The organism is Streptomyces sp. NPDC001108, assembly GCF_053598535.1.
Window position 1 is genome coordinate 568,879 of sequence record NZ_JBSFKL010000003.1, and the last position, 57,671, is coordinate 626,549.

The following is a 57,671-nucleotide window of genomic DNA, read 5'->3' on the forward strand; positions in this document are numbered from 1 at the left end:
TCGGTGGATTCCGTGTCCACCGAACCGCTGATGGCCAGCATCGCGGCGCCGGTGGCGCCCGAGGCGGAGTCCGCAGCGGTCGAGCGCAGCACCTGGGCGAAGGCCCGCACTCCGTACGTGTAGCCCTTCTCCTCGCGCAGCACCCGGTCGAGGCGGGAGGTGAGCGTGCCGCCGAGGCAGTAGGTGCCGAGGACCTGGGCCGGCCACACGCTGTCGTGGCGGTCGGCACCGATCCGGCCGATCAGCAGCTGGGTCTGGACCGCGCCCGGACGGTCGACGATCACCACCCGGCCGGTGTCGTCGGCGGTGATCGGCGGCACCGGGCGGGGCGCGGCGGCCTCGCCCGACCAGTCGCCGAGGGTGTCGGCGAGCAGGGCGTCCAGGTCGATGCCGGTCAGGTCGCCGACGACCACGGCGGTCGCGGTGGACGGCCGGACGTGGGCGTCGAAGAAGGCCCGGACGGCCGCCGCGTCGATCCGCTCCACCGTCTCCTCGGTGCCCTGGCGCGGGCGCGACATCCGCGCCTCGGCCGGGAAGAGCTCCTTGGAGAGCTGCTTGGCGGCGCGACGGGCCGGGTTGGCCTGCTCGTGCGGGATCTCGTCGAGCCGGTTGCGCACCAGCCGCTCGATCTCGCTGTCGGCGAAGGCGGGCGCCCGCAGCGCCTCGGCGACCAGCCCGAGCGCCTTGGCCAGCCGGGAGGCCGGGACCTCCAGGGAGACCCGGACACCGGGGTGGTCGGCGTGCGCGTCGAGCGTGGCGCCGCAGCGCTCCAGCTCGGCCGCGAACTCCTCCGCGGTGCGCTTGTCGGTGCCCTCGGACAGCGCCCGCGACATGATCGTGGCCACGCCGTCGAGCCCCTCGGGCTCGGCCTCCAGCGGGGCGTCGAGGAAGATCTCGACCGCGACGACCTGCTGGCCGGGGCGGTGGCAGCGGAGCACCGTGAGACCGTTGGGCAGGGCGCCCCGCTCCGGCGCGGGGAAAGCCCAGGGGCGGGCGACGCCCGGGGCCGGCTGCGGGTGGTACTGCATCGAAACTCCAGTCGCCGCGTCGGTCACTTGCCGGCTCCTTCCTGCGCGTCGGTGTCGTCGCTGTCCGCGGACTCGGCCGCCTCGACCGGCTCGTAGACCAGCACCGCCCTGTTGTCGGGGCGCAGCCGGGCCTTGGCGACCGCCTGGACCTCCTCCGCGGTGACGTCGAGCACCCGCTGCACCGCGGTCAGGGCGAGCTGCGGGTCGCCGAACAGCACCGCGAACCGGCAGAGTTCGTCGGCGCGCCCGGCGACCGTACCGAGCCGGTCCAGCCACTCGCGCTCCAACTGGGCCTGCGCGCGCTCCATTTCCTCGGGCGTGGGGCCCTCGGCGGCGAACCGGGCGAGCTCCTCGTCGACCGCGGCCTCGATCTCCGGAACCTCCACGCCGCCGGACGTCTTCACGTCCAGCCAGCCCAGTGAGGGCGCGCCGGCCAGCCGCAGCAGTCCGAAGCCGGCCGCCACCGCCGTACGGTCACGGCGGACCAGACGGTTGTGGAGCCGGGAGGACTCGCCTCCGCCGAGGACGGTCAGCGCGAGGTCCGCCGCGTCGCACTCGCGGGTGCCGTCGTGCGGCAGCCGGTAGGCGGCCATCAGGGCACGCGCCGGAACCTCCTCGCGCACCTCCTCGCGCAGCTGCTCACCGATGATCTCCGGCAGCGTGCCGTCGCGCGGCGGCTGCTTGCCGTCGTGGGACGGGATGGATCCGAAGTACTTCTCGATCCAGGCGAGGGTCTCCTCGGGGTCGATGTCGCCGACCACCGAGAGCACCGCGTTGTTCGGCGCGTAGTAGGTGCGGAAGAAGGCGCGCGCGTCCTCCAGGGTCGCGGCGTCCAGATCGGCCATCGAGCCGATCGGGGTGTGGTGGTACGGGTGGCCCTCCGGGTAGGAGAGCGCCGTCAGCTTCTCGAACGCCGTGCCGTAGGGAACGTTGTCGTAGCGCTGGCGGCGCTCGTTCTTGACGACGTCGCGCTGGTTCTCCATGGACTCTTCGTCGAGCGCGGCGAGCAGCGAGCCCATCCGGTCCGCCTCCAGCCACAGGGCCAGCTCCAGCTGGTGCGTGGGCATGGTCTCGAAGTAGTTGGTGCGCTCGAAGCTGGTGGTGCCGTTGAGCGAGCCGCCGGCCCCCTGCACCAGCTCGAAGTGGCCGTTCCCCTTGACCTGGCCGGAGCCCTGGAACATCAGGTGCTCGAAGAGGTGAGCCAGGCCTGTGCGCCCCTCGACCTCGTGGCGCGAGCCGACGTCGTACCAGAGACAGACCGCGGCGACCGGGGTCAGATGGTCCTCGGAGAGCACCACGCGCAGGCCGTTGGCCAGGCGGTGCTCGGTCGCTGTCAAGCCGCCGGAGCCGGCCTGAGCGGTGGCCGTGTGACCCATGGGCATGTACGTCCCTTCGATCGCGATACTGGATTCCTGCGAGACCTGCCACTTTAAGCAAGCGGACGGACACCTGGCGAAGTTCCCGTTCCACGGAAGTTCGCGGGAAAGAGGGTCGCTCCCCGTACCCGCCGGGTCGGAGGAGCCTTCCGGCGCGGTCCGGGACACCCTTTGGGACGGGTCGAGGTCGGGGTTGTCAGTGCGGCGGTCCACAATGGTCCGCGTCAGAACCTGAGGTTGCCCGAACAGAATCCGTGAAGGAGTCGCAGCAGCGATGGCCCGCCGCAGCACGAAGACCCCGCCGCCGGACGACTTCGAGGAGAAGATCCTCGACATCGACGTCGTCGACGAAATGCAGGGCTCCTTCCTCGAGTACGCGTACTCCGTGATCTACTCGCGGGCCCTGCCCGACGCCCGCGACGGCATGAAGCCGGTGCACCGCCGCATCGTCTACCAGATGAACGAGATGGGCCTGCGCCCCGATCGCGGCTTCGTGAAGTGCGCCCGCGTCGTCGGCGAGGTCATGGGCAAGCTGCACCCGCACGGCGACGCGTCGATCTACGACGCGCTGGTCCGTCTGGCGCAGCCGTTCTCGATGCGGCTCCCGCTGGTCGACGGCCACGGGAACTTCGGCTCGCTCGGGAACGACGACCCGCCCGCCGCCATGCGGTACACCGAGTGCCGGATGGCCGACGCGACGTCCCTGATGACGGAGTCGATCGACGAGGACACCGTCAATTTCCAGTCGAACTACGACGGCCAGGAGACGGAGCCGTCCGTCCTCCCCGCCGCGTACCCGAACCTCCTGGTCAACGGGTCGTCCGGGATCGCGGTCGGGATGGCGACCAACATGCCGCCGCACAACCTGGGCGAGGTCGTCGCCGCCGCGCGGCACCTGATCAAGCACCCGGCCGCCGACCTGGAAACGCTGATGCGGTTCGTGCCGGGGCCCGACCTGCCCACCGGTGGCCGGATCGTGGGCCTGGGCGGCATCAAGGACGCGTACGCCCGCGGGCGCGGCACGTTCAAGATCCGCGCGACGGTCTCCGTGGAGAACGTGACGGCCCGCCGCAAGGGCCTGGTCGTCACCGAACTTCCCTTCGCCGTCGGCCCGGAGAAGGTGATCGCCAAGATCAAGGACCTGGTCTCGTCGAAGAAGCTCCAGGGCATCGCGGACGTCAAGGACCTGACCGACCGCGAGCACGGCCTGCGCCTGGTCATCGAGGTGAAGAACGGTTTCGTGCCGGAAGCCGTCCTGGAGCAGCTCTACCGGCTCACGCCGATGGAGGAGTCCTTCGGCATCAACAACGTGGCGCTGGTCGACGGCCAGCCGCTCACCCTGGGGCTCAAGGAGCTCCTGGAGGTCTATCTCGACCACCGCTTCGAGGTGGTGCGCCGGCGCAGCGAGTTCCGCCGGAGCAAGCGCCGCGACCGGCTCCACCTGGTCGAGGGCCTGCTCGTCGCGCTGATCGACATCGACGAGGTCATCCGGATCATCCGGTCCAGCGACAATTCGGCGCAGGCGAAGGAGCGGCTCATCGAGCACTTCTCGCTGAGCGAGACGCAGACGCAGTACATCCTGGACACTCCGCTGCGCCGGCTGACCAGGTTCGACCGGATCGAGCTGGAGAGCGAGCGGGACCGGCTCAACGGCGAGATCGACGAGCTGACCGTGATCCTCGAATCGGACAACGCGCTGCGCAAGCTGGTCTCCTCCGAACTGGCCGCGGTCGCGAAGAAGTTCGGCACCGAGCGGCGGACGGTCCTGCTGGAGTCGGCCGGTGCGCAGGTCGCCTCGGTGCCGCTTGAGGTCGCGGACGACCCGTGCCGGGTGCTGCTCTCCTCGACCGGCCTGCTGGCCCGTACGGCCAACGACGAGCCGGTGGTGCTCGCCGAGGACGCCAAGCGTGCCAAGCACGACGTGATCGTGTCGGCCGTTCCGGCGACGGCCCGCGGCGACGTGGGCGTGGTGACGTCCGAGGGGCGGCTGCTCCGCCTCTCGGTGATCGACCTGCCCCAGCTGCCGGACACCCACGCGGCGCCCAACCTGTCGGGCGGGGCGATGGTCACCGAGTTCCTCACGCTGGAGAGCGACGAGTCGGTCGTCTGCCTCACCACGCTCGACGAGTCCTCCCCGGGCCTGGCGATCGGGACCCTTCAGGGCGTCGTCAAGCGGGTGGTGCCGGACTATCCCGCCAACAAGGACGAGCTGGAGGTCATCGCGCTCAAGGAGGGCGACCGGATCGTCGGCGCCGCCGAGTTGCGTACCGGCGAGGAGGACCTGGTCTTCATCACCTCCGACGCCCAGCTGCTGCGCTACCCGGCGGCTCAGGTGCGGCCGCAGGGCAGGGCCGCGGGGGGCATGGCGGGGGTCAAGCTCGCCGCGGGCGCGGAGGTGCTCTCGTTCACCGCGGTGGACCCGGCGGCGGACGCGATGGTGTTCACGGTCGCCGGCTCGCACGGCCTGCTCGACGACTCGCTGCTGACCTGCAAGCTCACCCCGTTCGACCAGTACCCGCGCAAGGGCCGGGCCACCGGCGGGGTGCGCTGTCAGCGGTTCCTCAAGGGCGAGGACAGCCTGGTGTTCGCCTGGGCGGGGGCCACACCGGCCCGCGCCGCGCAGCAGAACGGGGCTCCGAGCGAGCTGCCCGCCCCCGACCCCCGGCGCGACGGTTCGGGTACGCCGCTGCCCAAGCCGGTCGCGGTGGTCGCCGGCCCGGTGTAGCCACCGGCCCGGCGCCGGGCGCGTGTCTACGCGTCGTCGTCGCCGGGCTGTCGTACGTACCGCAGGACGCCCCACATGCTCCGTTCATGTGCGGCGTCCTGCGTCGTTCCCGGGTCCTCGCTCTCCCGGCAGTCGGCCAGCTCCTTGCCCAGGGCCTCCGGGGCGATGCCCGAGCCGATCAGCACCAGCTGGGTGGCGCGCCGCTCGCCGCGCTTCCAGGGCTGCGGCTCGAACCGCAGGAACCGGCCGACGGCGTGCAGGACGTACTTGTTGGCCCGGTCGCCGCTGCCGAAGTCGACGAAGCCCTTGATCCGGTAGAGCCCCTGCGGCCGGGAGTCGAGGAACTCCATCAGCCGGCGCGGGTTCATCGGCACGTCCGCGGTGAAGGAGACGCTGTCGTACGCGGCGTGGAGGTGGTGCGCGTGTCCGTCGCCGCCCTCGTCGTCCCGCTCCGCCAGGAGCAGGTCCTCGAAACTGAGCTGGCGCGTCTTCTCCTCACCGTCCGGCCGCAGCGCCGGGTCGAAGAGCAGCTCGGGGTCGATCCGGCCGTACGTCGCGGAGACGACGGCGGGGGCGCCGCCGGCGCGGGCACCGGCCGCGGCGACGGCCTCCCGGACGCGGTCCTGTTCCTCGCCGCCGACCCGGTCGGTCTTGTTGAGCACGACGAGGTCGGCGACGGCGAGGTGGCGGTCGAGCTCCGGATGGCGCGCCCGGGTGGCGTCGAACTCCGCCGCGTCGACGACCTCCACCAGTCCCCCGTACACGATGTGCGGATTGTCGCTGGCCAGGAGCATCCGTACGAGTTCCTGCGGCTCGGCCAGCCCGCTGGCCTCGATGACGATCACGTCGAGCCGGGCGGCGGGCCCGGTCAGCGTCTCCAGGAAGGTGTCGAGCTCGCTCGCGTCGACCGCGCAGCACAGGCAGCCGTTGCCCAGCGAGACCGTGGAGCCGACCTGCCCGGAGACGGTCATGGCGTCGATCTCGATGGCGCCGAAATCGTTGACGATCACCCCGATCCGGTTCCCGGCACGGTTGCGGAGCAGGTGGTTGAGGAGCGTCGTCTTGCCCGATCCCAGGAACCCCGCGAGGACGATGACCGGGATCTGCTGCCTGCGGGGCTGGGACGACGCGTTCAACGGATACCTCTCTCAGGCGCCTCGGAGTACGGGGACCGGCTGCGGCGGGCGCGTACCGACGTAGCGGGCCGCCGGGCGGATGATCTTGGAGTCTTCCGCCTGCTCCAGGATATTGGCGCTCCAGCCGACCACTCGCGCCACACAGAACGTCGGGGTGAACATCTCGCGCGGCAGTCCGCACAGCTCCATGACGACTCCGGCGTAGAACTCCACGTTGGTGTGCAGCTCCCGGCCGGGCTTGAGTTCGGCGAGGATCGCCTCGACCCGGCGCTCGACCTCGACGGCCAGGTCGACCAGCGGGCCGCCGAAGCCCTGGGCGATGCCCCGCAGCATCCGTGAGCGGGGGTCCTCGGTGCGGTAGACGGGGTGCCCGAACCCCATGATCCGCTCGCCCGCGAGCACCCGCTCCCGGATCCAGCCGTCGATCCGGTCGGGGGTGCCGATGGCGTCCAGCGTGTCGAGCGCCCGGCTCGGCGCCCCGCCGTGCAGCGGCCCGGAGAGCGCGCCGACGGCCGCCACCAGGCAGGCGGCCACATCGGCGCCGGTGGAGGCGACGACCCGGCCGGTGAACGTCGAGGCGTTGAAGCCGTGGTCGACGGTCGAGATCAAGTACTGCTCCACTGCCCTGGCGCGGGCCTCGTCCGGTACGGAGCCGGTGAGCATGTACAGGTAGTTGGCCGCGTGCGGCAGATCCTCGCGCGGCTCCACCGGTTCGAGGCCCCGGCCGATCCGGTGGAGGGCGGCGAGCACGGTGGGGACGGCGGCGCAGAGCGCCAGCGCGTCGGCCCGGCGCTCGTCGGGACCGATGTCGTACACCGGCCGCAGCCCGGCCGAGGCGCCCAGGAGCGAGAGGGCGGTACGCAGACCGGCCAGCGGTCCGCTCGCGGCTCCGGCCCGTGCGAGGGCGGGCAGCATCTCCCCCACCTCGGCGGGCAGCCGCCGCAGCGCGGCGGTGCGGGCGGCGAACGCGGTACGGGCTTCCGCGTCGGGGAGCGCGCCCTCGGACATCAGGTACCAGACGTCCTCGAAACTCCGGGCCCGCGCCAGCTCGATCGCGGAGTACTGGCGGTAGTGGTAGAAGCCCTCGCGCCCCCGGACGTCCCCGAGGGCGGTGTCGGTGACGACGACACCCGCGAGCCCCCGGGGCACGTCGAGAGGCGGGGTTCCGCTGTTCGTGGTCGGCATTTTTCCTCCATGTGCACCCGGCGGGTCTTTTCTGGGATTGATTTCGACCATCCATGATTGACTTCAATCCTGTCAACATTGATTTAATCAATATAGATAGGGTTGACGGCATGAAGGATCAAGCAGCGTCCAGCAGCGGTCCGGAGGCGGTGGCCGCCCAGCGCCTCAGCACCCGGGAGGCCGCCGAACGGCTCGGCGTGAAGCCGGAGACGTTGTACGCGTACGTCAGTCGGGGCCAACTGAGCAGCGCACGCGCCCCGGGCGGGCGCGGCAGCACGTACGACGCCGCGGAGATCGACGCACTGGCCCGGCGGACGAACCGGAAACCGCCCTCCCCCGCCACCGGCGATCCGGTCTTCCGCACCGGCATCACGCTCATCGAGAACGACCGCTACTACTTCCGCGGCGTCGACGCGACCGAACTGGCCCGGCACTACGGCTGCGAAGAGGTCGCCGAGTGGCTCTGGACCGGCGAGCTACGGCCCGGCATCCGCTTCACGGCGCCCGCCGAGGCCCTGGCCGCAGCCCGCCGGGCGGTCGACGCGCTGCCCGCGCACAGCGGATCGACGGACCGGCTGCGGGTGGCCGTGGTCGCCGCGGCCACCACCGATCCGCTCCGCTTCGACCTCTCGCGGGAGTCGGTGCTCGCCGCCGCACGAGGTCTCGTCCCGACCCTGGTCGCCGCTCTGCCCGTGGTCCCGGGTGGACAGCAGGACGCCGGGGCGACCGGCGGACCGCCCTCCGGAACGGGCGGACTGGCCCGGCAACTATGGCCGAAACTCACCGCCCTGCCCGTCGACGAGACGGCGCTCTCCGTGCTGGACACGGCGCTCGCCCTGCTGATCGACCACGATCTCGCGGCATCGACGCTGGCCGCCAGGGTCGCGGCGTCCGCCCACGCCCATCCGTACGCGGTGGTCTCCGCGGGTCTCGGGGTCCTGGAGGGCCCGCTGCACGGGGCGGCGAGCGGGCTGGCGCACCGCATGCTGATCGAGGTCCTCGAACGGGGCTCCGCCGCCCCGGTGATCGCGGACCATCTCCGTACCGGACGCCGGGTGCCCGGACTCGGTCACCGCCTCTACACCTCGGAGGACCCCAGGGCGCGGGCGCTGTTCGCCCAGCTGGACCGGGTGCCCCGGGCCGCTGCCGCGCTCGCGGCAGCACGTGACGTGGTCGCCACGACCGCCCGGCACACCCCCCTGCACGCCAATGTCGACCTGGCGCTCGCCGTGCTCTCGGTCTCCTGCTCTATGCCCGCGGAGGCCGGTGAGACGGTGTTCGCGGTCTCCCGCACGGCCGGCTGGATCGCCCACGCCCTGGAGGAGTACGGGGAACGGCCGTTGCGCATCCGCCCCAGCGGCCAGTACAACGGTCCCCGTCCGCCGCAACCACTGCCCGTCGCGGTGACGGACGGGCCGCCGCGTGACCGGCGGTGGTGACGGACGGAGGGGGCCTTCGACGGCCCGGCGCGCGCCGGGCCGATAACTACACCGCGCCCGCGCCGGTCAGCGCGCGGACCTCGGTCTCCGCGTGCTTGGCCTCGTCGGGCGACTCGCCGGAGGTGACCGTTCCGATCCACCCCGCCAGGAAGCCCAGCGGAATGGAGACGAGCCCGGGGTTCTCCAGCGGGAAGTACTGGAAGTCGGCTCCCGGGAAGAGCGAGGCGGGGCTGCCGGACACCACCGGCGAGAACACCACGAGCAGGACGGCCGGGATCAGCCCGCCGTAGACGGACCAGACCGCCCCCCGCGTGGTGAAACTCCGCCAGAACAGGGAGTACAGCAGCACCGGGAGGTTGGCCGAGGCGGCGACGGCGAAGGCGAGCCCCACCAGGAACGCGACGTTCAGCCCTTGGGCGAGCAGGCCGAGGGCGATGGCGACGATCCCGATCCCCGTGGCGGCCACCCGGGCCACGACGACCTCGCTGTGCTGCTTGGCGCCGGGACGCCGGAACGAGGCGTAGAGATCGTGGGCCACGGAGGCGGACGAGGCGAGTGTGATCCCGGCGACGACCGCGAGGATCGTCGCGAAAGCGACCGCGGCGACCACGGCGAAGAGGATCGCCCCTCCGGTGGAGCCCTCGCCGCCGCCCAGCTCCAGGGCCAGCAGCGGGACCGCCGTGTTGCCCGCGGCGTTGGACGCCCGTACCTCGGCGGAGCCGACCAGGGCGGCCGCCCCGAACCCGAGCGCGATCGTCATCAGGTAGAAACTGCCGATGAGCCCGATCGACCAGACGACCGAGCGGCGCGCGGCGCTGGCGGTGGGCACGGTGTAGAAGCGCGACAGGATGTGCGGCAGACCGGCCGTACCGAGCACCAGCGCCAGCCCGAGACTGATGAAGTCGATACGCGCGGTCCAGGTGCCTCCGTACAGGAGTCCGGGCGAGAGGAACCGGCTTCCGTGCCCGCTCCGTCCGGCGGCGGAGTCGAGCACCGCGTTGAAGTCGCCGTGGAACCGGACCAGGACCAGGACGGTCAGAACGACCGCGCCCGCCATCAGCAGCACGGCCTTGACGATCTGGATCCAGGTGGTGGCGCGCATACCGCCGAGCGACACGTAGATCACCATGAGCGCCCCGACCCCGATGACGGTCCAGGAGCGGGCGGCACCGCTCGTCCCGCCGAGGAGGAGCGCCACAAGACTGCCCGCGCCCACCATCTGCGCCACGAGGTAGAGCACCGAGACGGTGACGGAGGACGTGCCCACCGCGATCCGTACCGGGCGCTCGGCCATCCGCGCCGCCACCACGTCGGCGAGCGTGAACCGCCCGCAGTTCCGGACGAGTTCGGCGACCAGGAGCAGCACCACGAGCCAGGCGACGAAGAAGCCGACCGAGTAGAGCATGCCGTCGTAGCCGAAGAGTGCGATCAGACCGGAGATGCCGAGGAACGAGGCGGCCGACATGTAGTCGCCCGCGATGGCGAATCCGTTCTCCATCGGGGAGAACAGCCGCCCGCCCGCGTAGAACTCCTCCGCCGAGCCATGGCGGTTGCGGCTCACCCAGGTGGTGATGGCGAGTGTCACCGCGATGAAGACGCTGAACAGGACGAGAGCCAGCGTCTGGTGGTTGCCGTTCAACGTCCGGCCCCCCGCGTCATCTCCTGCGTCTGCCAGCGCAGATCGAGCGCCGCACGGTCCCTGCGCAGCCGCGCGTGACGCGCGTACGCCCAGGTGAGCAGGAAGGTGGTGAGGAACTGCCCGATCCCCGCGAGCATCGCGACGTTCACCGCCCCGACCACCGGTCGGTCCATCAGCCCCGGCACCGCGACCGCGGCGACGACGTACACCAGGTACCAGAGGAAGAAGGCGAGGGTGGCCGGAACGACGAACCGCCGGTACCGTCGGCGCACTTCCTGGAACGCCTCGCTGCGCTGCACCTCCACATAGATCTCGGCCGCGCTGAGAGCGCGCCGCGGGTCCGCCGCCCCGGGCGCCCCGGCGTGGGCGGCGCCGCCCACGCCGTCCGGCTCGCCCCATCCGGAGGCCGACGCGTCGTACCACGGGTCGTCGAGACGCATCGCTGCGGCCTCACGCCCTGCTTCCTTCTCCACGGAACAACTCCCCTAGTCCACGGACCACTTCGGCCGTGTACTCAAGAATGTGCGGATCGGGAAGGACGCGGACGAGCCATTTGCCGGACTTCACCACTTCAGGTGATAACCGACCCGGGCGGCTGTGCGAGCCCCCGAACGTACGCGTAACGAACCGCCTTCGCCCGGTCGCGCACCCCGGTCTTGGCAAAGAGATTGTTGATGTGGCTCTTCACGGTGGCCTGCGAGATGCACAGCCGGCGGGCGATCTCCGGGTTGGACAGACCCTCCGCGATCAGCACCAGCACTTCCAGCTCGCGCGGTGTCAGACCGTCGGGCAGTTGCCCCTCGGACACCGGTGGGGGTGGCTGCGGAGACGGCGGCGGGGTCTCGGTCACGCGCTCCAGCAGACGGCGCTGCACGCTGGGCGAGAGGCCGACGTCGCCCGAGAGCACCGCCTGAACGGCCCGTACGATCTCCTCGCCGCCTGCGTCCTTGGTCAAGTACCCACGGGCCCCGGCCCGCAACGCGGGGAAGAGCGAATCATCGTCCTCGAACGTCGTGAGCACCACCACCTGGGTGCCCGGATGGTCCCTACGGATCCGCCGCGTGGCCTCCGCACCGTCGCACCGGGGCATTCTCAGATCCATCAGCACGACGTCCGGGGACAGCTCCGCCACGAGTGACACGGCCTCCTCCCCGTCCCGCGCCGCCCCCACCACCTCGATCCCGGGCAACAGCCCCAGCAGCATCACGATTCCTTCGCGCACCACCGACTGGTCGTCGGCGACGACGACCCGCGCGTTCACGCGGGCACCCGCAGAGACACCACGAACCCCTCCTCACCCGGACCGGCCTCCAGCGTCCCGCCCATCAGCTCGGCCCGCTCCCTCATCCCCAGCAGACCGTATCCGGAGCCGCTGGCCGACAGCTCCCCCTCGGGCTTTCTTCCACCCGAATCCCTGACCTCCAGCACGACTTCGTCCGGCAGGTACTCCAGCCGTATGCGCACGTCGGCCCCCGGCGCGTGTTTGCGCACATTGGTCATGGCTTCCTGCGCCACTCTCCGGACCGTCTGCGAGGTCTCGGGCGTCAGTCTCCGCTTCTCGCCCTCCACGCTGACCCCCGCCGGCTCGGCGGCCAGCAGTTGGCGCAGGAAGTCCTCCACGGGAGAGACCTCCCCCCGGAGCGCGGACAGGGCCTGCCGGGTCTCCGCGAGCCCCTCGCGGGCCATGGAACGGGCGGTCACGACCCGGTCCAGCACCTGGTCCCGGAACTCCCCCGCGGGCTCCCGCTCGATCAGCAGCCGCGCCGCTTCCAGATGCACCAGTTGGGCGGAGAGGCTGTGGGCGAGCACATCGTGGATCTCGCGCGCGATCCTGGACCGCTCGTCCAGCGCGGCCCTCCCGGCCTCCGCCTCACGGGCCGCGCGTTCCTGCACGAGGAGTCTCTGTGCGTTACCCCGGGCCTCCGCATCGAGTCGGAGCACATAGCCCCCCAGCGAGAGACCCGCTGCGGACATGAACGTGGCGAGCCGGCCGTCGGTACTCATGAGGGCATACCCGCCGAGCGCCACGGCCAGGGCCGGAAGACCCGGCGTGAGCGGCAGCCGCTCCAGCGCGGTGACCGCGCAGCCGCACCAGAGGATCAGCGCGGGGGTGTCCGCCCCCGCCCGTTGCGCGCCGAAGGCCGCCAGCATCAGCAGGGCCAGCAGGCCGAGAGACGGCCACAGCCGGTGTTCGAGACTGGTGCGGAAGAACGCCCACCCGACGAAGGCACACCCCGTCACACCCAGCAAGCCGAGCACCACCGCCCAGGGCCCGAACCGCCCACTGCCGAAGGTGCCCCAGAGCATGACGGCTGCCAGCGCCACCCGTACCGACCAGGTGATCACCCTGCGGGGCAGGGCGTAGCTCGCCCCGGACAGGGCTTCCCGGGTCGGCCAGTCGGTCCAGACCGCAGGCGTCGCACGCGGTATTTCCCGCCCCGGCCCGGACACCGCCCCACCCGGCGAACCGGCGTGCGGCGCAGCGGTCGCGTCGGCGAATCCTGACATGGCGGCCTCCGAGATGCGGGAAGGTGGACGCCTTCGACGCTACGGAATCGGCCGGGCACAGGTCATCGGCCCAGGGGTTGATCGCGGGTGGAGAGGCCGTCTCCACCCGCGGGTGGAGACGGCCTCGAACCGTGGAGGCGTACCCGCTGTCCGGCTCAGACGTCGATGCGCGAGCGGTCCAGCGTCGCGGCGGAGCTGGTGATGAATTCCTTGCGGGGAGCCACTTCATTGCCCATGAGCAGATCGAAGACCTGCTCGGCCGCGTCCAGATCACCGATGTTGATCCTCCGCAGGGTGCGGTGGCGCGGGTCCATCGTGGTCTCCGCCAGCTGGTCGGCGTCCATCTCGCCCAGACCCTTGTAGCGCTGGACCGAGTCCTTGTACCGGATGTTCTTCCGCTGGAGCTCCAGCAGCCGCTGGCGAAGCTCGTTGTCCGAATACGTGTAGATGTACTTGTCCTGGCCCTTCTTCGGCTGGACCAGCTCGATCCGGTGCAGCGGGGGCACCGCTGCGAAGACCCGTCCCGCCTCGACCATGGGCCGCATGTACCGCTGGAACAGCGTCAGCAGCAGGACCCGGATGTGCGCACCGTCGACGTCGGCGTCCACCAGCAGGACGATCTTCCCGTACCGGGCGGCGTCGATGTCGAAGGTCCGGCCCGACCCTGCTCCTATGACCTGGATGATCGCCCCGCACTCGGCGTTCTTCAGCATGTCCGAGACGGAGGCCTTCTGGACGTTGAGGATCTTGCCCCGGATCGGCAGCAGTGCCTGGAACTCGCTGTTCCGGGCAAGCTTCGCCGTACCGAGCGCGGAGTCCCCCTCGACGATGAAGAGCTCGCTGCGGTCCACGTCGTCGCTGCGGCAGTCGGCGAGCTTGGCCGGCAGCGAGGAGGACTCCAGCGCCGTCTTGCGACGCTGTGCGTCCTTGTGCTGACGGGCCGCGATGCGGGTCCGCGCGGCCGCGACCGCCTTGTCCAGGACGGCCCTGGCCTGGGCCTTCGCATCCCGTTTGGTCGAGGTCAGGAAAGCCTTGAGTTCCTTGGACACGACATTGGCGACGATGCGGTTGGCCGCCGAGGTGCCGAGCACCTCCTTGGTCTGGCCCTCGAACTGCGGCTCGGCCAGGCGCACGGTGACCACTGCGGTCAGGCCCTCCAGCGCGTCGTCCTTGACGATGTCGTCCTCGGCGACGCGGAGCAGCTTGGCGGAGCGCAGCACCTCGTTGACCGTCTTGGTCACGGAGCGCTCGAATCCGGTCACGTGCGTGCCACCCTTGGGGGTGGCGATGATGTTGACGAAGGACTTGACGTTGGTGTCGTAGCCGGTGCCCCAGCGTAGTGCGACATCGACGGCGAGTTCGCGCGTGACCTCGGTCGCCGTCATGTGGCCGCGCTCGTCGAGCACCGGCACGGTCTCCTTGAACGTGCCCTGCCCGCTCAGGCGCAGGACGTCGCAGACCGCCTTGTCCTGGGCCAGGTACTCGCAGAACTCGCTGATCCCGCCGTCGAACCGGAAGGTCTCCTCGGTCCGCTCGCCACCGTCCAGTCCGCGTTCGTCGCGGACGACGATGGTGAGCCCCGGAACGAGGAAGGCCGTCTGCCGGGCCCGCTGGTACAGCGTCTCCAGGCTGAGCTTGGCGTCCTTGAGGAAGATCTGCCGGTCCGCCCAGTAGCGCACCCGGGTTCCGGTGCGCGTCTTCGGCACCCGCTTGCCCTTGAGCAGGCCGTTGGCCGGGTCGAACGGGCTGTCCGGCCCCGATTCGGTGAAGATGCCCGGGACACCGCGCCGGAAGCTGATCGAGTGCGTCGCGCTGTTGCGGTCGACCTCGACGTCGAGCCGGGAGGAGAGCGCGTTGACGACCGAGGCGCCGACACCGTGCAGACCGCCCGACGCGGCGTAGGAGCCGCCGCCGAACTTCCCGCCCGCGTGCAGCTTGGTCATCACGACCTCGACGCCGGAGAGGCCCGTCTTGGGCTCGACGTCGACCGGAATGCCTCGCCCGTTGTCCCGGACCTCCACGGAGTTGTCGTCGTGGAGGATGACCTCGATCCGGTCGCAGTAACCGCCCAGGGCCTCGTCGACGGAATTGTCGATGATCTCCCAGAGACAGTGCATGAGGCCGCGGCTGTCGGTCGACCCGATGTACATCCCGGGGCGTTTGCGAACCGCTTCGAGCCCCTCGAGTACGAGCAGATGCCGCGCGGTGTAGTTGGAGCCGTCTTGGTCTGCTCCGGTCAGCAGCGCAGTGGACGGCACGGACGTATCGGCGGTCACGCGGTTCGCTCCTCGCTGAATTTCAAATGAGGCCCAGTGGGTAACGGGCTCGGCTTCGGTCGCCGCTGAGAGGGTACCGAGGCCTGGTAGAGCGGTTGTCACGCCACCCTTCGTCACCCCTCACACTAGTCCAGCCTCGCATACACGTTCGATGCCTTGCGGGAGTGACGCGAACATCACGTTCCCTTCCAGGCATGAACCATTTAGGCTCCGGGCACGTCCTCATGAACGAACCGGCAAGCCAGCCGGGAGGGCCCCACCAAGACAAGCAACGCGAAATCCGTAGCGCTACGCAATACGGCACATTCGCCGCCAACCGGCAACAGACAGCCATCCTGAGAAGAAGTTTCGAAGAAAAGCCACGAGCGGGAACGTTTTCGGCCTGGTTGGATGTTGACCCTGGTACGACAGCTCGTCGAGCTAGAGAAGAGGCGACGTGACTACTGTTCTGACCCCCGCGAGCCCGCTGACCGCAGCAGACCGCTGTGACCGTTGCGGCGCCCAGGCATATCTGCGCGTCGTCCTGATCAGCGGTGGTGAACTGCTCTTCTGCGCCCACCACGGGCGGAAGTTCGAGCCGGAACTCAAGAAGATCGCCGCGGAAATACAGGATGAGACGGACCGGCTCACGGCCGTACAGGCCCAGGCCACCGAAGAGGAACGGCACTGACACCTCGCATCCACGACGAGCGCGGGCCAGGTCCCGGACCGGCCGACGGGCGGCACCCCCCACGGGGTGCCGCCCGTTCTCGCGTCCGTACGAAGGGACCGTTCAGCCGGTTTTCGGCATCCAGCCGATAGCGGCGGAGATCCGGGTGTAGACCCCGGGGTACCCCGCCCGTGCGCAGCCGTTTCCCCAGGAGACCAGCCCGATGAGCCGCCCACGGGCCACCAGCGGCCCGCCGCTGTCACCCTGGCACGCGTCGTACCCGCCCAGCGGTTCGCCCGCGCACAGCATCGAAGAGGCGTCGTACGTGCCGTTTCTGCCGCCCGGGTAGGCCTGCGCGCACGTGGCGTCCGACAGCACATTCACCTTCGCCGCACGCAGTGACGACGCGTAGTCGCCGTTCCCCGTGGTGTCACCCCACCCGTAGACCATCGCGTCGGTACCCGGCGTGTACGCCGCATCACCGGATTCGGCCATCGGGATCGCGCTCTTCGCGGGAAGAGCGTCGGCGAGAGTGAGCACGGCCAGGTCGCCCACGTTCGTGGCGGGGTCGAAGCCGGGGTTCGTCCAGGTCTCCCGTACCGCGACCTCCTGGCCTCCGGTGCCGAGCAGAGTGTCCCGGCCCGAGATGATCCGCAGGTCGTGCACGCTGCCGACGTCAACGCCGAGCGCCTCCTTGCTGAGGCAGTGCGCGGCGGTCAGTACCTTCGTCGGCGCCACCACGACAGCCCCGCAGAACTGACCGGCACGCGCGTTGCCGAAGCGGCTGCGGCTGGACAGCGCCACCGTCCAGGGGCTGTCCTTGACATGGGCCGGCTGACCGCCGACGACTATGCCGTCCTCGGCGGCTCTCGCAGGCGATCCAAGAGGTATCAAGGCCGTGGCGGTGGCCAGGGCGAACACCCCGGGCAGGGCACGGAAGACGGTACGGGACATGCGCACTCCTGACTCTCTGGTGAACCTTTCCCACCCAGAGTCGTCCCACCGGTCGTCGGCCGCATGTGCTGATAGGCCGAGGGCCCGGCTCCCCCATGGGGATCCCGGGCCCTCGGTCCGTGTACGACGGCGACCTAGTCGAGGTAGTCGCGCAGCACCTGCGAACGCGACGGGTGACGCAGCTTCGACATGGTCTTCGACTCGATTTGGCGGATGCGCTCACGCGTCACCCCGTAGACCTTGCCGATCTCGTCCAGCGTCTTCGGCTGTCCGTCGGTGAGGCCGAAGCGCATCGAGACCACGCCCGCCTCACGCTCGGAGAGCGTGTCGAGGACCGAGTGCAGCTGCTCCTGGAGGAGCGTGAAGCTGACCGCGTCGGCCGGAACGACCGCCTCGGAGTCCTCGATCAGGTCACCGAACTCGCTGTCCCCGTCCTCACCCAGCGGGGTGTGGAGGGAGATCGGCTCGCGGCCGTACTTCTGGACCTCGATGACCTTCTCAGGGGTCATGTCGAGCTCCTTGGCCAGCTCCTCCGGCGTGGGCTCGCGGCCCAGGTCCTGGAGCATCTGGCGCTGCACACGGGCGAGCTTGTTGATGACCTCGACCATGTGCACCGGAATACGGATGGTGCGGGCCTGGTCCGCCATGGCGCGGGTGATCGCCTGACGGATCCACCAGGTGGCGTACGTGGAGAACTTGTAGCCCTTGGTGTAGTCGAACTTCTCGACCGCGCGGATCAGACCCAGGTTGCCTTCCTGGATGAGATCCAGGAAGAGCATGCCGCGGCCGGTGTAGCGCTTGGCCAGCGAGACCACGAGGCGGAGGTTGGCCTCCAGCAGGTGGTTCTTGGCGCGGCGACCGTCCTCGGCGATGATCTCCAGCTCGCGCTTGAGCTTCGGGGCGAGCTTGTCGCTGTTCGCCAGCTTGTCCTCGGCGAACAGACCCGCCTCGATGCGCTTGGCGAGCTCGACCTCCTGCTCGGCGTTGAGGAGGGGAACCTTGCCGATCTGCTTGAGGTAGTCCTTGACGGGGTCGGCGGTGGCACCGGCGACGGCGACCTGCTGGGCCGGCGCGTCGTCCTCGTCGTCGTCGGAGAGGACAAAGCCCTTGGCCTCGCCCTCGCCCTCCTCTTCCTCGCCCTTGCCGACCTTTACTTCCTCGATCGCCTCGTCGCCGTCGAGGAGCTCGTCGTCCTGCTTTCCGGACTTCTTCGCTGCTGTCTTCTTGGCCGCCGTCTTCTTGGCGGCGGTCTTCTTGGCGGCGGTCTTCTTGGCTGCCGCCTTCTTCGCAGGGCCGGCCGTGGCGGCTTCCTCCGCCACCACGTTCACGGTCTCCGCCGACGGAGCGGCAGTGGCCGCGACAGTCCTGGTCACGGTGGTCTTGGCCGCGACGGTCTTGGTGGCGGTGCGCTTGACCGGGCTCTTCGCTGCGACGCTCTTACGGGCACGTTTGGACGGCTCCGCGGCACTGACCATCAGCGTCACACCCTCTTCCTCGAGGATCTGATTGAGGCTGCGCAGAACATTCTTCCACTGGGTTGGCGGAATCTGGTCAGCCTCGAAGGCCCGACGCACGTCATCGCCGGCGATCTGCCCATCAGCCTTTCCCCGCTCGATGAGCGCCATCACAGACTCGGACTCGGCGATCTCCGGCGGGAGCGTACGGGATGTGCTGGCCGACACGAACAACCTCTCGGAACGATGGAAACGGCTTCCGGCCCGGCCCGAAAAGGGCTTGAGCCGACGACCGCCGGGCTGGGAATGTACCGGCGGCGCGGGTTTGGCCTCAGAACTGCACAGCGCACTCAAAGGCTGCTGTATTCCTTCCGCGGCGGTCACCTCTTAAGTCATCGCACTGCTTCGAGGAGTGTTACGCCCAATCCACGTGGCCCGAGTCACACCCCATTTGCGACGAACCCGACCAAGCAGGCGAAACCCCGCGACTGTGCCGCCGGACCGCGGCGGCCCGGCGACACGCGGCCCGCACGCCCCGGCCGTGCGATTTTCAGTGCTCGCGGGGCGCGGGCACCACACGCTCCACCTCGGGGTGGACGACAAGCAGCTGACGCATGGCCGTTTCGGCGCCCACGGCATCACCGGACGTGAGAGCCTCGACGATCCGGGCGTGGTGCCCGAGGGACGCCTCACCGGGTCGGTCACAGCCCGTGACCGGGCCGCCGGACACCTGGAGCGCCGCGGCGACGATGCCGGAAAGGTGCTCCAGCATGCGGTTGCCCGCGGCCTGGATGAGCAGGGCGTGGAACTCGGCGTCGGCCCGGGAGCAGGTGATCATGTCGCCCTGCGTGATCGCGTGCCCCATGATCTCCACCATGTCGCCGAGGCGCTGGCGGATGTCCTCGCATCCGTGCTCCGCGGCGAGGCGGGCGGCCAGGGGCTCGATCGTCCACCGGAGCTCGCCGAGCTCACGCCGCTGGTCCTCACGCTGAGGACCGAAGGCGCGCCATTCGATGATGTCGGGGTCCAGCAGGTTCCAGTCGCTCACGGGCCGGACCCGGGTGCCCACGTTCGGCCGGGCACTGACCAGCCCCTTGGCCTCCAGGACACGCAGCGATTCACGTACGACGGTGCGGGAGACCTCGAAACGCTGACCGATCTCCTCCGGCACGAGGGGCCGGTCGGCGCCCAGATCCCCCGAAACGATCATCTGTCCCAGCTGCTGGACGAGTTGCCCGTGGAGGCCGCGGCCCCGGCTGGCCGAGCCCCGTCGGCCCACTCGGCCGAGATCGGCCTCGGGGCCGTCCCAGGTGCGGGCGGCGGCACGCTCGCCGGCCGGCGCCTCCGCGTACGGGTAGCGGTCGAGTTCACCCGGGCCGGCGGGGCCGGAATCGGCGGAGCGGGCGGCGGTCATCATGGTGTGCGCAAGGGTACTCACGCATCCTTTGTCGGCGTAGCTCACGCGCCCCTTAAGGTCTTTGGTGAAAAGCACACGAAAGGGTGATCGCCGCCATCCACCCAATTGACGTTTTACCGCCATAAATCGGGCGCGATTATGGAGGGTTACGAGGCGGAGCCGGGATGGGTGATCCGTCGGGACCGCCAACGGGCCCTGCTTTGAAGGCCGGTGAACAGATAGGCGAGGGCCAGGACCGACACCGACAACACCAGCGCCACCCCCACCGGGTGCGCCACGGCCCCGAGGGCACCCGCCACCCACCGGTCCGTCTCGTAGGGCCAGCGTGGCCAGATCAGTTCACGCAGCCCGGCCGGAAGGCCGGAGACCGGACGGGAATCCGGCGCCATCAGCGTCCGCCGGACGAGCGGAACGACGAGCACCGGTACGGCAAGTACCGCTGCCACACCGGCCGTTGCCACCCGGAAGATCCCCGCGGCCAGCAGCCCCGCCCAGGCGCACCCGGTGGTCAGGGCCACCCAACTCCCCGCCGAAGCGGGCAAGTCGGGTGGAAGGTGCATCCACGCGGGGCCGTACACGAGGCGAACGGCTTCACCGGAGAGCAGCGCGGCCGCCAGGGCCAGGACCGCGGCGACACCTGCGGTCACCGCCAGCTTCGCCAGCAGCAGCCCCGGGCGGCACTGGACGGCGCCGCGCCCCGCGGCCAGCGCGGGGTAGCGGAACTCGTCGCCGTACGAGAGGGCGCCGAGCACTCCGGCGCCGACCGCGGCGGGCGGAAGCGGCAGCAACGACGGCCAGGCCGTCAGGACCTTCGACAGCGGAGTGTGGCCGGAGCGGGCGAGGAACAGCGAGAGGATGACCGAGACGACCAAAGTGGCGCCCGCGATCAGGGCCGTGGTCCTGACACCGAGCAGGCGGTGCAGTTCGTAGCGGAGCGGGTGCAGCGGGCCGCCGGCGAGCCCGCTGTGCACGGCCGGCCGTACCGGCGCCATCGGACGTGCGACCGGTCGCGCACCGCGTGGGGTCGCACCGCCGGCTGCTCCGGCGGGGCCCGCGGAACCTCCCGGAATGGCCGGATCCGGCGGAGCCCTGTCCGGGGCAGGCGGGCCCGCTCCGTCACGGGACGCCTTGCAGCCTCCGTCGCCCACCTCGTCGGCCAGCCGGTGCACCGGGAGTCCGTGCCGGAACGCGACGTCACCGATCTCCGCGCAGCTGGATCCGTACACCGCGAGCCGCCCGCCGTCCTCGGCCACCACCTCGACCGAACGCCGGGCGGCTCGGGCCTCACGGCTGACGGCCGCCGCGAGCCGGGCCGCATGCGGGCTCCGGACCGCGACCCGGGGGCGGAGCCTGGTCCGGGAGAAGTCGTCGGCTTCCTGGTCGGCGATCAGCCGGCCGCCGCCGATGGAGATCACCCGGTCGGCGTTCCGGGCAGCCTCCCTGGGGTCCGCGGTGGTGTACAGCACGGTTCCGCCCCGGGCCGCGTGGGCCCGGAGCATTCCGTGCAGCCATCGGCTCTCACCCGGGTCGAGGCCCTCCGCCGGATCGTCGAGGACCAGGGCATGCGGATCGCCGAGCAGGGCCGAGGCGAAGGCGAGCCGACGGTCCATGCCGAGCGAGAGCGTGCCGATGCGCCGGTCCCCGGAGTCGGCGACACCCACCAGGCCGAGCAGTTCGTCCGCCCTGGCCGCGGGCACCCCCGCGGCGGCGGCGAGCATTCGCAGCTGCCCGCGGACGGTCCGGCCGGGGTGGCCCGGCACGTCGCCGAGCACCACCCCCACCTCGCGCGCAGGGTATGGGATCCGGTGCAGCGGCCTGCCCCGGAAGTAGGTGACCCCTCGCCCCGGATCGAGTTCGAGCATGAGACGGAGAGCCGTGGTCTTGCCCGAGCCGGGGGCGCCCAGCAGTGCGGTGACGCGGCCCGGCCGGGCCTCGAAGGTGAGATCGTCCACAGCGGCCGGAAGACCGCGGCGTGGGGCGCTGGTGATTCCGATGGCCTGGAGCATCGCTTCTCTCGCGGTAGGTGAGACCGCTCGGCGGCAGGACGGTACCGCAGAAAGATAACGCGACATATCCGACTTTTTGCGCAGCACCGGAACTGCGGTGTTCCGCGGGGTCAGACCTCCGGCCTCAGCATCGGAGGATTGAGCACGGTGGCGGCACCGGCCCGGAAGAGCTGGGCCGGGCGCCCGCCCTGACGTGTGGTCGTCCCGCCGGTGGGCATCAGGAAGCCAGGGGTTCCGGTGACCTTGCGGTGGAAGTTGCGCGGGTCGAGAACCACACCCCACACCGCTTCGTACACCCTCCTGAGCTCACCGACCGTGAACTCGGGAGGGCAGAAGGCGGTGGCCAGCGAGGAGTACTCGATCTTGGAGCGGGCTCGCTCGACCCCGTCGGCGAGGATCCGCGCGTGGTCGAAGGCCAGCAGGTCGTGACTCTCGTCGTCGCGGCCGAAGCCTCCCCCCGTCCCGAGCAGGTCATCGACCGGCGACCATCGCGCACTGTGCGCGTCGCCACCCGCGCGCGGGGCGGGCAGGTCGGGGGCGAGGGCGAGGTGGGCGACGCTGACGACCCGCATCCGCGGATCACGGCCGGGGTCGCCGTAGGTGGCGAGCTGTTCGAGGTGGGCGCCGTTGCCGATCGACGGGGCGGCCGGGTCATGGGCGCACAGGCCGGTCTCCTCGACGAGCTCGCGCGCCGCTGCGGCACCGAGATCCTCGTCGGCTCTGACGAATCCGCCGGGCAGCGCCCATCGGCCCTGGAACGGTGACTCACCACGGCGCACCACGAGCGCGCAGAGCGCGTGGCGGCGCACGGTGAGCACGACCAGGTCGACGGTGACAGCGAAGGGCGGGAAGGTCGACGGGTCGTAGGGCGGCATGCGGTGATCATAGTCGTCTGCCTGACGATAAGCACTCCCTTCACCATTCCTTCGAGGAGCACTTCACCGGGGACGCCCTGCCGGGGCGGGACGGTTCACGGATCATCCTTCGTCACCGGGTGTGCGCCGCCCGGGGACCGCCCGCCCGGCCCGGCGCCGGGTGGTCGCCGTTCCGGGGCGGGTGGGGCCGGACGGTGCCCGCTTCCGGCGCGAGGCCGCCTGCCTCGCCGCGCGGAACCGTGGGCCGCGGTCCGCCCGGTGGCCGCCCCCTTCCGTGCGGGCCTCGCGCTCCCCGCGCAGGCAGCGGCGCAGTGTCTCCGGATCGAGGCCCTGGTTGCACGCCTCGTGCAGAAGCTGAGCGAAGGTGTACTCGGGATCCAGCCGCAGGGCGAGCCCCAGCGCGACCCGTGCGGCCGGTTCGTCACCCGTCGACCACAGGACCCAGCCGGCCAGGGTGAGCGGTGCCGCGGCATGCTCCTCGTAGGGCGCCACGCAGCGGCGGGACAGCGCGCGCCAGAGCCGCAACGCCGCGTGCGCCTCGGGACCCTCCATCCATTCCGCGGCCCGGTCGCGGGTCTCCCGGTCCTGCAGGCCGAGAATCATCGCCGCGGCCTCGTCGGAACTGATCAGCCGGTCGTCACCGAGGTCCGAGACGGAGGGCGTCGCGGCCGGGGCGTCACCGAACCGCTCGACGAGCCTCCGGGCGAGGTCCAGGGTGTTCCGGGCCACTTCCCGGCGTCCCTCCTCGTCGAGGAGCCTGGGCATCAGCTCGGCTCCTGCCGCGTCGAGCGCCCGCTGCTGGCCCGGCACCACGGAGGTCTTCAGCGGAGCGAGCCGCGCCTCCATCTCGCGCAGCGTTCCGCGCACGTGGATCCCCGCGTACGTGGCGGCGGCCGCCATCACCGACGTGCCGGGCATGGCCATCTGGTTTCCCTCCGCCGGACAGCAGCGCTCGTCCGGGCAGCAGTAGGACCAGTAGCGCCCGTCGGCGATGCAGAGGGCTTCCAGCACCGGCACGTCCAACGCACCGCAGGCCCTGCGCAGATGCTGCGCGAGTGGCCGCAGCCGCTCCATGACCCGGCTGCCGGACTCCCCCTCGGCGGGATCCTGGCAGAGGAAGACGACGATCGCGTCCGGCCGCTCCCCGCGCCGCTCGCTCCCCTTGACCAAGCACTCGGCCAACTGCTCGGCGACGGGCTCCCACTCCTGGGGCGAGCGGGGAATGCCGAGCCGGAGGCGTCCGCCGAAGCGGCCCCGGCCACCGTGCAGAGCCACCATGACCACGCTGTCGTTCGGGTGGAATCCCATGAGGTACGGAAGGGCGTCGGCGAGGTCGGCGGGGCCCCGGAGGGTGATCTGCTGGGCTTCGGCCGGACCGGTGGATTCGTGGCGTTGGTTCATGGCACGACCGTCCCGCGTGCGGCGAAATTCCGCGACCCCTGTGGATAACTTTGTCCACAGGGTCGCGGGGGTGCTCGCCGGATCCGTGTTCATCGTGTTCCATGGCGGGAACGACCGGCCCCCGGCCGGACGCCGGGCCCTGGCCGGACGCCGGGCCCTGGCCGGAGGGCGGGGCGCCGACCGTGAACGGGGTGCGGTGTGCCGTTGCGCGAGCGGTCTCAGCCCGTCGCGGCGAGGACCAGCGGCAGTACCTGCTCGGCGCCCGCCCGCCTGAGCAGCCGGGCGGCGACGGCCAGGGTCCAGCCCGAGTCGGTCGCGTCGTCCACGAGCAGGACGGGGCCAGGGGTGCGGGTCAGGGCGCCGGCCAGCTCCTCGGGCACGGCGAAGGCGCCGGACAGCCCTTTGAGGCGCTGGGCCGAATTGCTGCGCCGTGCCGCGTGCGCGCCGTCCGGTCCGGTGTACGCCAGAGTGCCGAGGAAGGGGAGGCGGCCGACGGAGGCGATGCCCTCCGCGAGGGAACCGACCAGTCGCGGGCGGGCCAGGGACGGGACGGCGACGACGCCGACCGGCCGGGCGGCCGCGTCCGGCACGCCCGGTGCCCACCCGCCCGGGGAGCGCGCCCAGTCGGCGAGGACCGCCACCGCGGCTCGCAGTACGTCGTCGGGCACCGGTCCGTCCGGCGCGTTCTCCGCCAGGAGCGGGCGGAGCCGGTTGCCCCAGCCGATGTCGGAGAGCCGGCCGAGGGCGCGCCCGGTGGAGCACTGCTCCTGGGCCGGGATGCGGCCCTTGAGCTCGATGCCCAGCGCGGGCATCCCCGTCGGCCACATCCGGCGCGGCTCGATCTCCGTGCCGGGGCGGTCCAGCTCCTTCGTGGCCCCCGTCAGCGCCTCGGACGACACCGCCGTGTCGGCCCAGGCTCCCGCGCAGTTGTCGCAGCGGCCGCACGGCGCCGCCCCCTCGTCGTCCAGCTGACGGCGCAGGTACTCCATCCGGCACCCGGACGTGCTCGCGTAGTCGCGCATGGCCTGCTGTTCGGCCGCCCGCTGCCGCGCCACCCACGCGTACCGCTCGGCGTCGTAGACCCACTCGGCGCCGGTGGCCGTCCAGCCGCCCTTGACGCGCTTGACCGCACCGTCGACGTCCAGCACCTTCAGCATCGACTCCAGGCGGGTGCGCCGCAGGTCCACCATGGCTTCCAGGGCCGGCACGGAGAGCGGCCGTCCCGCCCCGGCCAGGGCCGAGAGGGTCTGCCGGACCTGCGCCTCGGGAGGGAAGGCCGTATCGGCGAAGTAGCGCCAGATCGCCTCGTCCTCCTTGCCCGGCAGCAGCAGCACATCCGCATGCGCCACGCCGCGTCCGGCACGCCCCACCTGCTGGTAGTAGGCGATCGGCGAGGACGGGGAGCCGAGGTGGACCACGAAACCCAGGTCGGGCTTGTCGAACCCCATGCCCAGGGCCGATGTCGCGACCAGTGCCTTGACCCGGTTCTCCTGCAGGTCCGTCTCGGCCTGGAGCCGGTCGGCGTTCTCCGTCCTTCCGGTGTAGGAGGCGACGGCGAAGCCGCGCTGCCGCAGGAACGCGGTGGCCTCCTCCGCCGCGGCGACGGTGAGGGCGTAGATGATCCCGGACCCCGGCAGCTCGTCCAGGTGCTCGGCGAGCCAGGCCAGGCGGTGCGGGGCGTCCGGCAGCCGGACGACGCCGAGCCTCAGGCTCTCCCGGTCGAGCGGGCCCCTCAGCACCAGGGCCTCGCCCGCGCCCGTGCCCAGCTGCTCGGCCACGTCAGCGGTGACCCGCTCGTTCGCGGTCGCGGTGGTGGCCAGAACCGGGACGCCGGGTGCGAGCTCGGCGAGCATCGCCCGCAGACGGCGGTAGTCCGGACGGAAGTCGTGTCCCCAGTCGGAGATGCAGTGCGCCTCGTCCACCACCAGAAGGCCGGTGGTCGCCGCGAGTCTGGGCAGCACCTGGTCCCGGAAGTCCACGGAATTGAGCCGCTCCGGGCTCACGAGCAGGACATCGGTCCCGCCGCGCTCGACCTCCCCGTAGATGGCCTCCCACTCCTCCGGGTTGGCGGAGTTGATGGTGTGCGCCCGGATACCGGCGCGGGCCGCGGACTCGACCTGGTTGCGCATCAGCGCCAGCAGCGGCGACACGATCACCGTGGGCCCGGATCCGCGCCGCCGCAGCAGCGCGGTGGCGACGAAGTACACCGCCGACTTGCCCCAGCCCGTGCGCTGCACGACCAGCGCCCGGCGGCGCTCCTGCACCAGGGCCGACACCGCCTGCCACTGGTCCTCCCGCAGCCGCGCCGAACCTCCGGGGTCGCCGACGAGTTCGGCGAGGATGGCATCGGCTTCGGCTCGGAGCTCCAGGTTGTCCATGCCTCCATGCAACCCGATGACTCGGACAATCGGCGAATCCGCCCCGAACCCCGGGTACGGTCCCCGGGACGGCGGAGGTGCCCCGGTCGGCCGGGGCGGACGGGACGTTTCCGCTGGTCCCCGCTGTTCGGACGGGACGAGAGGCATCGGCCGGGCCTGCCGTGGGCAGGGATAAGGGAGTCATTCCGGCGCATTCCCGTCAGCCACGCCGATTGCTCGTTGCCGCCCGCCGGTACGCCAGGAAGAATTGGGGGTGCTCCCCGCACCGTCCCTTCCGCGGCCCGGAAAGGCTGTGCCGAGGTGCGCCCTCACTCGACCCGCCCGCACCACGGGCGCGTATGCGAAGGGAGGACCGTGACCTTCGGATTCGCTCCGTCCGCCACCACGTCGATATCGGCGTCCGCCACCCCGGCCAACCGTCTCACCAGGATGCTGGAGCCGGCCGAGTGGGCCGAAGCGGGCATACCGCTGCTGCGCAGCCCCCGTGAGATCGTCACCGGCCTGCACTCCCGGCACGGTCCGGCCCCGGCCACTGCCGTGGTGGCCGTGCTCGACCATGAGGAACGCGTCGCCGCCAGCGCCTCGTTCACACGCCGGGCCACGGCGGTGGACGGCTGGGAGTTCCGTAACGCGCTGCTGACCCATCTGCGCCAGGTCATCCCGCACGATCTCCGCCTCCGTACCCCCGTCCGCACCGCGGTGCTCCTCTACTGCCGCGAGGGGGACGAGCGTTGGACGGAGGAGGACGGGGCGTGGATGTGGGGCCTGCGCGACGCCTGCACCCTGCACGGGCTGCGGTGCGGGGCCTACATCACGCTGACCCGGAACGGCTGGCGGGTGCTCGGCGAGGGCCGGGGCGGGCGGCGCCCCGACTCCCTGTCGCACCCCGCCGCCCTCGGCGACATCTCACTCGGTCAGGAGCCGGCCGCCCCGCTGCGGACCGGCGGCGGTGCGGCGCACGCGCTGCGCCGCACGGCGGCCCGCTGACCCGCGGCCGCGCGCCCGGCCGCCCTCTCGGACCGCCGGACCGCCACGGCCCCGGGTGTCTCGCTGTGCGGCGAGGTCAGACGGCTGCGCCGAGCACCGCGTTGACCCGCTGCGGATCACCGCAGACGATCAGCAGCGCTCCGGCGCGCTCCCGCGCACCGGTCACCACGTCGGCGACGGTGTCACCGCCGTTGACGGCGACGATGACCACCGGCCGGGTCCGCACCCGGCCCACGGCGGCGGCACCGGCGAAGAAGACGTCGTCGCCGGCCTCGTGGTGGGCCCAGTAGGCGGCCTCTCCGAAGGAGAGTTCGTGGGTGGCCCACGGGTGCTGCTCGCCGGTGGTGAGCACCAGGACCTCGCCCGGCGCGCGGCCGGAGTCGAGCAGCAGGTCCAGTGCCTCGTCAGCGGCGTCGAGCGCGCCGGCCTCCGAGGCGGGGATCAGCTGGATCTGCGGTGCGGAACGATTCTCCGCCGGGTGGTCGGAGGCCGGCTGCGGGCGCGGTGCCGGGGGCGCGGGCCTCGCGGGGCCGGGCCCGGGGCGACCGGGACGCGGCGTGGCCGCGGAACGCGGGCCGGGTACGGGACGGGGGGTCGACGCGGTACGGCCGGTGGCCGGAGTGGTGCGAGGACCCTGGGCGCTCTCGTGAATCTGAGGCTCCTCGGGGGTGAGAGGCATGGGTGGTTGTCTATCAAACGCCGGTGCGGCGGGCATCGGCGGGTGGGCACTTGCGCGATCAGAAGTCGAAGCCGAGCTGGCCCCCGCTTTCCAGTGCAGCCGCCTCGGCGGAGAAACGGACCTTCTTGAGGTGCCGCCACCTGGGCAGCGCGTCGAGATAGGACCACGAAAGCCGGTGGTGGGGTGTCGGCCCCCGCTCCTCCAGCGCGGCCCGGTGCACGGGGGACGGGTATCCGGCGTTCGCCCCGAAGGCGAAGTCCGTGTACTCGCCGGTCTCCGCGCCCAGTTCGGCCATCATCGTGTCCCGGTGGACCTTCGCGATCACCGAGGCGGCCGCGACCGCGATGCAGGACTGGTCGCCTTTGATCACGGTGCGGACCTTCCACGGCTGTCCCAGGTAGTCGTGCTTGCCGTCGAGGATCACCGCGTCCGGCCGCACCGGCAGGGCCTCCAGCGCACGTATGGCGGCCAGGCGCAGCGCGGCCGTCATCCCGAGCTCGTCGATCTCCTGCGGGGAGGCGTCGCCGAGGCCGAACGCGGTGACCCAGCTCTCCAGCACGGGTGCCAGCTCCGCGCGGCGCTTGGGGCTGATCAGCTTGGAGTCGGTGAGTCCGGCGGGAGGCCGACGCAGGCCGGTGACAGCCGCGCACACGGTGACCGGCCCCGCCCATGCTCCGCGTCCGACCTCGTCGACACCGGCGACGGTCCTGGCACCGGTGGTGGCGCGCAGTGAGCGCTCGACGGTGTGCGTGGGTGGTTCGTACGGCATGGCGCCTGTCAGCGTACGCCGACGGGGACTTCGGCGACACCCCGGGGCCGTCAGTACGGGTCGTAGGGGTCGTACGGATCGCTCGGGTCGCCATCGCGTCCGTCCCCGGTGCGCCACGGGGCGCAGGACTCCTCCGTGCTGTGGACGCTCCGCTTGCTCAGGATGTCCCGGGCCCTTGCCTCGCCCCAGCTGGTGGCGTACCAGGGGGCCTCGTCGTCGTTCAGCGTGCGCTCGATGTCGCGGAGCGCACAGGAACGCAGGGGCTCGGGCAGCGTGTCCAGGGCCGGTACGGCGTCCGCCGACAGGCCGCTGAGGTAGTCGATGTCGATCGCGTGGTCGGCGCGGTACCGCTGGACGTTCTGCTCCGCTATCAGCCCGTCCGGCGAGAGCAGCCCGAACGCGAGGACGCCCACGGCGGCGCTCGCGGCGACGGCACGCGGCAGCATGCGGGCACCGAAGAACCCGGCGGCCATGATCAGGACGATCACCACGCCCAGCCAGAGCTCCACGGCGGCCACGGAGATGCGCAGCCGGGTCAGGCCGTAGGCGTCGACGTAGAGGTCCATCCTCCGCAGCGCGGAGGCCACGACGGTCAGGGTGAGCAGGCACAGCGCTCCGAGCACGGACCGCACCAGCGTCCGGTCGCCACCCCGCCCGCGCGGGGCCCAGCGCAGTGCGAGCGCGATCACCAGCAGGGTGAGCACGGTGGCCCAGAGGAGCTGCCAGAAGCCCTGCCGGGCGTAGGCGGAGTAGCTGAGGTCTGTCTCGGCCATCACCTTGTCGTACCCGCCGAGCAGCACGGTGAGCTGGACGGCGACGAAGACGGCGAACAGGAGGTTCAGCACGATGAGCGGCAGGGCCCATTCCAGCCGTCCGCGAGCCTTTCCGGGGCGTACCGCGATGCCGTCCCAGCGCACGGGCGCGGCCGCGGCGTACCCGGCGGCGAGTGCGCCGACCAGGCCGGTCATGAAGAGGAGCAGCCGCCACGGGCTGTCGCTGACCGACACGTCGGGTATCAGGTTGCCGAGCACATCGGCGAAGGCGGCGTCGGCGCTCGCGAACAGCGCGCCGAACACGACGAGGAGGACGACGGCGACTCCCACGCTGCGGACCACGCCGCCCAGCCGCTTCCGGGGGCCGTTCATCCGGGCACGCACGCCGCGCCCGCCCCAGGCCAGCCCGTCGGCGACGGCGCAGAACAGCCCCAGCGAGCCGAGGAAGACACCGAGCCAGCCGCGGCTGCCGTGCAGGGCGAGGGAGCCGAGCGCGACGGCCGACACCACGGCCAGGAAGACCGGCCAGCCGGCGTCCCGGAGCGCCGGTACGGCGAGCAGCGCCAGTCCGCCGAGTGCCCAGAAGGCCGTCCAGGGGCGCAGGCGTCGGCCGGTCGGCCGCACCGCGAAGAAGGCCCCGAGCGCCGCCGGGACCGCGACGATCAGCGCGTTCACCCCGAGGCCGTCGCCCAGCAGCAGGGCGCTGAGCAGTGCGGTGACGACGGCGCAGCAGAGCGTTGCCGTGCCGATGGCGGCGGGCTCGGCCGGGCGCAGCGTCGACAGCGTGGAGGGACGGGGCTGCGCGCCGGGGCGCTGCCAGGGGTTCGCCGGGTACTGCTGTGGCCCGTTGCGCTGGGCGTACGCCGGTACCTTCGGCGGTTCGACCCCGGCACCGGGGAGTTCGGACGGCGTCCCCGGCGCCGCTCCGGGCCCGGGTGTTCCGGTTCCGTCCGGCGGGCCGGACGGGCCGGAGCCCTGGGACACCCCGGGCTCCGGGGATACGTGTTCGGACATGGGAATCCTCCCCCGCCGGGGAACCGCGCGCATCGCCCCGAACGCGCGTCGTGCAGGGCGGCGGCTGGGGCACCCCGGCCTCTCTCTTCGGCGCGCGCCTGTCTGGATGATCATCGGCGGCGGCGTGGCCGAAAGAGTAGCCCTCCCCCACTGCCGGGAACCGGGGACGGGAGAGCTGTGTCCGTACCGTGACAGTCGGCGGCGCGGCCGGTGTCCGCGTCCGCCCGCCCCGGGCCGGTGCCCGGGGCCGTCCTACCGAAGGAGCCAGTCCGGCAGTTCCTCGGTCCGCGCCGTCCAGTCGGCGGGTGGTGCGCCCGCGCTGCCCGCGGCGACGACACCGCCGACGATCGCGCAGGTCGTGTCGACGTCCCCGCCGGCCTGTGCGGTCGCCCAGAAGCCCTGCTCGAAGTCGCCGAGGTTCCGCGCGGCCGACCAGAGGGCGAACGGGACGGTGTCGTGCGCGCTGGTGCGGCGGCCGTTGCCGAGCACCGCCGCGACCGTCCCGGTGTCGTCGTAGTCGAGCATGTCGCGGGCACGGCGCAGCCCGGCGCCGACGGCGCTGCGCGGGACGAGGGCGATGACGCCGTCGAGCAGCTCACCGGGGGTGGGCGGTCCGGCCGGTGCCGCGGCCAGTGCGGCGGCCGCGGCGACGGCCATCGCCCCCATCACCGCCTCGCGGTGCTGGTGCGTGGTGTACGAGGAGATCTCGGCCTGGTGCGTGGCCTGCTCCGGGTCGTCGGCGTACCAGGCGCCGAGCGGGGCGATGCGCATCGCCGAGCCGTTGCCCCACGAGCCCTGGCCGTTGAAGAGCGCGGACGCCAGCTCCCGCCAGTCCTCGCCCTCCCTGACCAGTCTGAGCAGGCGGTTCACGGCCGGGCCGTACCCGCGGTCGAAGTCGTGGTGGTCGGCGAAGGAGCGGGCGAGCGCGTCCTGGTCGATCCGTTCGTGCCGTGCCAGGACGGCCAGTACCGAGCACGCCATCTCGGTGTCGTCCGTCCACTGCCAGGGAGCGGGCGGGAGGGTCCGCTGCTTGAGCAGCGGGTAGTTGGCGGGGACGAAGAACTGGGAGCCCAGCGCGTCTCCCACACAGAGCCCGCGCAGACTGGCGAGGGCTCGTTCGAAACGTTGGCCGGAGGCCGATTCAGCGGTTGTCATCGCCTTCCTACTCTATCCGGTGATGCCGTACGGCTCAGGGGTTCGCCAGCGCTCGAACGGCCGGTCAAGGGTGTAGCGCCCGTCCGCTCCGAGGGTCAGCGTCCGGGTCTCCCCGTTGCCCGGGTTGGACAGTGATTCGAACTCGGCGACCGACCAGTGGAACCAGCGCATGCAGAACAGACGCATGGTCAGGCCGTGCGTGACCAGCAGGACGTTCTCCGGATGGTCGGGGGCCTCGAAGCTGCGGTGCAGGCTCTCCAGGAAGGCCCCCACCCGGTCGTACACATCGGCCCCGGACTCGCCCTGGGCGAAGCGGTAGAAGAAGTGGCCGTACGCGTCCCGGTACGCCTTCTGCAGGCGTACGTCGTCCCGGTCCTGCCAGTTGCCCCAGTCCTGCTCGCGCAGGCGCGGTTCTTCGCGCACCCGTACCCGCTCCAGGTCCAGGTCGAGGGCGCGGAAGGTCTCATGGGTGCGGCGGTAGGGCGAGACGTAGACACTGACCCGCTCGCCCGCGAACAGCTCGCGCAGCCCGGCACCCGTCTCCCTGGCCTGCCTGCGCCCGGCCGAGGTGAGCCTCAGCGCGTGGTCGGGTTCGCGCTCGTACACCGTGTCGTCGGCGTTGCCCTCGGACTCCCCGTGCCGGACGAGGACAATGCGTTGCGGTCGTGCCATGTACCCGACCCTAGGGGGTGTCGCCCCGACGGGCGGGGGGCCGGGGTTCTGTCGAGCGGCCGGCCCGCCTCCATCCGGATGATGTCGCCGGTGAAGCGGTGGCGCAGCCGCCGGTCGTGCGAGACCACGACCAGCGCGCCCGTCCAGTGCGTCAGCGCCTCCTCCAGTTCCTGTACGAGTCCGAGCGCCAGGTGGTTCGCCGGTTCGTCGAGCAGCAGCAGATCCGCCGGGCGGGCCAGGAGACGGGCGAGGGCCAGTCGTCTGCGCTGGCCGGCCGAGAGCGATCCGACCGGCACCCGGAGATCACGGGAACGGAACAGCCCGTACGAGAGGATCAGGTCGGCCTGCTCGTCCTCGGTGAGCGGCAGACCCCGGCCGAAGGCCGCGAGCACGGGCTCCGCCGGCCGGTGCACCGGGATCTCCTGGGCGAGGTAGCCGATCGCGCCCCGGCGGGACACGCGGCCCTCGTCCGGTTCGATCACTCCGGCCATGACCCGGAGCAGCGTGGACTTTCCCGCGCCGTTGCCGCCCCGGATCAGGAGTCTGTCACTCGCTGTCACGGAGAGCCGCTCGACCGCGAGCCGGTCACCCACCCGCACGTCCGTCAGGGAGACCAGCTCGCCCCCGGTGGCACCGGCCGTCGGCAGGACGGAGAACGCGAGGGGGTCGGGCGGTCTGGGTACGGGGTGTGCCCGCAGCCGGTCCAGTCGCTTGCGCGCGTTGCGGACCCGGCCGGAGACCGAGGCCTGGACCCGGCCGCCGGCGCGGTCGTACGCCATTTTGTTGTTGTCCCTGATGGGGCGGCCCGTGGCGATGCCGTGGGCCGTCGTCGCCGCGTACTCCTCCAACCGCCCGGTCTCCTCGCACCACTGGGCGTAGGACTGCTCCCAGCGCTGCCGCGCGGCGCGCCGCTCGGCGCGGAATCCGTCGTAGCCCCCGCCGTAGCGCACGACCGTCCGCCGGTCGGCGTCCACCTCCAGGATCGCGGTGGCGACACGCTCCAGGAACGTCCGGTCGTGGGACACGGCGATCACCGTGCCGGGGTGGGCGCACAGCTCGCCCTCCAACCAGTCGAGCGCGGCCTCGTCCAGATGGTTGGTGGGTTCGTCGAGCAGCATCACCTCGGGGCGGGCGGCCATCAGACAGGCCAGACCCAGTCTCGCCTGCTCCCCGCCGGAGAGACTGCCGAGCTTCCTCGAATGCCCTATGTGCGCGAGGCCCAGGCCGTGCATCGCCCTGTCGACGCGGGCATCGGCCTCGTATCCCCCGCGCAGCTCGAAGGCGGTGAGCAGCTCCCCGTACGCGGCGAGCCCGGGACCGTCCGCCTCGCCGAGCGAGGCCTCGGCCGCCCGCAACTCCTCTTCCATCGCGCGCAGTTCCGCGAGCGCGTCGTCGACGGTGTCCCGGACCGTGCGTCCGGGCGGCAGTCCAGGGGTCTGCGGCAGCAGCCCGGCGCCGCGGGCGGCAGCGGTGAACGCACGCCCGGAGTCAGGGGGTTCGAGCCCCGCGAGGACCCGGAGCAGGGTCGTCTTCCCCGCCCCGTTCTCCCCGACGATGCCGATCCGCTCCCCCGGGCGCACGGTCAGTGACACGTCGTCGAGCAGGAGCCTGTCACCACGGGACAGGGTCACCCCGCGCAGAGCGATCTGGGTGGGCACAAGAACACCTCCAAACTAATGCACATCTTGTTGCGTTAAAGCGAGTGTGGCACACTGGGAACCACTAACGCAACTGGAGTAGCAATTGAATGAGCGACGAACCCCCGAAGCCACCCCGCCCGCCGCGGGGGAGGTGCCGACGCCCCCACCCCCCGCCGAGACCGCCACGACAGCCGACCCTGCGGCCCCCGGCACCCGCCGCCCCGGGGGAAGGACGGCCCGCACCCGGGCCGCGGTGCGCGACGCGGTCCTCACAGGTCTGGCCGAGCACGGCTATCCCGGGCTCACCATCGAGTACGTCGCGGAGCATTCCGGCGTCCACAAGACGACTCTCTACCGCCGCTGGGGGAACCTCGAAGGGCTGGTCGCCGACGCCCTCGACCTGGCCGGCGAGGACAGCTGGACCCCACCCGACACCGGATCGCTGGAAGGGGATCTCCGCGCCCTGGCCCGGACGACGGCCGCTTCCTTCGCGGACCCGGCCGCGGCGGCCGCGCCCACCGCGTTCATCGCCGCGGCCTTCCAGTCCGAGCGCGCCGCCGAGGCGCTGCGCGCCTTCTACCGCGAGCGGTTCAGCCGCTGCGAAGCCGTCGTCGCGCGCGCCGTCGCCCGGCAGGAGCTGGACCGGGGCACGGACGCGGGGGCGCTGGTCAGAGCGGTGGTATCGCCCCTGTTCCTCGGGTTGTTCATCACCCGCGAGCCGGTCGGGACCGAGCTGGCCGACCGGTCCGCGGCGGCGACCCTGGCGGCCGCCCGTGCCGGAGTCTTCAACTCACCGGCGAAATCGACCTGATGGGCCCGGAGCGGAGCCCCCGGCTCACCGGTCCCGCCGAACCGGCACGGCCCCGGCCGGTCACACGGCCCGCAGCCGTTCCACCCGTCAGACCGTCCACGACGGTTCGAGCTGGACGACGTCGCCCGCCAGCTCCGCCACATCGTCCTCGGTCTGCGCCCGCTGCGTCAGCCGTTCGATGCTCCCGGCCCGGTACTTGCCGCGCTCGGCGCTCGACTGCCACATCGACAGCACGAGGAACTCCCGCCCCGGCGCCTCTCCGAACACCCCGCGCAGCATGCCCGGGGACCCGGCCATCGCCGGGTTCCACACCCTCTCCTGCATCAGCGCGAAGTGCTCCACCCGGTCCTCACGCACCCGGCTGTGCGCCACCCGGACCACATCGGCGTCGGTGAACCGCGGTTCGAACCCCGTCTTCACGTCGAAGCGGTGCTCGAAGAGCTTGACCTGTGCGGCGTTGTACGTACCGGACTGCTCGGCCGCCAGGGCGTCGTGCGCCCGCGCCATGAACGAGTCGTAGAAGACACGGCTGTCCCAGAAGGAGAAGACATGGGCGACCTCCGGGTGGAGGCGGCTCCATCCGCCGCCCTGCCCCCGGAATCCGGGCTCACCGAGCAGCCCCGCCCACTCCCGCTGCCCCCGCTCGAAGCCTCGACGGTCCATCACGGTGCAACGAATCCACTTCACCAGCACCAAGTCATCGTACGGCGCCGGACGTGGTACGGGTCACTGCCGGACGGAGCAACCTCCCGAACCGGCCGCCGCGGACCGCAGAATGACCTCCATGTCCTCGTTGCACACCAACCCCCTGTTCTCCCGGCTCGAATCCGCGGAGCGCGTCCTCGTCGCGGGGGCCGGCGGAGGTTTCGACATCTACGCGGGGCTTCCCCTCGCGCTCTCGCTGTTCCACCAGGGCAAGCAGGTACAGCTCGCCAATCTGTCGTTCAGCACCCTCGCGGGACTTCCCTCCGCGTCCTGGCTCGCCCCCGACGTCGCCGCGATCACTCCCGAAACCGCCCCGCACCAGGCGTACTTCCCGGAACGGACGCTCGCCCAATGGCTGAAGCTGCACGGCTACCCGTGCACGGTCCACGCCTTCTCCCGGGTCGGCGTACAACCCCTGCGCGCCGCCTACCGGGCGCTGATCGAGCGGTACGACATCGACGCGGTCGTCCTGGTCGACGGCGGTACGGACATCCTGATGCGCGGCGACGAATCCGGGCTCGGCACCCCCGAGGAGGACCTGACCAGCGTCGCCGCGCTCGACGCGCTCGACGTACCGGAGCGCTTCGTGGTGTCCGTGGGTTTCGGCGTCGACGCCTACCACGGGGTCAGCCACGGGCTCGTCCTGGAGAACATGGCCGCGCTCGAACGCGACGGCGCCTACCTCGGCGCGTTCTCCGTCTCCCGTTCGACGCGCGAGGGCGCGCTCTTCGTCGACGCCGTCGCGCACGCCCAGCACCACACCCCCGACCACCCCAGCATCGTGAACGGTTCCATCGCCGCCGCCGTCCAAGGGGCGTTCGGAGACGTCCGGTTCACCTCACGCACCCGTGGCAGCGAGCTCTTCATCAACCCGCTGATGACGCTCTGCTTCGCCTTCGAGCTGGAGGGCGTGGCCCGCAACTGCCACTATCTCGACCGGATCGAGCACACCCAGCTGATCCGTCAGGTCAGCAGCGTGATCGAGGAGTTCCGTGACGAGATCACGCAGCGGCCGCCGCGCCGGATCCCGCACTGACCACCGGCGCCCACCCCGGCCGCGCCCGCCCGTCCCGGTGGCCCGATCACGTCGCTCCGCGCCGATTCGGTTGGATCCACGGCCTGTTGCGGACATGATCGGGCAGTGTCAACGGTTCGACGGTCCAGCGGGAAGCCCGGGAGGCATGTGTGAGCAGCCCCAACAAAGACGTGGACAAGGTCGTGATCAGGCTCAAGTGGGACCCCAGCCCTGCGGGATCCCCGGCCCACGATCTCGACATCATCGCCGCGACCTACCTCGCCGAAGCCCCGTACGGCGACCCGGCGTATCTCGTGCACTTCGACAGCCGCTCGCCGGACGGCACCATCACCCTCAACCGTGACAGTCGGACCGGCCAGGGCTTCGGCTTCGACGAGGAGATGACGCTGGAGCTGGACCGTGTGTCGAGCGCGTACTCCCGGGTGCTCGTCGGTGTCGCCATCCAACAGCGCGACGGACACCTGACGTTCGCCGAGGTGGCGGGCACGGGAATGCAGGTCCGGGAGGGCTACACGGTTCTGGCGGAGGACGACTTCTCGTCGGTCGGCTCGGCCACCGGGGCCGTCGTGGCCGAATTCGCCCGCGACGCCTCGGGATCCTGGGTCTTCCACGCCGGTGTCCGGGGCTTCGAAGGCACCCCGGGCACGTTCGCCGCGACGATGGGGAACCGTACGCCCGACGCATGAGGCGGCGACCGGACGCCCCGTACGCACCACGTGACGACGAGAACGGCGCGGCTCCGCCGATGCCCCGACCCGGGCGAAGGTCCTGGTCGGGGCATCGGCGGGCGGGGCGTCAGGCTCCGACGTACTGCGCCAGGTGCTCGCCGGTGAGGGTGGAGCGGGCGGCCACCAGCTCGGCCGGGGTGCCCTCGAAGACGATCCGGCCGCCGTCGTGGCCGGCCCCGGGCCCCAGGTCGATGATCCAGTCCGCGTGCGCCATGACCGCCTGGTGGTGCTCGACGACGATGACCGACTTGCCCGAGTCGACGAGCCGGTCCAGCAGGCCGAGCAACTGCTCCACGTCGGCGAGGTGGAGTCCGGTGGTCGGCTCGTCGAGCACGTACACCCCGCCCTTGTCGGCCATGTGCGTCGCGAGCCTGAGCCGCTGGCGCTCGCCGCCGGAGAGGGTGGTCAGCGGCTGGCCCAGGCCGAGATAGCCCAGCCCGACGTCCACGAGCCGCTCCAGGATGCGGTGTGCCGCCGGGATGCGCGCCTCGCCCTCGGCGAAGAACTCCTCGGCCTCGGCCACCGACATGGCGAGCACCTCGCTGATGTCCCGGCCGCCGAGGAGATGATCGAGCACCGACGCCTGGAACCGCTTCCCCTCGCACTCCTCGCAGGGTGTGGCGACCCCGGCCATCATCGCCAGGTCCGTGTAGACGACCCCCGCCCCGTTGCAGGCCGGGCAGGCACCCTCGGAATTGGGGCTGAACAGCGCGGGCTTCACTCCGTTGGCCTTCGCGAACGCCTTGCGGATCGGGTCGAGCAGCCCGGTGTACGTCGCCGGGTTGCTCCGCCGGGAGCCCCGGATGGCGCTCTGGTCGACCAGGACCACCTCCGTGCCGCCGGGCATCGACCCGTGCACGAGCGAGCTCTTGCCGGACCCCGCGACACCGGTCACGACCGTGAGCACGCCGAGCGGGATGTCGACGTCGACACCCTGGAGGTTGTGTGTCCTCGCCCCCCGGATCCTCAGCGCACCGGTGGGCTCGCGCACCGTGTCCTTCAGCGCGGCGCGGTCGTCGAGGTGCCGTCCGGTGATCGTGTCGCCGGAGCGCAGCCCCTCGACGGTGCCCTCGAAGCAGACGGCACCGCCGCCCGGACCGGCCCCGGGCCCCAGGTCGACGACATGGTCGGCGATGGCGATCGTCTGCGGCTTGTGCTCCACCACGAGCACCGTGTTGCCCTTGTCCCGCAGCCTCAGCAGCAGGTCGTTCATCCGCTGGATGTCGTGCGGGTGCAGGCCGATGGAGGGTTCGTCGAAGACATAGGTGACATCGGTGAGCGAGGAGCCGAGATGGCGGATCATCTTGACGCGCTGGGCCTCGCCGCCGGAGAGCGTGCCCGAGGGCCGGTCCAGCGAGAGGTAGCCGAGCCCGATCTCCACGAACGAGTCCAGGGTCCGCTGCAACGCGGCGAGCAGCGGGGCCACCGAGGGGTCGTCGAGGCCGCGCACCCACTCGGCCAGGTCGCTGATCTGCAAGGCGCAGACGTCGGCGATGCTCAGCTTCCCGATCTTCGAGGAGCGGGCCTCCTCACTGAGCCGGGTGCCCTCGCACCCGGGGCACGTGGTGAAGGTGACGGCCCGCTCCACGAACTCGCGGATGTGCGGCTGCAATGCCTCCTTGTCCTTCGAAAGGAAGGACTTCTGAATCTTGGGGAGCAGTCCCTCGTAGGTGAGGTTGACGCCCTCGACCTTCACCTTGGTCGGCTCCCGGTGGAGGAAGTCGCGCATCTCCTTCTCGGTGAACTCCCGGATCGGCTTGTGCGGGTCGAGGAAGCCGGACTCGGCGTAGACCCGTACGGTCCAGAAGCTGTCCGATTTCCAGCCGGGGATGGTGAACGCGCCCTCGGAGAGCGACTTGGTGTCGTCGTACAGCTGGCTCAGATCGATGTCCGAGACCGTGCCGCGGCCTTCGCAGCGGGTGCACATGCCTCCGGTGCGGCTGAAGGTCCGCTTGACGGTCCTGGTCCGGTCGGCGCCCCGGTCGACCTTGAACGCGCCGCTGGCCTGGACCGACGCGACGTTGAAGGAGAAGGCCTGGGGCGACCCGATGTACGGCTTGCCCAGCCGGCTGAAGAGGATGCGCAGCATCGCGTTGGCGTCGGTGGCGGTGCCGACCGTGGAGCGCGGGTCGGCGCCGAGGCGCTGCTGGTCGACGGTGATCACGGTGGTCAGCCCGTCGAGCACATCGACCTCGGGCCGCGCCAGGCTCGGCATGAAGCCCTGCACGAAGGCGCTGTACGTCTCGTTGATCAACCGCTGCGACTCGGCCGCGATGGTGCCGAACACCAGTGAGCTCTTGCCCGAGCCGGAGACACCCGTGAACACCGTCAGACGGCGCTTCGGGATCTCGATGCTCACGTCCTTGAGGTTGTTCACACGCGCGCCGTGCACGCGGATCATGTCGTGACTGTCCGCCGCGTGCCGCTCGGGCACCGCCGTGTCCGTCCTCTTGGCCATGCTGGTCGTGTCTCCATCTGTCGGGCGGGACCCCCCGGGTGCGGCGGGAGGTTCATGTGCGCGTGGAACCGCACGCTAGTCGCGGGCCGGTGGCCGCGCTTCTCGATTCCTGACCGGTCTGGTGACCTGCTTCGCCACACATGCGGGCATCCCCTCCGTGGCCCGCGCGGCCTCGCGCCGGTAGGTGCTCGGCGCCATGCCCACCAGCTCGGTGAAGCGCGTGCTGAAGGTGCCCAGCGACGAGCAGCCGACCATGAAGCAGACCTCGGTGACACCGAGGTCGCCGCGGCGCAGCAGGGACATCGCCCGCTCCACGCGCCGGGTCATCAGGTAGCCGTACGGGGACTCCCCGTACGCCTGCCGGAAGGCGCGACTCAGATGCCCCGCCGACATGTGCGCGCCACGGGCCAGCGTCTCGACGTCGAGCGGCTGCGCGAAGTCGCGGTCGATCCGGTCGCGGACGCGGCGCAGCCGCGCGAGGTCGCTCAGCCGCTGTGCCTCATCGGGTCTGCTCGTCATCTGCGCGATGGTGCCACACGGCTCGGACAGTCGCCCCTCGCGAACGTCGGGGCCTCGGACCGTCCGGGTACGCCGGAGGGCGCCGGCCGCTGGCCGACGCCCTCCTCACCCGGTGACCGGGGTACTCCGATGATCAGCTGCAACCGCTGGTCGAGCCGCAGCCCTCGCAGATGTAGCAGGAACCGGCACGCTGCATCTTGGTGCCGCAGGAGAAGCAGAGCGGCGCGTCCGCGCTGATCCCGAGCTGCATCTCGACGAGCTCCGCCGAGGTGTGCGCGGTCTTCGGGGCGGGCTTCTCCGCCTCCTGCACCGGGGCCACCGCCTTCAGCGGCTCCGTGCGCACCGGGGCCGACTGGGCCAGGCTCTCGACGTCCAGGTCCTCGTCGTCGAGGGAGGGCTCGTACGAGCCGGTGTCGAGGTGGCGCTGGCGCTCCTCGGCCGAGTGGATGCCGAGCGCGGAGCGGGTCTCGAAGGGCAGGAAGTCCAGCGCGAGACGGCGGAAGATGTAGTCGACGATCGACTGCGCCATCCGCACGTCCGGGTCGTCCGTCATACCGGCCGGCTCGAACCGCATGTTGGTGAACTTCGAGACGTAGGTCTCCAGCGGCACGCCGTACTGCAGACCGACCGAGACGGCGATGGAGAAGGCGTCCATCATGCCCGCGAGGGTGGAGCCCTGCTTGGACATCTTCAGGAAGACCTCGCCGAGACCGTCGTCCGGGTAGGAGTTGGCGGTCATGTAGCCCTCGGCGCCGCCCACCGTGAAGGAGGTGGTGATGCCGGGACGGCCCTTGGGGAGGCGCTTGCGGACCGGACGGTACTCGACGACCTTCTCGACCGCGGTACGGATGGTCTCCTCGGCCTTGGCCGTGACCTCGGCCTTCTCCTTCTCCTTGGTCTTCGCGGAGAGGGGCTGGCCGACCTTGCAGTTGTCGCGGTAGATGGCGAGCGCCTTGACGCCCATCTTCCACGCCTCGAAGTAGACCTCCTCGACGTCCTCGACGGTGGCCGTCTCCGGCAGGTTCACCGTCTTGGACAGCGCGCCGGAGATCCACGGCTGGATCGCGGCCATCATGCGGACGTGGCCCATCGCGGAGATGGAGCGCTCGCCCATCGCGCAGTCGAAGACCTCGTAGTGCTCGGTCTTCAGGCCGGGGGCGTCGATCACATTGCCGTGCTCGGCGATGTGGGCGACGACCGCCTCGATCTGCTCCTCCGGGTAGCCCAGCCGGCGCAGGGCCTGCGGGACGGTGCCGTTGACGATCTGCATCGAGCCGCCGCCGACCAGCTTCTTGAACTTGACCAGGGCGAGGTCGGGCTCCAGGCCGGTGGTGTCGCAGGACATCGCCAGGCCGATGGTGCCGGTCGGCGCGATGACCGAGGCCTGCGCGTTGCGGAAACCGTTCTTCGCGCCGAGGCGGAGGACGTCCTGCCAGGCCTCCGTCGCGGCGGCCCAGATCGGGTTGTCCAGGTCGTCCGTGCGGACGGCGACCGTGTTGGCGTCGGCGTGCTGCTTCATGACGCGCTGGTGCGGCTCGGCGTTGCGGGCGTAGCCGTCGTACGGGCCGACGACCGCGGCGAGCTCGGCGGAGCGCTTGTACGACGTACCGGTCATCAGCGAGGTGATGGCACCGGCGAGGGCGCGGCCGCCGTCGCTGTCGTAGGCGTGGCCGGTCGCCATCAGCAGGGCGCCGAGGTTGGCGTAGCCGATGCCGAGCTGGCGGAAGGCGCGGGTGTTCTCACCGATCTTCTGGGTCGGGAAGTCGGCGAAGCAGATGGAGATGTCCATCGCGGTGATGACCAGCTCGACGACCTTGGAGAAGCGCTCGACGTCGAACGACTGGTTGCCCTTGCCGTCGTCCTTGAGGAACTTCATCAGGTTCAGCGAGGCGAGGTTGCACGAGGTGTTGTCCAGGTGCATGTACTCGGAGCAGGGGTTCGAGCCGTTGATCCGGCCGGACTCCGGGCAGGTGTGCCAGTGGTTGATCGTGTCGTCGTACTGGATGCCGGGGTCGGCGCAGGCCCAGGCGGCCTCGGCCATCTTGCGGAAGAGCGACTTGGCGTCGACCTCCTCGATGACCTCGCCGGTCATGCGGGCGCGCAGACCGAACGTGCCGCCGGACTCGACGGCCTTCATGAACTCGTCGTTGACCCGGACCGAGTTGTTGGCGTTCTGGTATTGGACGGACGTGATGTCGTCGCCGCCCAGGTCCATGTCGAAGCCCGCGTCGCGCAGGGCGCGGATCTTCTCCTCCTCCTTCACCTTGGTCTCGATGAAGTTCTCGATGTCGGGGTGGTCGACGTCGAGGATGACCATCTTGGCCGCGCGCCGGGTGGCGCCGCCGGACTTGATCGTTCCGGCGGAGGCGTCGGCACCGCGCATGAAGGAGACCGGGCCGGAGGCGTTGCCGCCGGAGGAGAGCAGTTCCTTGGAGGAACGGATACGGGAGAGGTTCAGGCCGGCGCCGGAGCCGCCCTTGAAGATCATGCCCTCTTCCTTGTACCAGTCGAGGATCGACTCCATGGAGTCGTCGACGGACAGGATGAAGCAGGCGGAGACCTGCTGCGGCTGGGGCGTCCCGACGTTGAACCAGACCGGGGAGTTGAAGCTGAAGATCTGGTGCAGGAGGGCGTACGCCAGCTCGTGCTCGAAGATCTCGGCGTCCTCGGGGGAGGCGAAGTAGCTGTAGTCCTCGCCGGCCTTGCGGTACGTCTTCACGATCCGGTCGATGAGCTGGCGCAGACCGGTCTCGCGCTGCGGGGTGCCGACGGCCCCGCGGAAGTACTTGCTGGTGACGATGTTGACCGCGTTCACCGACCAGAAGTCGGGGAACTCGACGCCACGCTGCTCGAAGTTGATCGAGCCGTCGCGCCAGTTGGTCATGACGACGTCACGACGCTCCCACGCCACCTCGTCGTACGGATGCACGCCGGGGGTGGTGTGGATGCGCTCGATACGCAGCCCCTTGCTCGACTTGGCTCCCTTGGTACGGGAACCTCGTGCCGGGCCGCTCGCCGTCTCTGTCATGCCGCCTCCCATATGTGGGCAAAAACACCCTGAAGTGCCCAGAACTTCCCGGGCACTGTCTGTCTCTGATGCTTCGAACGCCACTCGGGGCGCCCGAAGCAGGTCTATGAAGCCGCCCCTCGGCCGGCCTCGCGTGATCGCGACGGCCGGCCGGTGCCGATCAGTCGGCGGCGCCGGCGGGAACGGGAACCTCCGCGGCCCCGCCGCCTTCTTGCGTGGAGGGCCGCAACTCGCGGAGTTCCGCGATGGCGGCCTCGAAGTCTTCGAGTGTGTCGAACGCCCGGTACACGGACGCGAAGCGCAGGTACGCGACGAGGTCGAGTTCCCGCAGGGGGCCGAGGATGGCCAGGCCCACGTCGTGCGTGGTCAGCTCGGCGCTCCCGGTGGCCCGTACCGCCTCCTCGACCCGCTGGCCGAGCTTGGCGAGGGCGTCCTCGGTGACCGGCCGCCCCTGGCACGCCTTGCGCACCCCGGAGATGACCTTGGTCCGACTGAAGGGCTCGGTCACACCGCTGCGCTTCACCACCATCAGCGAACAGGTCTCCACCGTCGTGAAACGGCGGGCACAGTCGGGACACTGGCGACGGCGCCGGATCGACGTGCCGTCATCGGTGGTGCGACTGTCAACGACCCGGCTGTCGGGGTGCCTGCAGAAGGGGCAGTGCATGGCTCCGAACCCTCCTTCACAGCACGACTGAATAGCCTCACCAGGACCCGCCGGGGCCCTTCGAAGCTGTCACAAGCATAGGCGATGGCCACACCCTCGATCGACCGAGGACCACAACCTCTGGGTGGCCGGAGCAATCCAACCACTAGATCTTGGGTTTGGTCCCGCATTCGGCCCTACCGCGTGTCGCCCGTGACGGGCGACCGGCAGGCAGCGTAGCGGCCGCATCAGAGGTTACGGGAACGGCGCGGCGGCCGGGATCGCGGGTCCCTCCCGACGGCCCCGGACGGGCGCCCGGCCCCGCCCCGGGCGGGGGCGTCCGCCCACCCTGCGGGCCGGCCCGCCCGGACCTGGCACATTGTTCTCGCACATACACCTGACCGAGAGCACGCGACAGACTTTTATCCCTTTTTCACTCGAACGTGTGTTTGGCGCAACCTTTCGAAAGCCACTACCGTTGTCCAGCCAGGGAGACCATTCGAGAGGGGCCGACGTGACCACCACCGCAGACAGCGCCACCATCACCGCCCAGGACCGCTCCCAGGGCCGATTCGAGCCGGTGCATGCCATGAACGACTCAGTCACGAACATGGACGGGCCGGATTCCGCGCGCCCAGCGCGCTCCTTGCCCGGCCGCCCTCCCGGGATCCGGGCGGACAGCTCGGGGCTCACGGACCGGCAACGCCGTGTCATCGAGGTGATCCGGGATTCCGTGCAGCGGCGCGGCTACCCCCCCTCCATGCGGGAGATCGGCCAGGCGGTGGGCCTCTCCAGCACGTCTTCCGTGGCGCACCAGCTGATGGCCCTGGAGCGGAAGGGCTTCCTGCGTCGCGACCCCCACCGGCCCCGGGCGTACGAGGTCCGCGGTTCGGACCAGCCCAGCTCGCAGCCCACCGACACGACCGGCAAGCCCGCGGCATCGTACGTGCCCCTGGTCGGCCGGATCGCGGCGGGTGGCCCCATCCTCGCCGAGGAGTCGGTCGAGGACGTCTTCCCCCTCCCCCGCCAGCTTGTCGGTGACGGTGAGCTGTTCGTTCTCAAGGTCGTCGGCGATTCGATGATCGAGGCGGCCATCTGCGACGGCGACTGGGTCACCGTCCGCCGCCAGCCCGTCGCGGAGAACGGCGACATCGTGGCCGCCATGCTGGACGGCGAGGCCACCGTCAAGCGCTTCAAGCGGGAGGACGGCCACGTCTGGCTGCTTCCGCACAATGCGGCGTACCAGCCGATCCCGGGCGACGAGGCGACGATCCTCGGCAAGGTGGTGGCCGTCCTGCGGCGGGTGTGAGGCCCGCCCCCTCCGACCGGGCCCCGGGATCCACTGCGCCGATCCCGGGGTCCGCTCATGTCCGCACCGGGCCCCCGGCCGGGGGCCCGGTGCGGACAGCCGTCCGCCTTGGCCTCTACCGCCCGTCCGCCTTGGCCGCCGCGTCGATCGCGGCGAGCGAGCGACGCGCCTGGTTGCGGTCGGTGGTGTACCAGAAGTCGGGCAGCGAGGCGCGCAGATAGCTCCCGTACCGGGCGTTGGCCAGACGGGGGTCGAGCACGGCCACCACGCCCTTGTCCCCCGTCGCCCGGACGAGCCGGCCGGCGCCCTGGGCCATCAGCAGCGCGGCATGCGTGGCCGCGACGGCCATGAAGCCGTTGCCGCCCGCCTCCTCGACCGCCTTCTGGCGCGCGCTCATCAGCGGATCGTCGGGGCGCGGGAAGGGGATGCGGTCCATGACCACCAGCTGGCAGCTGGCCCCGGGCACATCGACGCCCTGCCAGAGCGAGAGCGTGCCGAAGAGGCAGGTCTCGGGGTCGGCCGCGAAATTCTTGATCAGCTCGCCGAGGGTCTCCTCTCCCTGGAGGAGGATCGGCTTGTCCAGCCGGCCCCGCAGCTCCTCGGCCGCGGCCTGGGCGGCCCGCATCGAGGAGAACAGCCCGAGCGTGCGCCCGCCCGCCGCCTCGACCAGCTCGGCGAGCTCGTCCAGCATGTCGTTACGGGAGCCCTCCCGCCCCGGCGTGGCAAGGTGCCGGGCGACATAGAGAATGCCCTGCTTCGGGTAGTCGAACGGCGAGCCGACGTCCAGCCCCTTCCACTGCGGGAGGTCCTCGCCCTCGGTGCCCTCGGGGGCCAGCCCGAGCGAGGCACCCACCCCGTTGAAGTCGCCGCCGAGCTTCAGCGTGGCCGAGGTGAGTACGACGGACCGCTCGGTGAAGAGCTTCTCCCGGAGCAGCCCCGATACGGAGAGCGGGGCGACCCGCAGCGAGGCGCCGAACCGGTCGTGGCGCTCGAACCAGACGACGTCGTACTCCGAACCCTGGGTGATCCGCTCCGCGACGCCGTGGATCGACTCCACCGAGGCCAGGGCCTGCTTGCGCACGGCGTCCTCGTCCTGGACGGACTTGTCGCGGGTCGCGCCCAGGGCGGAGATCACCGTGCGCGCGGCATCGCGCAGGGCGAGCAGCGCGTAGTTCAGATCCTCGGGGACCTCCTCCAGGCGGCCGGGGAGCGCCAGCTCCATCACCCGCTCGAACCCCTCCGAGGCGGTCTGCAGCGCGTCGGCGGCCTTCTCGTTGACCAGCTTCGCCGCCCGGCGGACCGCCCGGTTGACCTGGCCCGGGGTGAGCTCGCCGGTGGCCACGCCGGTGACCCGGGAGACCAGCTCATGGGCCTCGTCGATGATCAGCACCTCGTGCTGCGGGAGCACCGGGGCCCCTTCGATCGCGTCGATGGCGAGAAGGGCGTGGTTGGTGACCACGACATCGGCGAGCTTGGCCCGCTCGCGGGCCGCCTCCGCGAAGCACTCGGCCCCGTACGCGCACTTCGAGGCGGACAGGCACTCGCGCGAGGAGACGGAGACCTGTGCCCAGGCGCGGTCGGAGACGCCCGGGGTGAGATCGTCGCGGTCCCCGCTCTCCGTCTCGTCCGACCAGTCCCTTAGCCGGATCAGGTCCTGGCCGAGCTTGCTCGACGGGGCGGCGGCCTCGAACGGGTCGAAGAGCCCCTCCTCCTCGTCCTGCGGCACCCCCTCGTGGAGCCGGTGCAGACACAGGTAGTTCGACCGGCCCTTGAGCATGGCGAACTGGGGGCGCCGTCGCAGCAGCGGGTGCAGGGCATCGACCGTACGCGGAAGGTCGCGTTCCACCAGCTGGCGCTGGAGCGCCAGGGTCGCCGTGGCGACCACCACCCGCTCCCCGTGCGCGAGCGCGGGCACCAGGTAGCCGAGGGACTTTCCGGTGCCGGTACCGGCCTGGACGAGCAGATGGGATTGGTCGTCCACGGCCTCGGCGACGGCCTCGGCCATGGCGGCCTGACCGGGGCGTTCCGCACCGCCGACGGCGGTCACGGCGGCGTGCAGGAGCTCGGGGAGGGATGGCTTCGTCATAGCCCGACCAGCGTACGGGTCGCCACTGACAACAGCGGTCACTCCCGGACTCCGGCGGCGGGGTCGAGCGGGTTGGGCACGGTTCCGTGGCGGGCGGCGTGCGGGCGCCGCGGACGGTCCCGGTAGCCGTCCTCGTGCAGTCGGTTGCGGTTCAGACAGAGGCGCTCGATCTCGGGAGTGAGCAGGTCGAACATCTCGAACCGGTCCTTGAGCTCCGGGAAGCGGGCGTGGTGGCGCAGGATCTCGGCCCGGACAAGTGACCAGAATTCGTCCTCGGGGACCGCCAGCTGCTCCTCGCAGAGCGCCGACAGGAAGCGGAACACACCGACGAAGAGCCCGGAGTGGATGAACTGGGTGAGGAAGGAGGGGTCCTCGGTGAGCAGGATGCGGCGCACCTCCTCGGGCATCGTCTCGTGCTCCGGCAGCGGCTGGGAGCTGACGTTGACGTCGTCGACGAAGTCCTTGATCGCCAGGCGTACCGGCACGTCCCGCTCGTCGAAGACCACGATGGCGTTCTCGCCGTGCGGGGAGAAGACCGTGCCGTACCGGTAGAGGAAGTGGAGCAGCGGCGGAAGCAGGGCGGCGAAGAGGTGGGTCAGCCAGGCGGTGGGGGTCAGCCCGGAACGGGCGACGAGCTCGGCGGTGAAGGCGCGGCCGTGCGGGTCGGTGTGGAGCAGCGAGGCGAGGGTCCGGGCCCGCTCACCGGGGGCGAGCCGGGGCAGCAGCGGCTCGCGCCAGATCGCGCCGAGGATCTCCTTGAACTGGTACGGAACCTCGGGGAGGCGGTCGTAGAGCGGATGCTCGACCGTCACGGAGGCGACCTCGCCGAGGAGGACGACCCGGCAGGTGTCGCGGAGGAAGGCGTCCTGGTCGCGCAGGCCGTGCACCCAGCTGGTGACGGCGGGGGCGGCGAGGGTCCGCTCGGTCGGCAGTCCGCGCCAGACCAGGGTGTTGAGGATCGACAGCGGCAGCTTGACGGAGTGCCGGTCCGGACGGCTCACATTGCTGAAGGTGCGGATGGACTGCTGGGGCAGCCGGAGGTCCGGGTCGGCGTGGAGCGGCACGATCTCCCCGGCGGCGAGGGCGGGGGCGAAGAGCGGAACGATCCATTCGTCCCACTGCCAGGGGTGCACGGGGAGGAAGAGGTAGCCGCCGGGGTCGAGCCCCCGGGAGCGGAGCACCGCGTCGAAGGAGGCACGGACCGAGGGGGCGAGCTCATGGGCGTAGAGCTGCTCCGGGCCGGTCAGTCCGGCGGCTCCCCGGTAGGCGGCGATGGTGGTGGAGACGGCGATCCACGGCAGGGCGAGCGGGGTGCGGGCCTCGGGGGCGTAGCGCGCGGCGTCGGCGGCGGAGAGGCCGAGTCGGCCCTTGTTCGCGACGAGCCAGGGGTGGCCGGTCTGGTGCCCCTCCAGCTCCGCGTAGTCGAGGTCGGCCAGCTCGGCGGCGGTGAGCGCGGTGTGGTCGAGGCGGGCGTCGGCGGCGAGGGTGGTGGTGATCTCGCGGATGAGGTGCCCGAGGGTGGCTCCGTCGACGCCGAGCAGCCGACGGGCGCGGACGAGGAAGCGGAGCGGATCGCGGAAGGGGGTGGCGCCGGCGACCGGTCCCCCGCCGGGTGGCGGCGCCGGGGTCTCCAGGACGGAGTCCGGGACGATGTGCCAGCTTCCGTACGCCCCCCGCCGGGCACGGAAGGCGAGGCTGCCGCCGTCGTCGAGGGCGAGGGTGTACGTGTCGCCCCGGCCGGCTCGACGGACCGGCTCGACGACTCCTTCGTAGGCGAACTGTTCGAGCGTCTTGGCGAGCAGCCGGGCGGCGGCCCGGTCCCAGGCCGTGCGGTTCAGTTCGGGCGTGCGGAGCGGTGAGGCGGACTCCGCTGTTGGTTCATGGCTCTCGGGATATGTAGGCACGGGGACTCCTCGGGGTGGAACCCAGGGGGTTCGAACGGGGTGAATGGGGCAATGGTTCGTTCACAGTTGGGCACGGTGGATTCGGTCGCGGACCATCAGGGCGGCTTGCTTGTCGGGGAGTTCCAGCTCCGCGGAGAAGCGGAAGCCGGCGCTCAGGAACGCGGAGACGGACGGGGTGTTGCGGAGGTCGGGCTCGGCGACCACCCGCGCGCACCGGGGGCGGTGGTCGAGGACGAGATCGGCGACGGCCCTCAGCAGCGTGGTGCCGATGCCGTGACCGCGGTCGTTCACACCGCCGATGAGCAGGTGGATCCCGGTGTCGTGCGGGCGGGCCGGGTAGTGGCGGGCCAGCGGGTCGAGATCGGCGCGGTAGATCTCCCAGTAGCTCATGGGGACGCCCCCGAGCACGCCGAGGCAGGGCACGCTGCGCCCGTCGCCGTCGAGCTGGGGGCGCAGATGGGCGGCCGTGACGGCCTCGGGCCCGGCCAGCTCCCAGAAGGCCGCGACCGCCGGGTCGTTCATCCACCGGCTGAGCACGGCCAGGTCGCGCTCCAGCCGTACGGGGACGAGCTGGAACACCCCGGCCGACGTGGCGACGGGGCGCCAGTCGGCCGGGCGGTCGAGCAGGTACGAGTGGGCCGCCATCGGCTCCTCGCCGGCCCCCCGGTCCCGGTCGTCCCCGACGGCTGGGCCGTCCTCGCCGCACAGGGCGCGGAGTTCCTCGGGAAGTTCCAGGTCCAGGGTGTCGTCGGCGCCGGTGTCGGCCGGTGGGACGGGGCCGGTACCGGCGTCGGCGTACGCGTCGGCGGGAGCCACGGGGGCGTTCTCCTCTCGGCGGTCGGTCGGTGGCCGGGCCCTCAGGCGTGCAGGGGGTTGGCCATGGTGACGTAGACGGACTGGGTGTCGACCGGCCCGACCAGCTCGTCCAGGCCGTGCATCCGGGTCAGCAGATTGGCCTTGCAGCGCAGGTGCGGCTTCTCCAGCAGGTGTGCGGTGAGCGGGGAGCCCAGACCGGCGGCCGAGCCGAGGAACCGGCGGAAGGCCGCGATCAGTACCCGCTCGTCGGCGAGGCGCTGGGCGCCGAACGCCCCGATCAGGCCGAACACGTGGTTGATGCCGAGGTAGTAGGCGAACCGCTCGTCGGTGACGGCGTCGGAGACGAAGGTGTCGCTCAGCGCGCCGATGCCCGGGAGCCGCTCCTCCAGCGCGGCGCGGTGGGACTCGCGGAAGTAGTAGCCCTGGTTGTCCCGGTACCGGCCGCCGGCCGGCCACCCCTGCTGGTCCAGGAGCACCAGGGTGTTCTGCTGGTGCGCTTCGAGGGCCACCCCGGCCCGGCCGTCGAGCCAGAGCACCGGGCGTACGACGCGGTCCAGGTAGCGCAGGAACCACTCGGTGGCGACCGCGCCGGTTCCGCGGCCGGTGGCGGCGGCCAGCGCGTGCACGATCCCGGCGAGCCGCGAGCGCATGCCCGGCCGCCCCGGCCAGGGGCGGGGCGCGGTCAGGGCCGCGATGCAGACGGCGTCGTCCAGCGGCCCGAACGGGTTGTGCCGCAGGATCACGTCGAGGCCCCGGACAGGGGTGGCGTCCGGGCCGTCGACGGCGAGCCAGGCGGGGTCCCGGACGATGTCGAACTCCGGGTGGGCGGCGTGCCATTCGGTGGCGAGTCCGCTGCGGAGCAGCCGGTGGACCTCGACGCCGCGGTGGAGTTCCTTGCGGAGGTTCTCCCGGCGGGAGTTGGTGATGCGGACGCCCAGGGAGAGCTTGAGCATGACGTCGGCGCCGGGCCGGTGCACGGTACGGACCGAGGAGGTGGGGTGCCAGTGCTCGCCGTGCGGTCCCAGGTCGTGGAGGAGCCCGGCGTCGAACAGGGCGGCCACCTCGGGGCGGTGGCGCAGTTCCCGGGCCTGCCAGGGGTGGAGGGGCAGCGGTGCGGTGCCGTCCGGCAGTCGTAGCCCTTCGGCGTGGGCGGCGACCAGTTCGGCGGCGGGCACCGGGCGGCCCTTGTCGGTCCAGGCGGAGTCGGTGGCCAGTACGGACCGGTCGACGGCCATCCAGTGGAGCGGGAAGGAGCCGTGCGACTCGGGCGAGTAGAGCCGGGACTCGGCCTCGGAGAGCCCCTCACGGCTCTTGGGCGTGGGGTGCAGCGGGTGGCCGAGGAGCAGGGACTGTTCGGCGGTGAGGAAGAGGTCGACGCCGGCCGGGGGGTGCGGGGCGCCGCGCCGTTCGGCGATGAACTCCGCGGTGCGGCGCACCGAGTCGGCCACCCGGGCCACCAGGTCGGCGCCGTGGTCGCGACCGGCCTCGCGGCCCAGGAGGGCGGCGACGGTGACGGCGTCGGCGGGTGGTGCGCCCTCGGGCGCCCCCTCCAGGGCGGGCGGGCCGAAGCGGTGCCAGCCGGTGTCCGACCAGTGCAGGACGGGGACGAGCAGGGCCGTTCCGCTGGAGGGGAGGGGGACGCGGAGCACGGGCCCGTCCGGGCCGGGCAGCCCCGTCTCCCGGACCCAGCAGCGCAGCAGGTTCTCGGTGCCCGCCGTGTCGGCGGCCCGGTGCGGGTCCGGGTGGTCGAGCGGATCGGCCGGTGCCCCGACGGGGAGCGGGGCTCCGGCGGGGTGGCGTTCCTCGGGCGGGGCCGTCATCTGCCGTGGCACGAGGGACTGTTCGAGGACGAGCGGGCCGGCGGTCCCGGCCTGTGCGCACTGCGGAGTGGGGGAGGCTCCGTCGATGTGGGGGGTGGGGGTGGGGGTGGGGGTGGGGTTCACGGTGGTCTTTCTCGTGAGGGCGTCCGGGGTCAGCGGACCGACCCGGTCGTGATCCGGCGGTGCGGCAGCCGCTCGGCGGCCGCCAGGGCGTCGGCGAGGCGGTCCACGACCGCGGTCGCCTGTTCATCGGTGAGGGTCAGGGGCGGGAGGAGGCGCACGACGGTGGAGTGGCGTCCGCCGAGTTCGACGATGAGGCCGCGGCGCAGGCACTCCTGCTGGACGGCTGCGGCGAGGGCGGGGGCCGGCGGGGGTTCGGGGCCGTCGCCGTCGGCCTCCGGGTCGACCAGCTCGATCCCGATCATCAGGCCGCGTCCGCGCACGTCGCCGAGGGTGGGGTGGTCGGCGGCCAGCGCCCGCAGGCGGGCGAGCATCCGGGCGCCGAGGGTGGCGGCGCGCTCGGCGAGACCGTTCTCCCGTACGTAGGCGAGGGTGGCCGTACCGGCGGCCATCGCGAGCTGGTTGCCCCGGAAGGTGCCCGCGTGGGCGCCGGGCTGCCAGGTGTCGAGTTCGGCCCGGTAGACGATCACGGCGAGCGGGAGGGAGCCGCCGATGGCCTTGGAGAGCACCATCACGTCGGGCACGATCCCGCTGTGCTCGACCGCCCAGAAGGCTCCGGTGCGGCCGACCCCGGTCTGGACCTCGTCGGCGATCAGCGGGACGGAGCGGGCCTCGGTGATCGCGCGCATCCGGCGCATCCAGCCGTCCGGCGCCGGATTCACCCCGCCCTCGCCCTGGACGGGTTCGAGGATCATCCCGGCGGGCAGGGGGGTGCCGGACTTGGGGTCGTCGAGGAGGTTCTCGGTCCACCGGGCGGCGATCTCGGCGCCGCGCTCCCCGCCGACGCCGAAGGGGCAGCGGTAGTCGCGCGGGAAGGGAAGCCGGGTCACCGCGACGTCCTCGGCGCCGCCGGACGCGGCGAGCGCCCCCGCCGTCATGCCGTGGTAGGCGCCGGTGAAGGCGAACAGGCCGCTGCGCCCGGTCGCGCCGCGGACCAGTTTGAAGGCCGCCTCCACCGCGTCGGTGCCCGCCGGTCCGCAGAACTGGATCCGGGCGTTCTCGGCGAACCGCCGGGGCAGCGTGGCGAACAGCTCCGTGGTGAAGGCGTCCTTGACCGGGGTGGCCAGATCGAGGACGTGCAGCGGCGCCCCCGAGTCGATCACCTTCTTGATCGCCTCCAGGACGACCGGGTGGTTGTGCCCGAGCGCCAGGGTGCCCGCGCCGGAGAGGCAGTCGAGATAGCGCCGCCCGTCCGCTCCCTCGATGGTCAGCCCGCGGGCCCTTACCGGCACGATCGGCAGCGAGCGCGCATAGGTCCGGGCGGCGGATTCCCGCAGGGACTGGCGGCGCAGAATCCCTTCGTGCACCGCCGGTGCTGCCACCGGGGCTGATTCGGTCACGGCCACGGCTTTCGGTCCTCCTGCTGTAACGGTTGCGTTGCACATCGGTTCGCCGGCGCGCACGGACAAGGTGCGGGGTTGAACGCTGTTCCCGGCGCTTCCGCACGTACCAACGACGCCGAACGCGGTGGATCACGGGTAAATCGGAAGATCCTTGCGGCCGCGGAACCACGAACCTGCCGGTCGCCGTCCCCACCGACACCGGCATAGTGGGGGCCGCACAGGAAACCGGACACTCGTCCGATCGTCCTCGGAGGTGTTCGGAGCGGCCGGCTCGGAGCGCCGCCGAAGTGCTGTACGGAAGTGTTGGGTTACGGAAGTCCCAGGGGGATCACCACATGCGACTCGTTCGACCGGCTCTCGCCGCACGTCAGGGGAAGGGGCGCCGTCGGCCAGTGCTCGCCGTGGCCGCCGTGGCCGCGGCCCTCGCGCTGACCGCCACCGCCTGCGGGCCCGAGGAGGACAACGCGGACGGCGCGTCGAGCGTCTCCGCCGACCCGTCCGCGGACGGCAAGATCAAGATTCCCGAGGACCTGAAGAACCGCCTCAAGGAACACGGGATCGATCTCGACAAGTGGAAGAACGGCGAGTGGAAGAACTGGGACAAGGAGACCTGGCTGCGTGAGGCCAAGGACTTCGTCAACCCGATCATCGAGGGGCTCTGGGACCCGGACCGCATGCGGGACGCGGACAAGTCCCCCGAGCAGCCGGTCGACAACGACATCTCCGGCGACGCGGGGGTGACGGACCCGACACCCGTGCCGGTCCGGGCCACCGGTGTCGCGACGCCGTACCACGACAGCGCCCCGGCGTCCGGGAAGCTGCTCTTCGACAGCCCCGAGGGCACCATGGTCTGCTCCGCGACCGTGGTCACGGACCCGGCGCACCCCGGGAAGTCCAATCTGGTGTGGACCGCCGGGCACTGCGTGCACGCGGGCAAGAAGGGCGGCTGGTACCGCAACATCGCCTTCGTGCCGTCGTACAACAACGAGGGCATGCCGACGTCCGCGCTGAAGAAGGCGGCCAAGGAGCAGATCGCTCCCTACGGCGTGTGGTGGGGCGACTGGGCGCAGACCTCCGACCAGTGGATCTCGCAGGGGGCCTCCTCGGGTGGCCAGGGCGCGCCCTACGACTACGCGGTGCTGCACGTGACGCCGGAGAAGGGTGCGACGGGCAAGTCCCTGGAGGAGACGGTCGGTTCGGCGCTGCCCGTCGAGTTCAACGCCCCGGCCGTGCCGAAGATCTCCGCCATGACGGCGACCGGCTTCCCGGCCGCTCCGCCGTACGACGGCCAGAAGGCGTTCCAGTGCCAGGACCGGCCGGGCCGGCTCTCGCTGACCGCGCAGGACCCGACGATGTACCGCATCGGCTGCTCCATGACCGGCGGCTCCTCCGGCGGCGGCTGGGTCGCCACGGGGCAGGACGGCAAGCCCGCGCTGGTCTCGAACACCTCCATCGGCCCGGTGACCGCCGGCTGGCTGGCCGGTCCGCGCTTCGGTGACGTGGCCAAGGGCATCTACGAGTCGGTGAGCAAGAAGTACGCGGGACAGTGAGGCGGAATCGCCAACTCCGGCCATGCGCAAGGAGTTGACGGCCAACCGGGGCCCCCGGCGCGCGACTGGCGCGCCGGGGGTCCCTCGCTTCGCACCCGCCCGGCGATGGCGCGAAGCACACCCCCGGCCGTCATAAGGTGGCCCCTGCGCAGGTCGGCCGCCGAGCACAGGACCGCCGATCTGCGTGACAAGTTCATGGCAATTCAGGTATTTCAGGGGGAATCGGTTCCATGCGATCCATACGTCCACTGCTCGCCGCGACCGGCCTCGTCGCCGCGCTCGCGCTGACGACGACGGCCTGCGGCCCCGAGGAGGACGGCGCGGCCGCCCAGCCCTCGGCGAGCGCCACGGCCGGTCAGGACGGCGGCGGTGCGCTGCCCGGCGGTCTGGCCGACACGCTGAAGAAGCACGGCGTCGACCCGGAGAAGTGGAAGAACGGCGAGTGGAAGAACTGGGACAAGGACAAGTGGCTGCGTGAGGCCAAGGACTTCGTCAACCCGGTCATCGAGGGGCTCTGGAACCCCGACCGGATGAAGTCGGCCAAGGACCCGGCGAAGACGATGGCCGCCGGCGACGTCACCGGCGGCCAGGGCGTCTCCGACCCGGAGCCCAAGCCGGTCCAGGCCGAGCGGGAGAAGACGCCGTACCACAACTACGCGGCCCCGGTCGGCAAGGTGTTCTTCGACTCCCCCGAGGGCTCGATGGTCTGCTCGGGCACGGTCGTCAAGGACCCGCAGAACCCGGGCAGGTCCAACCTGGTGTGGACCGCCGGACACTGCGTGCACGCCGGTTCGAGCGGCGGCTGGTACCGCAACATCGCCTTCGTGCCCGCGTACAACGACCAGGGCAAGTCCGCCGCCGCGCTGCGCAACGCGCAGCCGCAGGAGGTCGCCCCGTACGGCGCGTACTGGGCGGACTGGGCGACCACGTCCGGCGAGTGGATCAAGGACGGCGGTCCCACCGGCGGCGAGGGCGCCCCGTACGACTACGCGGTGCTGCACGTGAAGCCGGAGCAGGGCACCAAGTCGCTGGAGGAGACCGTGGGCAACGCCCTCGAGGTCGAGTTCGACGCCCCGGAGATCTCGCGGATCAGCGGCATGGGCGCCTGGGGCTACCCGGCCGCTCCCCCGTACGACGGCCTGATCATGCACAAGTGCGTCGACCGCCCGGGCCGGCTCTCGATCAGCCCGAACACCCCGGCGATGTACCGCATCGGCTGCACCATGACCGGCGGCTCCTCCGGCGGCGGCTGGTTCATCGCGGGCCCGGACGGCAAGTCCGTGCTGGTCTCCAACACCTCGATCGGCCCGGTGACCTCGGGCTGGCTCGCCGGTCCCCAGCTGGGCGCGGGCGCGAAGGCCGCCTTCGACGCCACCAGCAAGCGGTTCTCCGGCCGGTAGATCCTCTCCGCCGAACGGCCCGAAGGCCCGTCCCCGGCAAGGGGGCGGGCCTTCGGCTCGTTGTCGGACGGTGCCGTACGGGACGGTCAGTGCGCCACGGCGACGAACGAGGAGAGTTCGGCCGCCAGTTCCTCGTGCACCCGGGCGCGGATCAGCGTGCCCTCCGAGGTGTGCTCCTCGGAGACCAGCTCGCCCTCGGTGTGCACCCGGGAGACGAGTCCGCCCTGGATGTACGGCACGAGCGCCTCGATCTCGACCGACGGCCTCGGCAGCTCGGCGTCGATGAGCTGGAGCAGCTCGTCGATCCCGGCACCGGTGCGCGCCGAGACGGCGATCGCGTGCTTCTCGATGCGCAGCAGCCGCTGGAGCACCAGCGGATCGGCCGCGTCCGCCTTGTTGATCACCACGATCTCGGGCACGTCCACCGCGCCGACCTCGCGGACCACCTCGCGCACCGCGGCGAGCTGCTCCTCCGGTGCCGGATGGGCGCCGTCCACCACGTGCAGGATCAGGTCGGAGTCGCCGACCTCCTCCATCGTGGAACGGAACGCCTCGACGAGGTGGTGCGGCAGATGCCGTACGAACCCGACGGTGTCGGCCAGGGTGTAGACCCGGCCGCTCGGCGTCTCGGCCCGGCGGACGGTGGGGTCCAGGGTGGCGAACAGGGCGTTCTCCACCAGGACGCCCGCCCCGGTCAGCCGGTTCAGCAGGGAGGATTTCCCCGCGTTGGTGTAACCGGCGATGGCGACCGACGGCACCTTGTTGCGCTTGCGCTCCTGGCGCTTGATCTCGCGGCTCGTCTTCAGCTCCGCGATCTCCCGGCGCATCTTCGCCATCTTCTCGCGGATCCGGCGCCGGTCCGTCTCGATCTTGGTCTCACCGGGACCACGGGTGGCCATGCCCCCGCCGCCGCTGGAGGAACCGCCGCCGCCCATCTGACGGGAGAGCGACTGGCCCCAGCCGCGCAGCCGCGGCAGCATGTACTGCATCTGTGCCAGCGAGACCTGCGCCTTGCCCTCGCGGGACTTGGCGTGCTGGGCGAAGATGTCGAGGATCAGGGCGGTCCGGTCGACCACCTTGACCTTGACGACGTCTTCCAGGTGGATCAGCTGGCCGGGGCTGAGCTCACCGTCGCAGACGACGGTGTCGGCCCCGGATTCGAGGACGATGTCACGCAGCTCCAGCGCCTTGCCGGAA

Annotated in this window: 43 protein-coding genes (2 of these 43 only partly in view); 10 read left to right on the top strand and 33 right to left on the bottom strand. The window is 71.4% G+C overall.

Annotation, left to right across the window (positions count from 1 at the left end; all coding sequences use genetic code 11):
- Both ACWC97_RS11025 and ACWC97_RS11030 read right to left on the bottom strand, forming a co-directional pair.
- Positions 1–1,028, bottom strand: partial view of a M16 family metallopeptidase gene (locus ACWC97_RS11025; protein ID WP_352273276.1) — the 5' portion only. 355 nt of this gene lie to the left of the window's left edge; the window shows 1,028 of its 1,383 coding nt (coding positions 1–1,028); the start codon lies at positions 1,026–1,028; the stop codon falls past the left edge of the window.
- 23 nt (positions 1,029–1,051) lie between these two features.
- Complete coding sequence (locus tag ACWC97_RS11030; protein WP_352273250.1) at positions 1,052–2,410, bottom strand: M16 family metallopeptidase; 1,359 nt, start codon at positions 2,408–2,410, stop codon at positions 1,052–1,054.
- Between the two features lie 268 nt (positions 2,411–2,678).
- Here ACWC97_RS11030 and ACWC97_RS11035 point away from each other — a divergent pair, with 268 nt between their 5' ends.
- Complete coding sequence (locus ACWC97_RS11035) at positions 2,679–5,129, top strand: DNA gyrase/topoisomerase IV subunit A (RefSeq protein ID WP_450648726.1); 2,451 nt, start codon at positions 2,679–2,681, stop codon at positions 5,127–5,129.
- A gap of 26 nt (positions 5,130–5,155) precedes the next feature.
- Here the strand turns inward: ACWC97_RS11035 and ACWC97_RS11040 are convergent, their stop codons facing one another.
- Together ACWC97_RS11040 and ACWC97_RS11045 are read right to left on the bottom strand one after the other, a co-directional pair.
- Positions 5,156–6,265 carry a CobW family GTP-binding protein gene (locus ACWC97_RS11040; RefSeq protein WP_385205419.1) on the bottom strand — a complete coding sequence of 370 codons (1,110 nt, stop codon included), beginning with the start codon at positions 6,263–6,265 and terminating at the stop codon, positions 5,156–5,158.
- A 12-nt stretch (positions 6,266–6,277) separates the two neighbouring features.
- Positions 6,278–7,450: a citrate synthase/methylcitrate synthase gene (locus ACWC97_RS11045; RefSeq protein ID WP_450648728.1), complete on the bottom strand. Its 1,173-nt coding sequence runs from the start codon at positions 7,448–7,450 to the stop codon at positions 6,278–6,280.
- Between the two features lie 110 nt (positions 7,451–7,560).
- On the opposite strand from ACWC97_RS11045, the gene ACWC97_RS11050 reads away from it, so the two are divergent.
- Complete coding sequence (locus ACWC97_RS11050; protein ID WP_450648730.1) at positions 7,561–8,889, top strand: citrate/2-methylcitrate synthase; 1,329 nt, start codon at positions 7,561–7,563, stop codon at positions 8,887–8,889.
- Positions 8,890–8,935: 46 nt separating this feature from the next.
- On the opposite strand, the gene ACWC97_RS11055 is transcribed toward ACWC97_RS11050, so the two are convergent.
- The 5 genes from ACWC97_RS11055 to ACWC97_RS11075 form a co-directional block, all read right to left on the bottom strand.
- Positions 8,936–10,528, bottom strand: a complete 1,593-nt coding sequence (locus ACWC97_RS11055; protein WP_352273255.1) for a solute symporter family protein — start codon at positions 10,526–10,528, stop codon at positions 8,936–8,938.
- Positions 10,525–10,968: a DUF485 domain-containing protein gene (locus tag ACWC97_RS11060; RefSeq protein WP_385206372.1), complete on the bottom strand. Its 444-nt coding sequence runs from the start codon at positions 10,966–10,968 to the stop codon at positions 10,525–10,527. Before ACWC97_RS11060 ends, ACWC97_RS11055 begins: the two co-directional genes overlap by 4 nt.
- A 131-nt stretch (positions 10,969–11,099) precedes the next feature.
- Positions 11,100–11,789, bottom strand: a complete 690-nt coding sequence (locus ACWC97_RS11065) for a response regulator transcription factor (protein ID WP_352279484.1) — start codon at positions 11,787–11,789, stop codon at positions 11,100–11,102.
- Positions 11,786–13,036 (bottom strand): sensor histidine kinase, encoded by a 1,251-nt coding sequence (locus tag ACWC97_RS11070; RefSeq protein ID WP_450648734.1) that lies wholly within the window; start codon positions 13,034–13,036, stop codon positions 11,786–11,788. The genes ACWC97_RS11065 and ACWC97_RS11070 overlap by 4 nt, the downstream gene beginning before the upstream one ends.
- 155 nt (positions 13,037–13,191) lie before the next feature.
- The gene (locus ACWC97_RS11075) at positions 13,192–15,312 is read right to left on the bottom strand and encodes a DNA gyrase/topoisomerase IV subunit B (protein ID WP_385205404.1); all 2,121 of its coding nucleotides are present in this window, start codon (positions 15,310–15,312) and stop codon (positions 13,192–13,194) included.
- Between the two features lie 436 nt (positions 15,313–15,748).
- On the opposite strand from ACWC97_RS11075, the gene ACWC97_RS11080 reads away from it, so the two are divergent.
- Positions 15,749–15,982 carry a DUF7455 domain-containing protein gene (locus ACWC97_RS11080; RefSeq protein ID WP_352279489.1) on the top strand — a complete coding sequence of 78 codons (234 nt, stop codon included), beginning with the start codon at positions 15,749–15,751 and terminating at the stop codon, positions 15,980–15,982.
- Positions 15,983–16,084: 102 nt separating this feature from the next.
- Here ACWC97_RS11080 and ACWC97_RS11085 read toward each other — a convergent pair whose 3' ends face one another.
- The 7 genes from ACWC97_RS11085 to ACWC97_RS11115 all read right to left on the bottom strand — a co-directional run bounded on the left by ACWC97_RS11085 (position 16,085) and on the right by ACWC97_RS11115 (position 26,446).
- Positions 16,085–16,915 (bottom strand): S1 family peptidase, encoded by an 831-nt coding sequence (locus tag ACWC97_RS11085; RefSeq protein WP_352279491.1) that lies wholly within the window; start codon positions 16,913–16,915, stop codon positions 16,085–16,087.
- A gap of 134 nt (positions 16,916–17,049) precedes the next feature.
- On the bottom strand, positions 17,050–18,597 hold the full coding sequence (locus ACWC97_RS11090) for an RNA polymerase sigma factor (RefSeq protein WP_352279493.1): 1,548 nt from the start codon (positions 18,595–18,597) through the stop codon (positions 17,050–17,052).
- A gap of 322 nt (positions 18,598–18,919) precedes the next feature.
- Positions 18,920–19,786, bottom strand: coding sequence for a FadR/GntR family transcriptional regulator (locus ACWC97_RS11095; RefSeq protein ID WP_352279593.1), 867 nt, complete (start codon positions 19,784–19,786; stop codon positions 18,920–18,922).
- A 146-nt stretch (positions 19,787–19,932) separates the two neighbouring features.
- On the bottom strand, positions 19,933–21,792 hold the full coding sequence (locus ACWC97_RS11100; RefSeq protein WP_450648738.1) for an ATP-binding cassette domain-containing protein: 1,860 nt from the start codon (positions 21,790–21,792) through the stop codon (positions 19,933–19,935).
- 110 nt (positions 21,793–21,902) lie between these two features.
- A complete protein-coding gene (locus ACWC97_RS11105) occupies positions 21,903–22,667 on the bottom strand; it encodes an NUDIX hydrolase (protein WP_352279497.1) in 765 nt (254 codons plus the stop codon).
- A gap of 102 nt (positions 22,668–22,769) precedes the next feature.
- On the bottom strand, positions 22,770–24,068 hold the full coding sequence (locus tag ACWC97_RS11110; protein ID WP_450648740.1) for a DUF4192 domain-containing protein: 1,299 nt from the start codon (positions 24,066–24,068) through the stop codon (positions 22,770–22,772).
- Positions 24,069–24,286: 218 nt separating this feature from the next.
- A complete protein-coding gene (locus tag ACWC97_RS11115) occupies positions 24,287–26,446 on the bottom strand; it encodes a RecQ family ATP-dependent DNA helicase (protein WP_450648742.1) in 2,160 nt (719 codons plus the stop codon).
- Positions 26,447–26,800: 354 nt separating this feature from the next.
- Here ACWC97_RS11115 and ACWC97_RS11120 point away from each other — a divergent pair, with 354 nt between their 5' ends.
- Complete coding sequence (locus ACWC97_RS11120) at positions 26,801–27,433, top strand: hypothetical protein (protein ID WP_352279502.1); 633 nt, start codon at positions 26,801–26,803, stop codon at positions 27,431–27,433.
- Between the two features lie 76 nt (positions 27,434–27,509).
- Here ACWC97_RS11120 and ACWC97_RS11125 read toward each other — a convergent pair whose 3' ends face one another.
- The 6 genes from ACWC97_RS11125 to ACWC97_RS11150 all read right to left on the bottom strand — a co-directional run bounded on the left by ACWC97_RS11125 (position 27,510) and on the right by ACWC97_RS11150 (position 34,153).
- Positions 27,510–28,112, bottom strand: coding sequence for a hypothetical protein (locus ACWC97_RS11125; protein ID WP_352279504.1), 603 nt, complete (start codon positions 28,110–28,112; stop codon positions 27,510–27,512).
- A gap of 58 nt (positions 28,113–28,170) precedes the next feature.
- Positions 28,171–28,881 (bottom strand): ribonuclease HII, encoded by a 711-nt coding sequence (locus ACWC97_RS11130; protein ID WP_385205381.1) that lies wholly within the window; start codon positions 28,879–28,881, stop codon positions 28,171–28,173.
- Between the two features lie 50 nt (positions 28,882–28,931).
- Positions 28,932–30,668 (bottom strand): DUF4153 domain-containing protein, encoded by a 1,737-nt coding sequence (locus tag ACWC97_RS11135; protein ID WP_450648744.1) that lies wholly within the window; start codon positions 30,666–30,668, stop codon positions 28,932–28,934.
- Positions 30,669–30,920: 252 nt separating this feature from the next.
- Entirely contained in the window at positions 30,921–31,823 is a 903-nt protein-coding gene (locus tag ACWC97_RS11140; RefSeq protein WP_352279510.1) for an ADP-ribosylglycohydrolase family protein, read from the bottom strand.
- Positions 31,824–31,835: 12 nt separating this feature from the next.
- A complete protein-coding gene (locus tag ACWC97_RS11145) occupies positions 31,836–32,495 on the bottom strand; it encodes a histidine phosphatase family protein (protein WP_392280946.1) in 660 nt (219 codons plus the stop codon).
- Positions 32,399–34,153 carry an ABC-F family ATP-binding cassette domain-containing protein gene (locus ACWC97_RS11150; RefSeq protein WP_450648747.1) on the bottom strand — a complete coding sequence of 585 codons (1,755 nt, stop codon included), beginning with the start codon at positions 34,151–34,153 and terminating at the stop codon, positions 32,399–32,401. The genes ACWC97_RS11145 and ACWC97_RS11150 overlap by 97 nt, the downstream gene beginning before the upstream one ends.
- 133 nt (positions 34,154–34,286) lie before the next feature.
- Between ACWC97_RS11150 and ACWC97_RS11155 the strand changes: the two genes are divergently transcribed.
- A complete protein-coding gene (locus tag ACWC97_RS11155) occupies positions 34,287–34,946 on the top strand; it encodes a TetR/AcrR family transcriptional regulator (protein WP_450648820.1) in 660 nt (219 codons plus the stop codon).
- An 87-nt stretch (positions 34,947–35,033) separates the two neighbouring features.
- Here ACWC97_RS11155 and ACWC97_RS11160 read toward each other — a convergent pair whose 3' ends face one another.
- Complete coding sequence (locus tag ACWC97_RS11160; protein ID WP_352279515.1) at positions 35,034–35,639, bottom strand: YdbC family protein; 606 nt, start codon at positions 35,637–35,639, stop codon at positions 35,034–35,036.
- 91 nt (positions 35,640–35,730) lie between these two features.
- Here ACWC97_RS11160 and ACWC97_RS11165 point away from each other — a divergent pair, with 91 nt between their 5' ends.
- Together ACWC97_RS11165 and ACWC97_RS11170 are read left to right on the top strand one after the other, a co-directional pair.
- Positions 35,731–36,687, top strand: a complete 957-nt coding sequence (locus ACWC97_RS11165) for a DUF1152 domain-containing protein (protein WP_450648749.1) — start codon at positions 35,731–35,733, stop codon at positions 36,685–36,687.
- A 149-nt stretch (positions 36,688–36,836) separates the two neighbouring features.
- Positions 36,837–37,373, top strand: a complete 537-nt coding sequence (locus tag ACWC97_RS11170; protein ID WP_450648751.1) for a TerD family protein — start codon at positions 36,837–36,839, stop codon at positions 37,371–37,373.
- A gap of 109 nt (positions 37,374–37,482) precedes the next feature.
- Here the strand turns inward: ACWC97_RS11170 and ACWC97_RS11175 are convergent, their stop codons facing one another.
- The 4 genes from ACWC97_RS11175 to nrdR all read right to left on the bottom strand — a co-directional run bounded on the left by ACWC97_RS11175 (position 37,483) and on the right by nrdR (position 44,087).
- Positions 37,483–39,873, bottom strand: coding sequence for an ATP-binding cassette domain-containing protein (locus tag ACWC97_RS11175; RefSeq protein WP_450648753.1), 2,391 nt, complete (start codon positions 39,871–39,873; stop codon positions 37,483–37,485).
- Positions 39,874–39,948: 75 nt separating this feature from the next.
- Positions 39,949–40,392: a helix-turn-helix transcriptional regulator gene (locus ACWC97_RS11180; RefSeq protein WP_450648755.1), complete on the bottom strand. Its 444-nt coding sequence runs from the start codon at positions 40,390–40,392 to the stop codon at positions 39,949–39,951.
- 133 nt (positions 40,393–40,525) lie between these two features.
- The gene (locus ACWC97_RS11185; RefSeq protein WP_450648756.1) at positions 40,526–43,420 is read right to left on the bottom strand and encodes a vitamin B12-dependent ribonucleotide reductase; all 2,895 of its coding nucleotides are present in this window, start codon (positions 43,418–43,420) and stop codon (positions 40,526–40,528) included.
- Positions 43,421–43,580: 160 nt separating this feature from the next.
- A complete protein-coding gene (gene nrdR, locus ACWC97_RS11190; RefSeq protein WP_352279523.1) occupies positions 43,581–44,087 on the bottom strand; it encodes a transcriptional regulator NrdR in 507 nt (168 codons plus the stop codon).
- Between the two features lie 493 nt (positions 44,088–44,580).
- Between nrdR and lexA the strand changes: the two genes are divergently transcribed.
- A complete protein-coding gene (gene lexA / locus ACWC97_RS11195) occupies positions 44,581–45,375 on the top strand; it encodes a transcriptional repressor LexA (RefSeq protein WP_352279525.1) in 795 nt (264 codons plus the stop codon).
- 115 nt (positions 45,376–45,490) lie between these two features.
- Here the strand turns inward: lexA and ACWC97_RS11200 are convergent, their stop codons facing one another.
- The 5 genes from ACWC97_RS11200 to ACWC97_RS11220 are packed head-to-tail and all read right to left on the bottom strand — an operon-like array spanning position 45,491 to position 53,527.
- Positions 45,491–47,461 carry an ATP-dependent DNA helicase gene (locus tag ACWC97_RS11200; protein WP_450648758.1) on the bottom strand — a complete coding sequence of 657 codons (1,971 nt, stop codon included), beginning with the start codon at positions 47,459–47,461 and terminating at the stop codon, positions 45,491–45,493.
- A 38-nt stretch (positions 47,462–47,499) separates the two neighbouring features.
- The gene (locus ACWC97_RS11205; protein ID WP_450648760.1) at positions 47,500–49,365 is read right to left on the bottom strand and encodes an IucA/IucC family protein; all 1,866 of its coding nucleotides are present in this window, start codon (positions 49,363–49,365) and stop codon (positions 47,500–47,502) included.
- A 60-nt stretch (positions 49,366–49,425) separates the two neighbouring features.
- Positions 49,426–50,181 (bottom strand): GNAT family N-acetyltransferase, encoded by a 756-nt coding sequence (locus tag ACWC97_RS11210; RefSeq protein WP_352279531.1) that lies wholly within the window; start codon positions 50,179–50,181, stop codon positions 49,426–49,428.
- Between the two features lie 41 nt (positions 50,182–50,222).
- The gene (locus ACWC97_RS11215) at positions 50,223–52,124 is read right to left on the bottom strand and encodes an IucA/IucC family protein (RefSeq protein ID WP_450648762.1); all 1,902 of its coding nucleotides are present in this window, start codon (positions 52,122–52,124) and stop codon (positions 50,223–50,225) included.
- Positions 52,125–52,153: 29 nt separating this feature from the next.
- Positions 52,154–53,527, bottom strand: coding sequence for a diaminobutyrate--2-oxoglutarate transaminase family protein (locus tag ACWC97_RS11220; RefSeq protein ID WP_385205340.1), 1,374 nt, complete (start codon positions 53,525–53,527; stop codon positions 52,154–52,156).
- Positions 53,528–53,859: 332 nt separating this feature from the next.
- Here ACWC97_RS11220 and ACWC97_RS11225 point away from each other — a divergent pair, with 332 nt between their 5' ends.
- Positions 53,860–55,074, top strand: a complete 1,215-nt coding sequence (locus tag ACWC97_RS11225) for a trypsin-like serine peptidase (RefSeq protein ID WP_352279535.1) — start codon at positions 53,860–53,862, stop codon at positions 55,072–55,074.
- A gap of 230 nt (positions 55,075–55,304) precedes the next feature.
- Positions 55,305–56,474, top strand: a complete 1,170-nt coding sequence (locus tag ACWC97_RS11230) for a trypsin-like serine peptidase (RefSeq protein ID WP_352279537.1) — start codon at positions 55,305–55,307, stop codon at positions 56,472–56,474.
- Between the two features lie 86 nt (positions 56,475–56,560).
- Here the strand turns inward: ACWC97_RS11230 and hflX are convergent, their stop codons facing one another.
- Positions 56,561–57,671, bottom strand: partial view of a GTPase HflX gene (gene hflX, locus ACWC97_RS11235; RefSeq protein ID WP_352279538.1) — the 3' portion only. 413 nt of this gene lie beyond the right edge of the window; only the last 1,111 of its 1,524 coding nucleotides appear in the window; its start codon lies beyond the right edge, outside the window — the gene reads right to left on this strand; its stop codon occupies positions 56,561–56,563.

What these genes read in the sequence shown, in the direction of transcription:
- ACWC97_RS11140 (WP_352279510.1), bottom strand. Translation starts at nt 31,823, where the DNA reads ATGACAACCGCTGAATCGGCCTCCGGCCAACGTTTCGAACGAGCCCTC.
- ACWC97_RS11035 (WP_450648726.1), top strand. Translation starts at nt 2,679, where the DNA reads ATGGCCCGCCGCAGCACGAAGACCCCGCCGCCGGACGACTTCGAGGAG.
- ACWC97_RS11110 (WP_450648740.1), bottom strand. Translation starts at nt 24,068, where the DNA reads ATGAACCAACGCCACGAATCCACCGGTCCGGCCGAAGCCCAGCAGATC.
- ACWC97_RS11060 (WP_385206372.1), bottom strand. Translation starts at nt 10,968, where the DNA reads ATGCGTCTCGACGACCCGTGGTACGACGCGTCGGCCTCCGGATGGGGC.
- ACWC97_RS11050 (WP_450648730.1), top strand. Translation starts at nt 7,561, where the DNA reads ATGAAGGATCAAGCAGCGTCCAGCAGCGGTCCGGAGGCGGTGGCCGCC.
- ACWC97_RS11135 (WP_450648744.1), bottom strand. Translation starts at nt 30,668, where the DNA reads ATGTCCGAACACGTATCCCCGGAGCCCGGGGTGTCCCAGGGCTCCGGC.
- ACWC97_RS11085 (WP_352279491.1), bottom strand. Translation starts at nt 16,915, where the DNA reads ATGTCCCGTACCGTCTTCCGTGCCCTGCCCGGGGTGTTCGCCCTGGCC.
- ACWC97_RS11165 (WP_450648749.1), top strand. Translation starts at nt 35,731, where the DNA reads ATGTCCTCGTTGCACACCAACCCCCTGTTCTCCCGGCTCGAATCCGCG.
- ACWC97_RS11105 (WP_352279497.1), bottom strand. Translation starts at nt 22,667, where the DNA reads ATGCCGCCCTACGACCCGTCGACCTTCCCGCCCTTCGCTGTCACCGTC.
- ACWC97_RS11200 (WP_450648758.1), bottom strand. Translation starts at nt 47,461, where the DNA reads ATGACGAAGCCATCCCTCCCCGAGCTCCTGCACGCCGCCGTGACCGCC.
- ACWC97_RS11225 (WP_352279535.1), top strand. Translation starts at nt 53,860, where the DNA reads ATGCGACTCGTTCGACCGGCTCTCGCCGCACGTCAGGGGAAGGGGCGC.
- ACWC97_RS11125 (WP_352279504.1), bottom strand. Translation starts at nt 28,112, where the DNA reads ATGCCTCTCACCCCCGAGGAGCCTCAGATTCACGAGAGCGCCCAGGGT.
- ACWC97_RS11100 (WP_450648738.1), bottom strand. Translation starts at nt 21,792, where the DNA reads ATGCTCCAGGCCATCGGAATCACCAGCGCCCCACGCCGCGGTCTTCCG.
- ACWC97_RS11130 (WP_385205381.1), bottom strand. Translation starts at nt 28,881, where the DNA reads ATGCCGTACGAACCACCCACGCACACCGTCGAGCGCTCACTGCGCGCC.
- ACWC97_RS11115 (WP_450648742.1), bottom strand. Translation starts at nt 26,446, where the DNA reads ATGGACAACCTGGAGCTCCGAGCCGAAGCCGATGCCATCCTCGCCGAA.
- nrdR (WP_352279523.1), bottom strand. Translation starts at nt 44,087, where the DNA reads ATGCACTGCCCCTTCTGCAGGCACCCCGACAGCCGGGTCGTTGACAGT.
- ACWC97_RS11175 (WP_450648753.1), bottom strand. Translation starts at nt 39,873, where the DNA reads ATGGCCAAGAGGACGGACACGGCGGTGCCCGAGCGGCACGCGGCGGAC.
- ACWC97_RS11045 (WP_450648728.1), bottom strand. Translation starts at nt 7,450, where the DNA reads ATGCCGACCACGAACAGCGGAACCCCGCCTCTCGACGTGCCCCGGGGG.
- ACWC97_RS11095 (WP_352279593.1), bottom strand. Translation starts at nt 19,786, where the DNA reads ATGATGACCGCCGCCCGCTCCGCCGATTCCGGCCCCGCCGGCCCGGGT.
- ACWC97_RS11185 (WP_450648756.1), bottom strand. Translation starts at nt 43,420, where the DNA reads ATGACAGAGACGGCGAGCGGCCCGGCACGAGGTTCCCGTACCAAGGGA.
- ACWC97_RS11230 (WP_352279537.1), top strand. Translation starts at nt 55,305, where the DNA reads ATGCGATCCATACGTCCACTGCTCGCCGCGACCGGCCTCGTCGCCGCG.
- ACWC97_RS11070 (WP_450648734.1), bottom strand. Translation starts at nt 13,036, where the DNA reads ATGTCAGGATTCGCCGACGCGACCGCTGCGCCGCACGCCGGTTCGCCG.
- ACWC97_RS11180 (WP_450648755.1), bottom strand. Translation starts at nt 40,392, where the DNA reads ATGACGAGCAGACCCGATGAGGCACAGCGGCTGAGCGACCTCGCGCGG.
- ACWC97_RS11030 (WP_352273250.1), bottom strand. Translation starts at nt 2,410, where the DNA reads ATGCCCATGGGTCACACGGCCACCGCTCAGGCCGGCTCCGGCGGCTTG.
- ACWC97_RS11145 (WP_392280946.1), bottom strand. Translation starts at nt 32,495, where the DNA reads ATGGCACGACCGCAACGCATTGTCCTCGTCCGGCACGGGGAGTCCGAG.